This window comes from Petrotoga mobilis SJ95 (assembly GCF_000018605.1).
In the GTDB taxonomy this organism is placed as follows: domain Bacteria; phylum Thermotogota; class Thermotogae; order Petrotogales; family Petrotogaceae; genus Petrotoga; species Petrotoga mobilis.
In genome coordinates this window covers 530,172-587,842 of record NC_010003.1, presented here as the reverse complement: position 1 = coordinate 587,842, position 57,671 = coordinate 530,172, and the positions used below count along the sequence as shown (strand labels likewise).

Annotated in this window: 47 protein-coding genes, 2 tRNA genes, 3 rRNA genes and 1 pseudogene (2 of these 53 cut by a window edge); 26 read left to right on the top strand and 27 right to left on the bottom strand. The window is 36.1% G+C overall.

Features of this window, described 5'->3' with window-relative positions:
* Both PMOB_RS02765 and PMOB_RS02760 read left to right on the top strand, forming a co-directional pair.
* Window positions 1-572 carry the 3' portion of a GntP family permease gene (locus PMOB_RS02765; RefSeq protein ID WP_012208373.1) on the top strand. Its footprint begins 772 nt before the window's first position, so the window shows 572 of its 1,344 coding nt (coding positions 773-1,344); its start codon lies beyond the left edge, outside the window; it ends in the stop codon at window positions 570-572.
* A gap of 12 nt (window positions 573-584) precedes the next feature.
* Complete coding sequence (locus tag PMOB_RS02760; protein ID WP_012208372.1) at window positions 585-1,832, top strand: glycerate kinase type-2 family protein; 1,248 nt, start codon at window positions 585-587, stop codon at window positions 1,830-1,832.
* Between the two features lie 4 nt (window positions 1,833-1,836).
* On the opposite strand, the gene PMOB_RS02755 is transcribed toward PMOB_RS02760, so the two are convergent.
* The 3 genes from PMOB_RS02755 to PMOB_RS02745 form a co-directional block, all read right to left on the bottom strand.
* The gene (locus tag PMOB_RS02755; protein ID WP_012208371.1) at window positions 1,837-2,445 is read right to left on the bottom strand and encodes an NUDIX hydrolase; all 609 of its coding nucleotides are present in this window, start codon (window positions 2,443-2,445) and stop codon (window positions 1,837-1,839) included.
* 20 nt (window positions 2,446-2,465) lie between these two features.
* Entirely contained in the window at window positions 2,466-3,413 is a 948-nt protein-coding gene (locus tag PMOB_RS10775; RefSeq protein ID WP_012208370.1) for a GAF domain-containing protein, read from the bottom strand.
* Between the two features lie 121 nt (window positions 3,414-3,534).
* Window positions 3,535-3,622 (bottom strand) — tRNA-Leu (locus PMOB_RS02745).
* Window positions 3,623-3,892: 270 nt separating this feature from the next.
* On the opposite strand from PMOB_RS02745, the gene PMOB_RS02740 reads away from it, so the two are divergent.
* The 5 genes from PMOB_RS02740 to rrf all read left to right on the top strand — a co-directional run bounded on the left by PMOB_RS02740 (window position 3,893) and on the right by rrf (window position 10,129).
* On the top strand, window positions 3,893-5,065 hold the full coding sequence (locus tag PMOB_RS02740) for a type III PLP-dependent enzyme (protein WP_012208369.1): 1,173 nt from the start codon (window positions 3,893-3,895) through the stop codon (window positions 5,063-5,065).
* Between the two features lie 265 nt (window positions 5,066-5,330).
* Window positions 5,331-6,842, top strand: a 16S ribosomal RNA gene (locus PMOB_RS02735).
* Window positions 6,843-6,938: 96 nt separating this feature from the next.
* A tRNA-Ala gene (locus tag PMOB_RS02730) sits at window positions 6,939-7,014 on the top strand.
* 53 nt (window positions 7,015-7,067) lie between these two features.
* Window positions 7,068-9,988, top strand: a 23S ribosomal RNA gene (locus PMOB_RS02725).
* Between the two features lie 28 nt (window positions 9,989-10,016).
* Window positions 10,017-10,129: ribosomal RNA gene (gene rrf, locus PMOB_RS02720) — 5S ribosomal RNA — on the top strand.
* The 16S, 23S and 5S rRNA genes sit together here with 1 tRNA gene alongside, the layout of an rRNA operon.
* Before the next feature lie 94 nt (window positions 10,130-10,223).
* Here the strand turns inward: rrf and nusA are convergent.
* The 3 genes from nusA to PMOB_RS10770 form a co-directional block, all read right to left on the bottom strand.
* Window positions 10,224-11,249, bottom strand: a complete 1,026-nt coding sequence (gene nusA, locus PMOB_RS02715; protein WP_012208368.1) for a transcription termination factor NusA — start codon at window positions 11,247-11,249, stop codon at window positions 10,224-10,226.
* Window positions 11,250-11,278: 29 nt separating this feature from the next.
* A complete protein-coding gene (locus PMOB_RS02710) occupies window positions 11,279-11,752 on the bottom strand; it encodes a ribosome maturation factor RimP (protein WP_012208367.1) in 474 nt (157 codons plus the stop codon).
* A gap of 81 nt (window positions 11,753-11,833) precedes the next feature.
* Window positions 11,834-11,977 (bottom strand): hypothetical protein, encoded by a 144-nt coding sequence (locus tag PMOB_RS10770; RefSeq protein WP_012208366.1) that lies wholly within the window; start codon window positions 11,975-11,977, stop codon window positions 11,834-11,836.
* A gap of 93 nt (window positions 11,978-12,070) precedes the next feature.
* Between PMOB_RS10770 and PMOB_RS02705 the strand changes: the two genes are divergently transcribed.
* Window positions 12,071-13,333, top strand: coding sequence for an IS110 family RNA-guided transposase (locus PMOB_RS02705; RefSeq protein WP_012208365.1), 1,263 nt, complete (start codon window positions 12,071-12,073; stop codon window positions 13,331-13,333).
* Between the two features lie 319 nt (window positions 13,334-13,652).
* Here the strand turns inward: PMOB_RS02705 and PMOB_RS02700 are convergent, their stop codons facing one another.
* From PMOB_RS02700 to PMOB_RS10175, 8 genes are all read right to left on the bottom strand, one after another.
* Entirely contained in the window at window positions 13,653-15,173 is a 1,521-nt protein-coding gene (locus tag PMOB_RS02700; RefSeq protein ID WP_012208364.1) for a DUF4127 family protein, read from the bottom strand.
* A 126-nt stretch (window positions 15,174-15,299) separates the two neighbouring features.
* Window positions 15,300-15,434 carry a hypothetical protein gene (locus PMOB_RS11005; RefSeq protein ID WP_269207889.1) on the bottom strand — a complete coding sequence of 45 codons (135 nt, stop codon included), beginning with the start codon at window positions 15,432-15,434 and terminating at the stop codon, window positions 15,300-15,302.
* A 37-nt stretch (window positions 15,435-15,471) separates the two neighbouring features.
* Entirely contained in the window at window positions 15,472-16,320 is an 849-nt protein-coding gene (locus PMOB_RS02695; RefSeq protein WP_012208363.1) for a carbohydrate ABC transporter permease, read from the bottom strand.
* A complete protein-coding gene (locus PMOB_RS02690) occupies window positions 16,289-17,200 on the bottom strand; it encodes a carbohydrate ABC transporter permease (protein WP_012208362.1) in 912 nt (303 codons plus the stop codon). Before PMOB_RS02690 ends, PMOB_RS02695 begins: the two co-directional genes overlap by 32 nt.
* 74 nt (window positions 17,201-17,274) lie before the next feature.
* Window positions 17,275-18,525, bottom strand: a complete 1,251-nt coding sequence (locus PMOB_RS02685; RefSeq protein WP_012208361.1) for an ABC transporter substrate-binding protein — start codon at window positions 18,523-18,525, stop codon at window positions 17,275-17,277.
* 37 nt (window positions 18,526-18,562) lie between these two features.
* A complete protein-coding gene (locus tag PMOB_RS02680; protein WP_012208360.1) occupies window positions 18,563-19,858 on the bottom strand; it encodes an FAD-dependent oxidoreductase in 1,296 nt (431 codons plus the stop codon).
* Window positions 19,859-19,868: 10 nt separating this feature from the next.
* Window positions 19,869-20,720, bottom strand: coding sequence for a MurR/RpiR family transcriptional regulator (locus tag PMOB_RS02675; protein WP_012208359.1), 852 nt, complete (start codon window positions 20,718-20,720; stop codon window positions 19,869-19,871).
* Between the two features lie 2 nt (window positions 20,721-20,722).
* Window positions 20,723-22,231: a putative N-acetylmannosamine-6-phosphate 2-epimerase gene (locus PMOB_RS10175; RefSeq protein WP_012208358.1), complete on the bottom strand. Its 1,509-nt coding sequence runs from the start codon at window positions 22,229-22,231 to the stop codon at window positions 20,723-20,725.
* A gap of 401 nt (window positions 22,232-22,632) precedes the next feature.
* On the opposite strand from PMOB_RS10175, the gene phaZ reads away from it, so the two are divergent.
* The 18 genes from phaZ (at window position 22,633) to PMOB_RS02580 (ending at window position 42,308) form a co-directional block, all read left to right on the top strand.
* On the top strand, window positions 22,633-23,526 hold the full coding sequence (gene phaZ, locus PMOB_RS02665; RefSeq protein WP_012208357.1) for an intracellular short-chain-length polyhydroxyalkanoate depolymerase: 894 nt from the start codon (window positions 22,633-22,635) through the stop codon (window positions 23,524-23,526).
* A gap of 146 nt (window positions 23,527-23,672) precedes the next feature.
* Window positions 23,673-24,674 (top strand): 3-oxoacyl-ACP synthase, encoded by a 1,002-nt coding sequence (locus tag PMOB_RS02660; RefSeq protein WP_041534026.1) that lies wholly within the window; start codon window positions 23,673-23,675, stop codon window positions 24,672-24,674.
* A 34-nt stretch (window positions 24,675-24,708) separates the two neighbouring features.
* On the top strand, window positions 24,709-25,452 hold the full coding sequence (gene fabG / locus PMOB_RS02655) for a 3-oxoacyl-[acyl-carrier-protein] reductase (protein ID WP_012208355.1): 744 nt from the start codon (window positions 24,709-24,711) through the stop codon (window positions 25,450-25,452).
* A gap of 95 nt (window positions 25,453-25,547) precedes the next feature.
* Window positions 25,548-26,864, top strand: a complete 1,317-nt coding sequence (locus PMOB_RS02650; RefSeq protein WP_012208354.1) for an acetyl-CoA hydrolase/transferase family protein — start codon at window positions 25,548-25,550, stop codon at window positions 26,862-26,864.
* A gap of 91 nt (window positions 26,865-26,955) precedes the next feature.
* Window positions 26,956-28,167 carry an acetyl-CoA C-acetyltransferase gene (locus PMOB_RS02645; protein WP_012208353.1) on the top strand — a complete coding sequence of 404 codons (1,212 nt, stop codon included), beginning with the start codon at window positions 26,956-26,958 and terminating at the stop codon, window positions 28,165-28,167.
* A gap of 5 nt (window positions 28,168-28,172) precedes the next feature.
* Window positions 28,173-29,402: an ABC transporter substrate-binding protein gene (locus tag PMOB_RS02640; RefSeq protein ID WP_012208352.1), complete on the top strand. Its 1,230-nt coding sequence runs from the start codon at window positions 28,173-28,175 to the stop codon at window positions 29,400-29,402.
* A 72-nt stretch (window positions 29,403-29,474) separates the two neighbouring features.
* The gene (locus PMOB_RS02635) at window positions 29,475-30,404 is read left to right on the top strand and encodes a branched-chain amino acid ABC transporter permease (protein WP_012208351.1); all 930 of its coding nucleotides are present in this window, start codon (window positions 29,475-29,477) and stop codon (window positions 30,402-30,404) included.
* Window positions 30,401-31,324, top strand: coding sequence for a branched-chain amino acid ABC transporter permease (locus tag PMOB_RS02630; protein ID WP_012208350.1), 924 nt, complete (start codon window positions 30,401-30,403; stop codon window positions 31,322-31,324). Before PMOB_RS02635 ends, PMOB_RS02630 begins: the two co-directional genes overlap by 4 nt.
* Window positions 31,325-31,358: 34 nt before the next feature.
* On the top strand, window positions 31,359-32,075 hold the full coding sequence (locus PMOB_RS02625; protein ID WP_012208349.1) for an ABC transporter ATP-binding protein: 717 nt from the start codon (window positions 31,359-31,361) through the stop codon (window positions 32,073-32,075).
* The gene (locus PMOB_RS02620; protein WP_012208348.1) at window positions 32,075-32,782 is read left to right on the top strand and encodes an ABC transporter ATP-binding protein; all 708 of its coding nucleotides are present in this window, start codon (window positions 32,075-32,077) and stop codon (window positions 32,780-32,782) included. The genes PMOB_RS02625 and PMOB_RS02620 overlap by 1 nt, the downstream gene beginning before the upstream one ends.
* Window positions 32,783-32,817: 35 nt before the next feature.
* The gene (locus PMOB_RS10170; RefSeq protein ID WP_012208347.1) at window positions 32,818-34,818 is read left to right on the top strand and encodes a methyl-accepting chemotaxis protein; all 2,001 of its coding nucleotides are present in this window, start codon (window positions 32,818-32,820) and stop codon (window positions 34,816-34,818) included.
* A 198-nt stretch (window positions 34,819-35,016) separates the two neighbouring features.
* Window positions 35,017-36,228, top strand: coding sequence for an ABC transporter substrate-binding protein (locus PMOB_RS02610; RefSeq protein ID WP_012208346.1), 1,212 nt, complete (start codon window positions 35,017-35,019; stop codon window positions 36,226-36,228).
* 62 nt (window positions 36,229-36,290) lie between these two features.
* On the top strand, window positions 36,291-37,046 hold the full coding sequence (locus tag PMOB_RS02605; protein ID WP_012208345.1) for an ABC transporter ATP-binding protein: 756 nt from the start codon (window positions 36,291-36,293) through the stop codon (window positions 37,044-37,046).
* Entirely contained in the window at window positions 37,033-37,731 is a 699-nt protein-coding gene (locus PMOB_RS02600; RefSeq protein WP_012208344.1) for an ABC transporter ATP-binding protein, read from the top strand. The genes PMOB_RS02605 and PMOB_RS02600 overlap by 14 nt, the downstream gene beginning before the upstream one ends.
* A gap of 16 nt (window positions 37,732-37,747) precedes the next feature.
* Window positions 37,748-38,629 carry a branched-chain amino acid ABC transporter permease gene (locus PMOB_RS02595; RefSeq protein ID WP_012208343.1) on the top strand — a complete coding sequence of 294 codons (882 nt, stop codon included), beginning with the start codon at window positions 37,748-37,750 and terminating at the stop codon, window positions 38,627-38,629.
* On the top strand, window positions 38,626-40,350 hold the full coding sequence (locus tag PMOB_RS02590) for an alpha/beta fold hydrolase (protein ID WP_081429191.1): 1,725 nt from the start codon (window positions 38,626-38,628) through the stop codon (window positions 40,348-40,350). Before PMOB_RS02595 ends, PMOB_RS02590 begins: the two co-directional genes overlap by 4 nt.
* 15 nt (window positions 40,351-40,365) lie before the next feature.
* Complete coding sequence (locus PMOB_RS02585; protein WP_081429189.1) at window positions 40,366-41,499, top strand: TetR/AcrR family transcriptional regulator; 1,134 nt, start codon at window positions 40,366-40,368, stop codon at window positions 41,497-41,499.
* A gap of 17 nt (window positions 41,500-41,516) precedes the next feature.
* Window positions 41,517-42,308 carry an alpha/beta fold hydrolase gene (locus tag PMOB_RS02580; protein WP_012208340.1) on the top strand — a complete coding sequence of 264 codons (792 nt, stop codon included), beginning with the start codon at window positions 41,517-41,519 and terminating at the stop codon, window positions 42,306-42,308.
* 32 nt (window positions 42,309-42,340) lie between these two features.
* Here PMOB_RS02580 and msrA read toward each other — a convergent pair whose 3' ends face one another.
* From msrA to PMOB_RS02515, 13 genes and pseudogenes are all read right to left on the bottom strand, one after another.
* Complete coding sequence (msrA, locus tag PMOB_RS02575; protein ID WP_012208339.1) at window positions 42,341-42,862, bottom strand: peptide-methionine (S)-S-oxide reductase MsrA; 522 nt, start codon at window positions 42,860-42,862, stop codon at window positions 42,341-42,343.
* Between the two features lie 19 nt (window positions 42,863-42,881).
* The gene (locus PMOB_RS02570) at window positions 42,882-43,700 is read right to left on the bottom strand and encodes a M55 family metallopeptidase (protein ID WP_012208338.1); all 819 of its coding nucleotides are present in this window, start codon (window positions 43,698-43,700) and stop codon (window positions 42,882-42,884) included.
* Window positions 43,701-43,735: 35 nt separating this feature from the next.
* Entirely contained in the window at window positions 43,736-44,728 is a 993-nt protein-coding gene (locus PMOB_RS02565; protein WP_012208337.1) for a LacI family DNA-binding transcriptional regulator, read from the bottom strand.
* 23 nt (window positions 44,729-44,751) lie between these two features.
* The gene (locus tag PMOB_RS02560; protein WP_012208336.1) at window positions 44,752-45,159 is read right to left on the bottom strand and encodes a VOC family protein; all 408 of its coding nucleotides are present in this window, start codon (window positions 45,157-45,159) and stop codon (window positions 44,752-44,754) included.
* Window positions 45,160-45,164: 5 nt separating this feature from the next.
* Window positions 45,165-47,546 carry a glycoside hydrolase family 2 protein gene (locus tag PMOB_RS02555; protein ID WP_012208335.1) on the bottom strand — a complete coding sequence of 794 codons (2,382 nt, stop codon included), beginning with the start codon at window positions 47,544-47,546 and terminating at the stop codon, window positions 45,165-45,167.
* A 91-nt stretch (window positions 47,547-47,637) separates the two neighbouring features.
* Complete coding sequence (locus PMOB_RS10165; RefSeq protein WP_012208334.1) at window positions 47,638-49,650, bottom strand: methyl-accepting chemotaxis protein; 2,013 nt, start codon at window positions 49,648-49,650, stop codon at window positions 47,638-47,640.
* Between the two features lie 79 nt (window positions 49,651-49,729).
* Window positions 49,730-52,000, bottom strand: a pseudogene (locus tag PMOB_RS11135) (glycoside hydrolase family 3 C-terminal domain-containing protein).
* 51 nt (window positions 52,001-52,051) lie between these two features.
* Entirely contained in the window at window positions 52,052-53,392 is a 1,341-nt protein-coding gene (locus tag PMOB_RS02540; protein ID WP_012208333.1) for a GH1 family beta-glucosidase, read from the bottom strand.
* Window positions 53,393-53,493: 101 nt separating this feature from the next.
* On the bottom strand, window positions 53,494-54,300 hold the full coding sequence (locus tag PMOB_RS02535) for an ABC transporter ATP-binding protein (RefSeq protein ID WP_012208332.1): 807 nt from the start codon (window positions 54,298-54,300) through the stop codon (window positions 53,494-53,496).
* The gene (locus PMOB_RS02530; RefSeq protein WP_049755224.1) at window positions 54,293-55,318 is read right to left on the bottom strand and encodes an ABC transporter ATP-binding protein; all 1,026 of its coding nucleotides are present in this window, start codon (window positions 55,316-55,318) and stop codon (window positions 54,293-54,295) included. Before PMOB_RS02530 ends, PMOB_RS02535 begins: the two co-directional genes overlap by 8 nt.
* Window positions 55,318-56,151, bottom strand: coding sequence for an ABC transporter permease (locus tag PMOB_RS02525; protein ID WP_012208330.1), 834 nt, complete (start codon window positions 56,149-56,151; stop codon window positions 55,318-55,320). Before PMOB_RS02525 ends, PMOB_RS02530 begins: the two co-directional genes overlap by 1 nt.
* Window position 56,152: 1 nt before the next feature.
* Entirely contained in the window at window positions 56,153-57,163 is a 1,011-nt protein-coding gene (locus PMOB_RS02520) for an ABC transporter permease (RefSeq protein WP_012208329.1), read from the bottom strand.
* A gap of 94 nt (window positions 57,164-57,257) precedes the next feature.
* On the bottom strand, window positions 57,258-57,671 hold the end of the coding sequence (locus tag PMOB_RS02515) for an ABC transporter substrate-binding protein (protein ID WP_012208328.1). Its footprint extends 1,317 nt past the window's final position; 414 of the gene's 1,731 nt are visible here — the last part of the coding sequence; its start codon lies beyond the right edge, outside the window; its stop codon occupies window positions 57,258-57,260.

Genomic DNA, 57,671 nt, shown 5'->3' with positions numbered 1-57,671 from the left:
TTAGAAACTTTTTTGGTTTTGTTGGTAATCCGGTAATCGCTCTTTTAATAGGCGTCTTAATAGCATTTACTTTACCTAAAAAATTAGATAAAAAGATGCTTTCTTCAAGTGGTTGGGTAGGTGAAGGATTGTTGAATGCGGCATCTATTATTTTGATAACAGGAGCTGGGGGTGCATTTGGAAGAGTCCTTCAAAATTCAGGAATTGCAAATGTATTAGGCGAAGGTTTAGCAACAGCTAATTTAGGTATCTGGCTGCCTTTTATCGTAGCTGCAGCGATTAAATCGGCCCAAGGATCTTCAACTGTTGCCATAATAACTACTGCATCGTTAATGGCACCATTGATGGGCTCTCTAGGTTTGACCACACCTGCTGCAATAGCATTGTCTGTTGTTGCCATTGGAGCTGGTTCCATGGTAGTATCTCATGCCAACGATAGTTATTTCTGGGTTGTTTCACAATTTTCTAGAATGAGTGTTAATCAAGCTTATAGGCTTCAAACGCTGGGGACATTAATAGAAGGAGTCACGGCAGCAATCGTTATATGGATTATAAGTTTAATGATTTTGTAAGGAGTTGATTGTTTGAAAAATTTACGTGAAGATGCCTTTAGAATAATAAAAAGTTCAATAGATTCTGTTTTACCTGAAAAAGCTATTCAACAAGAACTTGAGAATTTGAGTTTAGATGATAATATTCACATAGTTTCTATAGGTAAAGCTGCCTGGAGAATGGCCAAAGCAGCAAAAGAATTTTTAAAGAATAAGGTAAAAGATGGAATAGTTATAACAAAATATGGCCATTCTCAAGGTGATATAGGTGGTCTTCAAATATATGAAGCAGGTCATCCGATTCCGGATGAAAATACCATAAAATCTACAAAGAAAGCTATAGAATTGGTAGAAAATTTACGTGAAGATGATGTTGTATTATTTCTTGTTTCAGGAGGAGGTTCAGCCCTTTTTGAGCTTCCCGTTGAGGGTGTTACTTTAGAAGACATAAAAAATGTCACAGATATGTTGTTAAAATCTGGAGCAAATATAGTGGAAATAAATACAGTTAGGAAACATCTATCTCGAGTTAAGGGAGGAAATTTTGCAAAATTAGTTGAACCTGCAAAAATATATTCTCTTGTTTTATCTGATGTGTTAGGGGACAGATTGGATAGCATAGCATCTGGTCCTGCATACCCTGACTCTACCACCATCAAAGATGTGGAAAAAATAATAAAAAAGTATGACTTACAACTTTCAGAAAAGATCTTACAGGCTCTAAAAAATGAGACTCCAAAACATCTAAATAACGTTGAAACAAGGATTATTGGTAGTGTAACTAAGGTTTGTGAAAGTGCTGCTAAGATTGCTCAACATTTGGGATATAATACTATAATTTTAACAACCACGCTTGATTGTGAAGCAAAAGAAGCCGGCTCATTTTTAGCTGCCATAGTTAGAGAGGAAAAAGAAAGAGAAAGGCCTTTAAAAACTCCTTGTGCAATAATTTTAGGAGGAGAAACGGTTGTTCATGTTAGAGGAAAGGGTAAAGGAGGAAGGAATCAAGAATTGGTTTTATCTGCAGCTCGAGGTATTAAAGAATATCAAGAAGTTTTGATCGCTTCGGTAGGAACAGATGGAACAGATGGCCCGACGGATGCATCCGGGGGAATAGTTGACGGAGAAACGGTTAACAGATTACAAGAAAAAGGAATAGATGTTGAAAAGGTATTGATTGACAACGACTCATATAATGCTCTCCAAAGTATTGGCGGGTTAGTTATAACGGGACCTACCGGTACAAATGTAAATGATTTAACTTTTATACTGTGTGATTGAATCTTCAGCATCTCAATTTTTTAATAAATTCATAGGTCAATCTGGCAGTGATGCCCCAAATAATTCTATCTTCGTAAACATAGAAATAAACAGGATATTTGCCAACTCTCCAGTTGTAATCTTTTCCGTTAGGTATAAGATCATAAGGGAATCCTTCATCTATTTCGTTTGTAAGATAAGTGTTATGCACTAAAGGTTCATGAGATAAGAAATAGTCTAACGGTATCGTAAATACCTCTTCCACTTCTTCATTAGGTTTTATTGTGTTAACGTTTATATTCAAAAAGCCAACATACGAATATATTAAATAATTGAAGGGAGTAAGGAGATAATCCGCTGCTCCCAATATTTCTATGTTATTCGGTTGCAAATTCAATTCTTCACAACTTTCTCTAATTGCTGCATTTTTTGGTGTTTCATTTGCCTCAATTTCTCCTCCTGGAAAAGAAACTTCACCAGGTTGTCTCTCTAAAGTCTTTGATCTCAATTCGTATAAAAGATGTAAAGAGTTGTCTTTTTGTATCAAAGAAATCAACACTGAAAAACAATTTTCTACTCCTATAGGTTTTGGAGAATAATCTTTAAAAATTTGTTTAATTTTATCTATATTCACAGAATCACCTTATTTATTATTTACCAAAATCTTTCAGAAAGTAATTTGGCAATAGCCTCCAAAAAAGATCGATCGTCTTGATCAAAAGGGGCTTTTTCATGACTATCAATATCTATTTCACCAACAATATTGCCATTTTTATCAAATATGGGAACAACGATTTCTGACTGTGTTTTTGGGCTGCATGAAAGATAGTTATCCTCTTTGCTAACATCATCAACAACGAAGGTCGTTTTTGTACTTGCTGCTTGCCCACAGATACCTTGTCCAAACTTTATTTTTGTATGTTCTGTTGGCTCTCCAACAAAAGGTCCTAATACAAGAGAATTATCTTCTGTCTCATCGACTAGGTAAAAACCCACCCAATTATAATAAGGTATCCTTTCAGCTAACAATTGAGAAATTAATTTTAAAATGCTCTGCTTATCGTTATAATTTTTGTCACTGATAAGGGTTTTAATTTTATCGTATAAAATCCAGAAGTCAGCTTTTTTCTTATTGGGTGGTGTAGAATTAATGAATTTCATTATTGCTTCTTCTATTAGGGTTTTTGGGTCGATCTTATCCCTGTTGAAATAAAAATAAAGTATATCTATACCAATTATGGTTCCTATGAATGATTCTAAAAATTCGTAAGGGCTATCACCTGTGAACACAGTTAAATAAACCGCATAATCTCCCCTGTCAACTTGAAACTTTTCAGAGGATTTTGTCAGGTCCTTGATGATATCAGCTTTTAAATCTTTTATGATTTCTTGCTTGTACCAAAAAGCCCTGTCAAGTTCCCTTCTTCCAATTTTTTTAAACTTTTCAACAATTTCATCATCTTTGATACCTTTTTTTTCTTGATAAAGATTTATAAAATCTAAAGTTCTCTTGTAGTCTTGCCAAAATAAATTCCATTTTTCTTTTGGATAAGTCAATACTTCAAAAAAATAATCAGTAAAATCTCTAAAAACGCTTCTCATTAATACAATGGACCTCCTTTTGATTTTCCAACAATTATTTAAATTATATCAAAATTGAATCATAAAATAAAAAATCACCTTTTCTGAAGAAACGGGCTTCCGCCTCTTAAGGAAAGGTGACTGGTGCCGAGGGCGGGACTTGAACCCGCACGGACTAAAAGCCCATAAGATCCTGAATCTTACGCGTCTACCAATTCCGCCACCTCGGCTTATTAACTGCTATTCGTTTAAATTATACCACTACAAAGGAATTTTGTGAATACCATTCGGGATATTTAATAATGTAACTTAGCATAATTATATATTAACTAAATAAATGTTTGTGCGTTACTTTTTGTGTATTAAATATTGAATTAGAAATTTATGATTTTTGAAATTGGGATTCTCAAAAATTTAGCAGTTTACGAATATGAATAAGATAATTTTAGAGTTTCTAAAGGCAATATAAAATCCAAAAAAACTTAGGGAGGTTGGATAAATTGGAATTAACGCAACTCATAAGAGAGGCGGCAAAAAATCTTGAAACACCTTTTTTAGTACTAGATACTAATTATGTAAAGGAAAATTATTACAAGCTCAAAAATTCAATCAACGATGTCGAAATTTTTTATGCGGTAAAAGCCAATTCTCATCCTAGTATACTTGAAACATTAAGAGATTTAGGAGCTTCTTTTGATGTTGCATCAAGAGGGGAAATAGAAAAATTGATGAGGTTGGGAATTTCTACAGATAAAATGAGTTTTGGAAATACCATAAAGAAAGAAAAAGACATAAAATTCGCCTGGGATAATGGAGTAGAATATTTTGCAGTAGATGCAGAGATGGAAGTTGAAAAGATTGCAAGAAACGCTCCAGGTGCTAAAGTATATGGAAGATTGTCAATGAGTTCCAATGATTCGGATTGGCCACTGTCAGGTAAATTTGGTACGGACGTAGATCATTTAATAGAAATACTCAAATATGCAAAAAGAAAAGGTTTAATTCCGTATGGGGTATCTTTCCACGTCGGTTCACAATCATATAACAAATACAAGTGGAAGGAAGCAATTTTGAATGCCAGCGAGGTTTTTGAAAAACTTCACAAGCAAAAGATTGATTTAAAAATGTTGAATCTAGGTGGGGGCATTCCAGTAAAACATACAAAACCAGTTCCGGAAGTAGAAGAAATTGGAGAAGTAATAAATGAATCGATCAAAGAGTATCTTGGTTGGGTGGATGGATTGAGAGTTTTATCTGAACCCGGAAGGTCTATGGTTGGGAATGCTGGAATAATTGCATCAAGAGTACTTTTAAGAGGCAGAAAGGGTACACAAAACTGGGTGTTTTTAGATACTGGGGTTTTTCACGGTTTAATGGAAACCATTGAAAATTTCAGGTATGAAGTGCTGGTGGAAGGTAAAGAGTATTCCGAGACAACAACTATGACCTTAGCTGGCCCTACTTGTGACAGTGTAGATACTATCTACGATGAAATTGAGCTACCAATCGATATTGATTATAATGATATAGTATATTTTATAAATACTGGTGCTTACACCAATGAATATGCGACATCTTTTAATGGAATTGAACCTCTTAAAGTATACACAGTCGAAGATTTAGAAGCTTTGTTAAGAAACAATATACTATTAATGGAAGAGGTACAGAGCTAATTGCGTAAAATTTCAATGAGGCCTGGTTTTGAAGGCCTCATTTTTTTAAATACAAGGTCAATGTTTTCTAAAAGAGATTTTTGACAAAATTATCAATTCACAATAATTTTCAAATAAGTTCATAAAAAAGAAATTGACAAAGTGGAGAGAGATGTGGTAATATATACAACGCTGATGGATGAAAGAGAGAAAGAGAGAAAAAAGAGTAAGAGAAGAAGGAAAGGGAAAGCTCATTGAAAAGTAGATAGAGGAGGCCCAAGAGTATAGGATGAAGGGTTTGATCCTGGCTCAGGGTTAACGCTGGCGGCGTGCGTAACACATGCAAGTCGGACGGGTTATAGATCTTCGGAGATATAACCAGTGGCGAACGGGTGAGTAAAAGGTAGGGACCTGCCCTAAGGACAGAGATAGCTACTGGAAACGGTAGGTAAACTCTGATAAGCCCGAGAGGGGAAAGTGGTAGACAGCCTTAGGATGGACCTACTATCCATCAGGTAGTTGGTGAGGTAAAGGCTTACCAAGCCGATGACGGATAACCGGTGTGAGAGCATGGACGGTCACAAGGGCACTGAGACACGGGCCCTACTCCTACGGGAGGCAGCAGTGGGGAATCTTGGACAATGGGCGAAAGCCTGATCCAGCGACGCCGCGTGAAGGAAGAAGTCCCTCGGGATGTAAACTTCTGAACTAATCGAATAAAAGGGTAGTGGACACACTACAGAAGAAGGTAGGTTAGGAAAAGTCCCGGCTAACTACGTGCCAGCAGCCGCGGTAAGACGTAGGGGGCGAGCGTTGCCCGGAATTACTGGGTGTAAAGGGGACGTAGGCGGGTGATCAAGTCATCTGTGAAAAGATTGCTCAACGATCGGCTTGCGGATGAAACTGATCATCTTGGGCGTAGCAGAGGTAGACGGAATTACCTGAGTAGGGGTGAAATCCGCAGATACAGGTAAGAACGCCGGTGAAGAAGTTGGTCTACTGGGCTACAGCTGACGCTGAGGTCCGAAAGCCAGGGGAGCAAACCGGATTAGATACCCGGGTAGTCCTGGCCCTAAACGATGCTCACTAGGTGTAGGGAGCGAAAGACTCTCTGTGCTGAAGCGAACGCGCTAAGTGAGCCACCTGGGGAGTACGTCCGCAAGGATGAAACTCAAAGGAATTGACGGGGGTCCGCACAAGCGGTGGAGCATGTGGTTTAATTCGAAGCTAACCGAAGAACCTTACCAGGGATTGACATGTAACTGAAGGTAGAGAAATCTACTGGCCTACCGTAAGGTAGGAGGTTACACAGGTGGTGCACGGTCGTCGTCAGCTCGTGCCGTGAGGTGTTGGGTTAAGTCCCACAACGAGCGCAACCCCTGCAATTAGTTACCAGCAAGTGAAGTTGGGGACACTAATTGGACAGCCGCCGACGAGGCGGAGGAAGGAGGGGATGACGTCAGATAAGCGTGCCCCTTATACTCTGGGCGACACACGTGCTACAATGGGGAGGACAAAGGGAAGCGAAGCCGGAAGGTGGAGCGGATCCGGAAAAACTCTCCGTAATATGGATTGTAGGCTGAAACCCGCCTACATGAAGCTGGAATCGCTAGTAATCGCAGGTCAGCCAAACTGCGGTGAATACGTTCCCGGGCCTTGTACACACCGCCCGTCACGCCACCCGAGTTGGGAACACCTGAAGGCAGTACGGTAGGTACTGTTGAAGGTGGGCTTAGCGAGGGGGGCGAAGTCGTAACAAGGTAGGTGTACCGGAAGGTGCGCCTGGATCACCTCCTTTCTAAGGAGATTACAAAGTTTCTACCTCCTCTATCTACTTTTGAGAGAGTAATATAGATTTTTATAGTCTAAAACATATAGTCTAATTCTTTTTGTTGGGGTGGTAGCTCAACTGGGAGAGCGTCTGCCTTGCACGCAGAAGGTTAGGGGTTCAAGTCCCCTTCACTCCACCAAATTGTACCAATCCTAAGGAGAAAGAAAGCTCATTGACAAGTGCATAGAGTACGTCCAAAGAGAGAAGGGCATACGGTGGATGCCTAGCCAGCTGGAAGCGAAGAAGGACGTGGTAAGCTACGAAAAGCTGTGGGGAGCTGCAAACGAGCGAAGATCCGCAGATATCCGAATGGGGAAACCTGCCGAAAGGCATCCTGGAGACAGGAGGCGAAGCTGGGGAAGTGAAACATCATAGTACCCGGTGAAAAGAAATCAAACGAGATTCCCCTAGTAGCGGCGAGCGAAAAGGGAAGAGCCCAAACAGTAGCGATGTAAAAGCGGGCAGGCGTTGTTGCTACTGAGTTGTGGGTAACAGCTACCCGAACTGCCAGATAGGGGGTTGGATATATATACGAAGTGGAAAGGCATGGGAAGGCCTACCGAAGAAGGTGAAAGTCCTGTACACGAAAGTATATAGATTCGACTGCTGTTAACCCGAGTAGCGTAGGACACGAGGAATCCTGCGTGAAGCTGGGTGGACCTCCATCCAAGGCTAAAGAGGACAGCTGAGCGATAGTGGAATAGTACCGTGAGGGAAAGGTGAAAAGGACCCCGGGAGGGGAGTGAAAGAGAACCTGAAACCGTATGCCTACAGGAAGCGGGAGCGAAAGTGACCGCGTGCCTTTTGATTAATGAGCCTGCGAGTTATTTTCGGTGGCGAGGTTAAGCCGGTAGGTGGAGCCGAAGGGAAACCGAGTATGAATAGTGCGCAAGTCACTGGAAATAGACCCGAAGCCAGGTGAGCTACCCATGTGCAGGATGAAGCTTGGGTAAAACCAAGTGGAGGTCCGAACTGGTGGATAGTGAAAAATCCTCGGATGACATGTGGGTAGGAGTGAAAAGCTAACCGAACCTGGGGATAGCTGGTTCTCCCCGAAACGTGTGTAGGCACGGCCTCTGGAAAAAGAGTTATGGAGGTAGAGCACTGAATGGCGTAGGGGGGTAGACCTCTGAAACCAATCAAACTCCGAATGCCATAACTGGATACCAGGGAGAAAGACTGTGGGGAATAAGCTTCATGGTCGAGAGGGAAAGAGCCCAGACCGACAGCTAAGGTTCCGAAGAAGCGGCTAAGTGTGAAAGGAAGTGGACCTCTTGAGACAGCCGGGAGGTTGGCTTAGAAGCAGCCATCCTTAAAAGAGTGCGTAACAGCTCACCGGTAGAAGAGGACTGCGCCGAAAATGTAACGGAGCTAAAGCCGCGCACCGAAGCTACGGTATAGCCGAAAGGCTATAGGTAGGGGAGCAATGTGCGAGGGAGAAGCGTAACTGGAAGGTTATGTGGACGAAGCACAAGAGAGAATGCAGGCATGAGTAACGAAATGGGAGTGAGAATCTCCCACCCCTAAAGTCTAAGGTTACCTGGGGAAGGGTCGTCCGCCCAGGGTAAGTCGGGACCTAAGGTGAACCCGAAAGGGGTAGCCGATGGAAAACGGGTGAAGAATCCCGTACCAGTAAAAGAAGAGCTGCAAGGGGGGACACAGGAGGTAAAGCTACCGAGATAGGGTTGCAAATCTTCCAAGCGACGATGCCGAAGAAGCCGGTAGGGAAATCCGCTGGTGGAGGAGGAGTCGTGATGGGGAGGCCGCAAGGCCAACGGTAGATAATCACACTGTCAAGAAAAGCCTCGTGTAGCGTTGATTTTTTTACTGCCCGTTCTGGAAACCGACACAGGTAGACGAGCTGAGAAGGCAAAGGGGAGCGGAATAACCTTCGTTAAGGAACTAGGCAAAATGGCCCCGTAACTTCGGGAGAAGGGGTGGACTATTAGCATGAGGAATCATGTTAATAGAGCCGCAGTGACAAGTCCCTAGCGACTGTTTACCAAAAACACAGGTCTCTGCTAACACGGAAGTGGAAGTATAGGGACTGACGCCTGCCCAGTGCCGGAAGGTTAAGGGGAGAGGTGCAAGCTTCGAACTGAAGCCCCGGTAAACGGCGGCCGTAACTATAACGGTCCTAAGGTAGCGAAATTCCTTGTCGGGTAAGTTCCGACCTGCATGAATGGCGTAACGACTAGGGAGCTGTCTTAACGGAGGATCCGGTGAAATTACAAGCTTGGTGAAGACGCCAAGGACCCGCAGCTAGACGGAAAGACCCCGTGGAGTTTTACTGTAACCTGACATTGTAACTTATCGTTGTATGTACAGGATAGGCGGGAGGCGGAGAAAGCTGCTCGCCAGGGCAGCTGGAGCCGTCCGTGGGATACCGCCCTTACAACGATGGGTTACTAACGGGAGAAAGTGAAGAGCTTGACCTGGACAGTGTTAGGAGGGCAGTTTAACTGGGGCGGTTGCCTCCTAAAAGGTAACGGAGGTGTTCGAAGGTAGGCTCAAGTGGGTTGGAAATCCACTGAAGAGTGCAAAGGCAAAAGCCTGCTTAACTGAGAGACTGACGAGTCGATCAGGAGGGAAACCTGGACTTAGTGACCCGGCGGTTCTGAGAGGAAGGGCCGTCGATCAACGGATAAAAGTTACCCCGGGGATAACAGACTAATCACGCCCGAGAGTTCACATCGACGGCGTGGATTGGCACCTCGATGTCGGCTCATCGCAACCTGGGGCTGAAGCCGGTCCCAAGGGTTGGGCTGTTCGCCCATTAAAGCGGTACGTGAGCTGGGTTCAGAACGTCGTAAGACAGTTCGGTCCCTATCTGCTGCGGGGGTAGGAAGCTTGAAGGGGGTTGCTCCTAGTACGAGAGGACCGGAGTGAGTATGTCCCTGGTGAATCAGCTGTTATGCAAGTAGCAGGAGCTGAGTAGCCACACATATAACCGATAACCGCTGAAAGCATCTAAGCGGGAAACGGGCCCAAACAATAGGCTTCCCACTCGAGAGAGGTAAGGGCAGTTTGAGAACAAGACGTAGATAGGCCGCAGGTGTAAGTACTGAGAAGTATTGAGCCGAGCGGTACTAATAGCCCGAGGCTTTGGACGAAACTCTATGCACTTGTGAATGAGTAATAGGGGGTGAAGATAACGATACGGGAAACACCCAGAACCATACCGAACCTGACGGTTAAGCCGTATCGTGCCGATGGTAGTACGCTATGTCGTGTGAGAGTAGGTATCGCCCCCTTCCTTTTTTTTACAGTAATAATTATGACCTATTTGTATTTCTCACCCCTAAAAAAATACCGCATCTACTTGACTGATGCGGTATTTTTTTTCACTTATTTTAATGAGTGAATATCAATTTTCCATCCAGTAATCTTTGCTGCTAATCTAGCAGTTTGTCCTCCCTTTCCCACAGCTAAAGAAAGTTGATTCTCTGGGACGTAAACAAAAGCAGTTTTTTCATCTTCGTTAAGAATTATATTTTTTACTTCAGCAGGGGCAAGAGCATGCTTTATAAAAATTTTAGGATCTTCTGAATATTCTATTATATCTACTTTTTCATTTTTTAATTCTTTCAGTAACTCACTGATTCTTGAACCTTTTTCACCGATACAAGCACCTACAGGATCAACTCCAGGCATGGAACTGACAACAGCTACTTTAGTGCGTATTCCGGGTTCCCTGACTATTTTTACAATTTTTATGATACCTTCTTCTATCTCGGGTACGATAGATGATAGTAGTTCTGTAATGAGTTCAGGTACAGTTCTTGAAACCATAATTTTTGGGCCTTTTGATGTGTTTTGAATGTTTTTTATGTAGACTTTTACAAGTTCTCCGCTTTTAAAAGTTTCTCCAGGAATTGTCTCTTTCATAGGGAGTTTAGTCTCTAATTTTCCTATTCTGATGTCAATATATTCATCACTAACTTTAATTATTTCAGCGGTTGAAATCCTATTTTTTAAAGCTACGTATTTATCAAACAAGTTTTTCTTTTCCAATTCCTTCAAATTTTGAAGTATCACTTGTTTAGCTGTTTGAGCGGCAACTCGCCTAAAATCCTTTTTAAGATTGATCTTTTTTCTTACCATTTCACCTATTTCTATTTTTGGATTAATTTTTTTAGCTTCTTCCAAAGAAATTTCTTCTTTAGGGTTTTCAACTGTTTCAACGACTTTCCATAGTTGATAAACATTCAATTTTGTTAGATTTTTATCAATTTCAATTTCAACGTTTTTTGCTCCATAATTTTTTTTGTACGCACTTTTAATAGATTTAGCTATAATATCAACTAACGAGTCCCTACTTATACCTTTATCTCTTTCCAAGGCGTCTAAAGCTTCTAATAGGTTTAAGTTCAATGTTCCACACCTCCCATATCTTTCAAATTTTACAATTCAATTTCTAAATTGGCTTTGTCTATTTCGTTTAAATCGATGTTAAATAATTTTCCAGAATCTTTTTCAGTAATTTTAATTTGATCTTCCAATATCTCGTCAATATAACCAATTACTACAGGATGTTTCGTCTCTTTCCCCTTTAAAATGAATTTTGCTAATTTTCCTTTGAATCTTTCGTAATCTGCTTTGCCTCTTAATTTTCTATCAAGTCCAGGGGAACTAACTACTAACTCATAACTCTTGTCAAAGAGGTCAATTTCGTCTAGCCAAGGGTCAAAGGCTTTGGAAAACCTTTCACAATCTCCTATGGACACGTATCCGTCTGCCTTATCGATCACAACCTCTAGAATTTTATTTTTATTACTACCTTTAATTAAAATATCAAAAATTTCAAGACCCAACTTAGAAGCAACATTATCGGCTTTTTCCCATATTAACTGTTTAATTTCTTTGTTGGTTAACATGGTATTCACCCCTCTCGTTCCAAAAAATATTTTTTATAAAAAAGCTCGAGGGCGAAAAGCCCTCGGCACTCATTTTGTTAATTAATTTTCTTCTATGATATTTGATGATACAATATAAGCATAAACAACTATTTTCTTTAAAAAATGAGTGGGTAGTAGAACGCTTATTCTTTCTGAACTTTTAAGTTCGTTTAAAAGTTTGTTCGCTACCCACTTTCCGCCCATAAATCCGATACTTGATTGACCTTTCAAGGCCGTATTAGAAGGATGATTGCAAAAGGCGGATCCTCAAACAATACTAAAGCGAGGTGAAAAAATATGTATTTTGTAGGTATTGATATTTCTAAAAACTCTTTTCATTACTACATCTCCGATTCAGGTAGGACCAAAATCGATAGTGGTAAATTCAAACAGAATATGAGTGGTTTCACCACTTTCGACAAAATTCTTAAAAAGTTCAACAAAAGAGAGATTATAATTGGTATGGAATCCACTTCTATTTACCATCAACATTTGTTTTCTTATTTACTTAAACACGATTATGATGTCCATATCATTAATCCCCTTTTGTTGAAAGAATTCAGAAAAAGTGAAACTCTTCGCCATTCTAAAAACGACAACATTGATTCCAAGCTGATCTCCATTTGGCTGAAAGAAAAGTATCCAGACAACATCCCTTCTTCTAAGGAGATAGATAATTTCACTCAATACTCTCGCGAGATCATTAACCTTTCTGAGGAGATTTCAAGGGTTAAGAATGAAATCAAACGTTATGTCTACCTTTTGTTCCCTGAATTGGAATCTTTTCAATCTAATATCTTTATCAAGAGTTTAATGAATTTATTGTATAACTTCCCTTCTGCAAGGAAGATCGCTACAACCAACAAAAAACAGCTTATTGATGCGATGAAGATAGATAATCAATTGTATTTCGATGAAAATAAGTTGGACCAAATCATTGAACTTTCTAAAAATTCAATAGCAAGTGGCAACGATGCGCATGAGTTAGCTCTTCAAAAAAGAATAGAATTGTTGTTCAAACTTGAATCAGATCAAAAGCTCTTCAAAGAAAAATTGAAAGAAACTTTGAACAATTCATCAAACGATGTAATTAAAAACCAGGTAGAATTAATACAATCTCTTGATGGTTTCAATGAAACAGCTTTAAATATTGTAGCAGAAACAGGAGATATTAACCGATTCTATTCTGCTTCTGCCCTGGTGGCTTTCGTTGGCATCGATCCTCGTACAGAGGAATCAGGTCAAATGAAAAAAGGCTGGTTCATCAATAGAAAAGGTAACAGATACCTAAGAAAAGCTGTTTACATCGCTGCCATCGTTGCTATTCAAAACAATGAATACTTCAAGAATTATTACATGAAACTACGTACTCGAGGTAAATCACATACTGTTGCTGTGTTAGCCGTAGCGGGAAAATTGTTGAGAATAATATATTCACTGGTAAAGAGTGGGAAAAAATATGATTCTGACTATCATTACAAATTACAAAATCAAGAACTGAGAGCTCATGGCAATTATACAGCAAAAAAATTAAAAAGGAAAAGAGAAATAGTAACCTGAATAAACAACAACTGCTACTTTCAACCTAGAAGTATGACTGAATGAGGATTTTTTAAATAGAAAATATTTAAAATTTTTTTAATTAAATAGGGGACTATCATACTTGACTCTTAATTACCATTAATATTATAACATAAAAAAAATAAAAATCAAGACCATTTAAAAAATACCATTGAAAATTTAGCTTGACCCAGCCTTCCTTTTTCAAGACTTGCGGACAGAATAAACGCTGCAGCAAAGTATCAAAACAAGGGTGAAAATAGAAACATGAGCAGAGGCTTCATTGGTGGATTGTTCAACGATGACAGAAGATTTTGAATTATGGAGATAAATTTATTCCAACTTCAAAGCTTCGATGCCATGGGAAAAATATTTCCATTTTCCATCTTTTTTTCATACTTTTTTCTACTATTTCCTTAAAAGGCAATAGTTTAGTTCTCGTATACTCTTCTGCCCATTTTTCAGCGGGTATAAGTGTCCATATATTGCATCCTTTTTGGACAGAATCTTTTCTTAGTTGTTGCCTTACCACTGCTTGGTAACCCCAATGTTCTATGAAAAAAATTGCCTGTAGTTTAAGTAATTCTTCTGTGTCTAATTTTAAATAATTTTTTTGAGCAAAATACTGAATTATGGAATGAAGGATAACGGTTCCAAGAGTATTACTTACAGTGTTCCAACCAGAGTAATTTATCTTTAACCAGTCTAAATTATTTTCCAAAAGTTTTTCTACTAATCGTTTATCTGAACCATTTCCATATCTTATATCAGCTATTCCAATAATTTTATCTTCTTTTTTAATTCTTTCAATAATTGTTTCGTATTCTTCCTCAGAATCAATTAATGCGGTGTCTTGAAAAGTAATGTCGTATCTACTATAATCATAAGAATTATTCAATAAAAGTAAAATATCACCTTTTTGTTCTATTTTCCCTCCAGCTGCTCCAATATGAGTTTCAACGCTACTTTTTAAGGGATATCCTTCATAAGGGGGAATCAAAGTGATTGATTCTGGATTTGTATAAAAAAGTTCAAAAGAAGGTGAATATGTAAACGTTGAACATAATAACCTGCTTAAAAGGGTTAAAGAAGTTTCATCTGCACCAGGATGAATAGAGATTTTTTCATTTAAACCTAATTGGTTAACTAACTTTTGATGCTGTTTTGATTCATAAACTGATAAGCTACCAGGTGAATTATCATCCAAGGTTATATTCAAAAAATCTATTGTTCCATTATCGACAAGCTTAACCGTTTCTTGGATAATGTTGTAGTTTCTTTCTCTCCTCCAAAAAAAGTCTTTTATCATCCACTCGGGGATTTCTTGATATTTGTTTTTATGCCCTTCCATAAATTTTGGTAAATCATCTTTGTAAGATAAATTTTCTACCTTATCCTTTGATTCTAGATATTTAGCGAAATCCTTTGACAGATTACTTAAAGTTTCTCCATAATACTCCCAGTAATCAGGTTCTTCATCCGACGAGTTGTATATGGGGATTCTTGTTATTGTAGAAGAAAGATAGATAACCGTTCTTTTTTTCTTTAAAGTATTAAGAATTTTTAGTCTTTCATTAATTGTAGGCTTTTGGAGCAAATTTATTCTTGATGGGATTAATCCTCCATGAATCAAGGTTTCTAATGAAAGGATTAAATTATCTCCTTCTCGAGTGTTTTCTAAAAGCCAATTTTTTAAAGCATCAGTATCTGCTGGGATTTTTTTAGATCCTAGCAATTCTTTAGGAGGAGTCAAAATATTCAAGCCTGAGGCTTTTGCAAACATTAAAAAATATTCCCGAGTGCAAAATCTTTCATCAATAGGTAAAAATATTATTCTCATTTTAATGACCTCTCTTTATTTTGATATTGCCTAATTTTTCTCAATTCATTTATACTATTTAAAAAAGAAAAGTATCTTTCTTCTGTGACATAGGTCGTATTCTTTCAATTTCATTTTTCATTTCGTTTATGTCGTTTTCACCTTTGACGCCCCGTAGAAATTTTCAGAAGCTTCTGATACTAGTACCCCAACTTCTGCTCCAAAAAAATCACTGAACAAAATACAAAAAATAGAAACATTATTCCTTTTTTCATTTTTCATTCATCTCCTTTGGGAAACACTGATTTGAACTAAAAGTTCACTGTTTTAGTGCCCCTTGATAGCCTTCTATAAAATATCTTTGAGTAAAAAAGAAAAAGACAAGAATCGGGATGGAAGCAATAATTAAACTGGCGGTTATGTATCTATAATTTTGTTCAAACATATTGTTTAAGTAAGAAAGGCCTACCTGTAAAGGGAATTTATTTTGACTTTGAAGAACTATCAATGGCCACAAAAAAGCATTCCAAAAACCTGCAAATGAAATAATAGAAAGTGCTGTAGCCGCAGGTCTCACCATCGGAAACATTATTTTCCTCCAAAGTTGAAATTCATTACAACCATCTATTCTAGCAGCATCTTCAAGATCCCTTGGAATAGCGAGATAATTTTGTCTCATTATAAAAATTCCAAAAATACTAACAGCACTCGGCAAAACAACTGCTAAATAAGTATTGAAAAGTTTAAGATTTAAAATAGTAATGAAATTAACAATTAGACCTCCTTGAATGGGGATCATCATAGGTAACAAAATCAAGAAAAATATAAGATTTCGTCCTTTGAATTCCAATCTTGCAAGGGGATAGGCTGCTAAAGATGCAAATAGAACATTAAAAATTATTCCCAAGGCTGTAATTATTAAAGAATTTAAGAAGTATCGCGGAAATGGAACATTTTCAATAACGTATTTGTAAGCATCAAGAGTAGCAGGGTTAGGTATCCACTTGGGCGGCCAAGTTAGAACATCTGTTGCAGTCTTCAAAGAGGTAGAAAGAGCCCATAAAAATGGGAATATAAAAAATAAAGCCAAAATAATTAAAAGAACATAATTTAAAGTGATTTTTATTATTTTTTTCTTATTTATTTGTTTTTTTTCTTTTTTTCTCATTTTCACCACCGACACCTCCTAAACCAAAAAATTTGAACTGTATTAATGTTAGAGTAATTAAGAATGCAGAAAATATTACTCCCACGGCCGCTGATCGTCCAAATTGGTATCTATTGAACGCCAAATTGTAAGTTTCAAACATTAACGTCGTTGTCTGATTTGCTCCTCCTGTGAGTAGAAAAATTTCTTCAAAAACCTTTAAAGCGGACATAGTTGACAAAACAAAGCACAATAACATTGTAGGTCTTAATAAAGGAATGGTAATTCTGGTGAATTTTTTAAAATTGCTCGCTCCATCTAAAGCCGCTGCTTCGTAAAGCTCCGAAGGTATATTTTGTAATCCAGCTAGATAGATAATCATATAATAACCAAGGCCCCTCCAAAAGGTAACAAACATACATGAAAACAATGCTACATTTTTATCTAAAAGCCATAAAACCGGTTCTTCGATAATGTTCAAAGACATAAGAAAATAATTGAGTATCCCATCTACGTCAAATATCCATCTCCAAGCTATGCTGACTATAACACTACCTGTTATTACAGGAACATAAAATAATGTTCTAAAAAATTTTATTCCAGGTATTTTTTGATTGACTAGAACAGCTAAGCCCATTGAGGCGAATTGTATAAAAGGGACAACTATAAGATACTTTAAAGTATTAGCCAATGAAATATAGAAATACTTGTAATTAAAAAGCCATCTATAATTTTTTAGCCCCACCCATTTAGTTTCACCTGTTAACATATTGTAATCAGCGAAAGATAAAGTTATCCCTCTCACAATCGGATAATAGCTGAAGATACCCAATAAAACCAAAGGAGCTACTAAAAAACAAAAGGCAATCAAATATGTTTGTTTTTTTCTACTAAGTTTCAAAGGTCACACCTCCTAAATCAAGGGGCGATAGGTCGATACCCTATCGCCTTTTAACCAATGCAATAAATAGAAAACTAAAATTCACTGGATAGTAGATCATCTAACTCTTCTTCAGCTAAGGATAATGCTTCTTCGGCTGTGTAATCACCTTTAATAGCAGGTATCCAATAATCATCTAAGATCCTTCTGAATTCAGAATATTTCGCTGGCCCTATTATTTTCCCGATTGCATCTTGATCAAAACCATATATCATTGATTCACTAGCTACTAATTGTGCTTTAACATTCAAATCTCTTTCTGCCCTTTCTAAAAACCAAGGATCTTCTTCGAGCGATATTTTTGTTGAGGGAACAACTGTTGCAATCTTAGCGAACTCCACTTGCCAATATGGAGAAGTTAGCCATAATCCAAATTTTACCGCTTCAGCTTTATTTTTCGCATTGTATGGCACTGCCACATTCATTGCTCCCGCAGGAATTTTTTTACCTTTTCCCAGAGGGAAGGAAGTAACATCACTAACTTCGAATATACTTGGACTATTTATTTGGACATGTTTAACCATAGTTATTCCAACAGGAAACATGGCAATTCTCCCACCGGCATACTTTTGGGTACCGGCTTGATAACCTCCTAAATCTTGAGGCATAAGTGCCTCTTTGAAGGCAAGTTGATGTTGTTTCAATTTAGCCATTGCCTCAGGGGTGTTTACTATAGCCTTTTTTCCATCTTCAGAAATTAACGGGACGCCCTCTTCCTGAAGATCGATATGCGCAACAATGTTGGGTTGATATCCGTATAGGCCAGTTTTTTCTTTAATTATCCTTGAATATTCTATGATTTCATCCCATGTCTTTGGTGGAACATTAGGGTCTAAACCCGCTTCTTCAAAAATCTGTTTGTTGTAAAGCATAATTTGGGGACTTAGATACCAAGGAATAGCATATGATTTTCCATCTATGACGGTAGCTTCCCAGTAGTTAGGTAAGTATAAGTATTTGTCCACTTCAGTTACGAATTCATCGATAGGGCTTAATGCATCTTGAGCTGCAAAGTCTATAACCCAAGGAGTATTCATATTCACCAGATCAGGCGGGTTACCAGAGGCTATTGCAGCAATGAGTTTTTGTTGAAAAGCATCGTAAGGAACGTCGACCCAGTTGATTTTTATGTCAGGATTTGCAGCTTCGAAAGTATCTATGACTGAGTTAATGTAATCTGAAAATGTAGACAAAGAAAGTGTCCAAAATTCAACAGTTACACTTTTTGCTGATAGCATCAACGAACTGATAATCAAACATACCAACACTACAAAAAACTTTTTCATGCCAATCTACCTCCTTCTTTTTTGCCACATTTCGTGGCTATAACTTTGATGTCTTTTGAATCTGGTTTTCTATTTCGTCAGGATGGATCTTGAAAAGTTCGATATTCTTGCTCAGTGCCAAATAAATTCCCGAACCAATCGCTTGTCCCATACCTGCACATGTTGGTTGAATTCTTGCAGCGGATTGGCCTTCGAAATCTGAAGAAAAACACCTTCCAACTATTGCTAAATTTGTATAACTTTCTGATATCAACGATCGTAAAGGTATTTCATAGTAGTCATCATATTTCGGAATAAAACCTTTTTCTTTTTCATCTATTTTCTTTTCATTTGAGTGAATATCAATTCCATAACAACCTTTCACTACCCCATCAGGGAATTTTTTGTAAGTTCTTACATCTTCTCCTGTAAAAACATACATTCCTTTAACTCTTCTACTTTCTCTTATCCCAATTTCCGAGGCTATTTTTTCAAGGTATGCATTTTCAAACCCCTTTATATATCTCTTTGCAAAATTCAATATTTTTTCTACCATTATAGTTCCTTCTAATATACTTCTTGAAAGTTCTGAGTTATCAATTGAATCTTTAGAAATATTCATAGTATTAACTGTCACTCTTCCTTTACCAGGTAACTGAACAAAGAAGAAATGATCTATAGATAGCGAAGGGTCTTCTTTCTTCGCCTCTTCTAGTTCTTCAAAGTAGCCTGCAACAGAAATAACGTCCATATTCGGAGCAACCCATGCAAAGAAGTTTTTTGGGTTATTTTTTACATCTCTTCTGACACTCTCAAAATCAACACCTGCAATAGTAAACATTATTGTTAAAGCTTGATTTTTTCCCGTTTCATCGCCTACAAAACATTCATTTCCAGAAAGATACCCAACTATTCCGTCACCGCTGGCATCAACAAAAAAGTCGGATTCAATTTCTATTGTTTCACCATTTGAGGATTGGGCTTTCAAGGAAATAATTTTGTTTTCTTCTTTTATTACTTCTGTTACCATTGTTTTAAATAATAATTCAACTTCACTTTCTTTTAGCATTTTCATCATTTCAATCTTCATTAACTCGCTGTCAAAAGTGTTGAAGAATACTCCACCTTTTCTTTTTAACCTTTCAATTAGTTCTTGAAATATTCCTTTTATCAGTATTTGATTATCTAGCCAATATTTCATAAAAGGATTAATCAATCCAAGTGTAGTAAGCCCGCCAATTGTAGAATTCTTTTCAATTAATAATGTTTTTAGGCCACTTCTTGAAGCTGCTATCGCTGCATGGAACCCTGCGATCCCTCCGCCGACAATTGTTACTTGTTTACGATATTTCACTACAACCACCTCAGTATAATTTATTAACGACTGCTCTTGCAGTGTCTTTTCCTGTAGTTAAAGCCTTTTCATATTCTATTGAATACAACAAGCCAGACAAGATCTCCACCGCAAAAATTTGAACCAGGATAGATCTCCCTGCGCTAGTTTTTACAGGGTTTTCACCAGAGAATATTTCTAATACCACGTCAGAATATTTTGTAATAGGAGAATTCGCATGTTCAGTCAAACTAATTGTTGTTGCCCCATGCTTTTTAGCAACATTTAACGAGTCTACTGTGTCTTTAGTGGATCCACTTTGGCTTATTCCAATTGCTAAATCTCCAAAGTTCAAAGTAGCTGCGGAGATAGCTTGCATGTGAGGGTCCTCCAATGCGTAAGATGGGAAGCCTAGCCTTGTTAACTTATATTGTAATATTTTGGCAACTGCTGACGAGGACCCTACCCCGTAAATCTCTATTCTTTTAGCAGATCTAATGAAATTTGCAGCTTGTAAAAAGTTGTTTATGTCTAGTATTGAAGTTGTGCTCTCAATCGATTTAAGAGAACCCAATTTTACCTTTCTGAGTATTTCTTGAGGAGAGTCATTTTTGAAGATGGTTATATCTTTTTCTTCTTCAAATATATCTTCATTATTATCCAAGGCTAACGTAAGTTTGAAATCTTGAAAAGTTTCAAAACCTGCTTTTTTAACGAATCGAGCAATTGTAGCCTCGCTTGTTCCGCATTTTGTAGCTAATTCAGTTATGGTAATCCTTGTTATGTCCTCTTTTTTACTATTTAATATATACTCCGCTACTTTCTTTTCAGATTTAGTGAAAGTAGGCATCCTAGAATTAAGAAAAGCTTGAATTTTACTCATTTTTAGATTTCTCCTTTTTGAAATGAAAGTATTGCCGATCCCCTTGCGCCTGCAAATTCACCTAATTGACTAAATTCAATAAATTCGCCACTTTCATTTCTTATTTTTTCATAAGAGGACCGAATTTCCTTTAATACTTTCTCACCGTACTTTGGAATGACTCCACCAAGGTAACATTTTTCAAAGTCCACGGTAGTTTTAACTGTATCAATTAACCAAGCCATAACTTTTGCATAATCTTTTATATTATTTAGGGATATTTCATTATTCTTTTCATATACTTTTTCTCTTAAGTATCTTCCAGAAAGCAAAGTTTCAACGCAACCAACTTTTCCACAAGTACATCGTTTGTTATTTCCTGGATATACTATGTGACCTATTTCTCCACCACCTCCCATAATTCCTCTTATTATCTTCCCGTTAATAATTATTCCTCCACCAAGACCTGTCCCTACGGTTATCATCAATAAATTGTTGACTTTTGTGATGTAATGCTGGAAATATGCGGCACAATTAGCATCATTATCAACCTTTGGCCGTATATGAAATTCTTGTTCTACAATATCTGCAATTTGTACTCCTTCCCAATCAGGAATCAAACCAGTTGAAAAATTGACAATTCCTGACTTAAAATTAATTTTTCCACCGGTAGCAATTCCCATAAAGTGGGTCTCATTCGTTATTAAACCTTTAATTAGAGAAAGCATATTTGAAATAACTTCTTTGCCTGTTGCTGCTGTAGGTATCTTTTTACTTTTTATAATTTCTCCAAATCTATCAGTTAAAACTCCACGAGTCCAAGTTCCTCCTATATCTATGCCTACAGCAGAAATTTCATCATTTCTAAAGTCCTTAAGGTGATCTTTAAAATTTTTAGCAATTACATGAGGCCTAGTAATGGCCGATCCAACAGTAACAGCATATGCTCCGTATAAGATTGCTTGCCTTGCATATTGAGGAGTAGAGATGTTCCCTTCAGCGATAACAGGTATATTCGTTATTTTTACAGTTTTTTCTATTAAATCTAAATCTGGTAAATCTCTTCCGGAGGTATAATCAGTATAACCAGCGAGTGTAGTTGCTATATAGTCGGGCTTTAAAGGTAAAACATATTTCACATCTTCTATGTCAGCTATATCCGCTATTATTCCAATGTGGGGGTAATATTTTCTTAAATAGTCAAAAAGTTCTGGTAAAGGTTCAGGTCTTTCTCTTCTTGTACAATCAATAGCAATAAAATCTGAGTCCGCATCAACTAAATTATCTATATCTTTTTTAGTGGTTGTGATAAATGCCCCTTTTAAACTCCTGTTTTTAGTTATTCCTATTACTGGAAGGTTAACAATTTTTTTTATCTCTCGAATATTTTCAGGAGAAAGAGCCCTGATAGCGTCTGCTCCTCCAGCCTGAGCCGCCATAGCCATCTTTACAATAGTTTCTTTCCCATATAGGGGTTCCCCTTCTTCTGCTTGACAGGATACAATGAATGCATTCTTCTTCAACATTTTCATAGATCTTCCTCCAAATATTGAAAATAATTTTCATATAAAAAACTAAATAACGAAATTTATCTACATTTTCATTATAATTCTTATTTTCTGAAAAGTCAAATCAGAAAAATAGAGAATTTCTTTCATAATCGCTTTTAATTGCTAATAATTTGATCTGATTGGTTAATTTGGATAATTTTCAATTTTTTTCTTTCTGATATAATTCGAAAAAATTCGATGGCCCATTTATTTACAATTAAGTGAAAAATGAGAATTTTTTACTTAATTGGGTTTATTTGGATGTAATTACTTCTAATCAACTATAAATACTGTTAATTGAATTTGGAATTTAGGTAAAAAATGTATATACTAATAGTGAGAGATGATTCACTTATTAAAATTTATAAGGGAAGTGATTAAAAGTGGACATACTTTTAAAAAAGGTAGAACTTCCAAATGGTGAAACTATGGGATATAGATACAAACAAGGTGGAGAAAAGACTTTGCTTTTGATCCACGGAAATATGACTTCCTCAAAGCATTGGGATGTTTTTATGGAATCTTTTGATTCAGATTACACTATTTATGCCCCTGATCTAAGAGGCTTTGGTATTTCAACTTATAACAATCCTATCGATTCTCTTGACGGTTTTGAGGAAGATTTAAAATTATTCGTAGATAAATTGGGCTTGTCAAAATTAGATCTTATGGGATGGTCAACGGGTGGAGGAGTTTGCATGATCTTTGCCGCAGATTATTCAAATTATGTTGACAAATTAATACTTTTGGAATCTGTTGGAACAAGAGGTTATCCTATATTGAAAAAAGATGAAAAAGGTAAGCCGATAAAAGGTGAATTTTTGAAAACTAAAGAAGAAATAGCTCAAGATCCTGTTCAGGTAATTCCCATTTTAAGTGCATATAGCAATAAAGACAAAAATTTTCTTAAAGTAGTTTGGGAAGCAACTATATACACACATCATAAGCCAGAACCTCAAAAATACGAAGAATATTTGGATGATATGTTAACTCAGAGGAATTTGGTTGATGTAGATTATGCCTTGGCAACTTTTAATATAAGTGACGATTATAATGGGATAAAGCAAGGTGATGGTAGAGCCAAAAATATAAAATGCCCTACTTTGATATTGTGGGGAGAGAATGATTTAGTGGTTCCAGAACAAATGGCTCTTGATATACAACACGATATAGGAGAAAACGCCAAACTAATTTATCTAAAAAATTGTGGTCACTCTCCGTTAGTAGATGATCTAGATCAATTGATAAAAGTTGTGAAAAAATTTTTAATTGTGTGAGAACTGATTCATATGTTATATTTTGAGACTTGTAAATAAAATAATTTGGCAAATAATATTTTGATCTTAAAAAAAGTAACAGAGAGTTAAAGAAAGTTTGGAGTTTCTAAAGGTACTGAATGTTAGATTTTAAAGGAGGAAATGGAATGAATGTAGGAATAATGGGTTTAGGGGTTTACATACCTGATAATTACATTTATGCTGAAGAGATAGCCAAGAGAACGAATATTCCGCAATGGGTGATAGAAGAAAAATTTGGTATTTTAAAAAAACCCATCCCTGGTCCTGAGGATACAACGAGTTATATGGGTATTCAAGCGGCTAAGGAAGCTATCAAAGACGCAGGTATAGATCCAAAAGATATAGATTTAGTCATATGGAATGGTGGCCAACACAAAGATTATCCATGCTGGCTTGCCAGCTTAAAAGTTGCTCATGAGATTGGAGCCACTCGTGCATGGGGTTTTGATATGGAGGCAATGTGTGGATCGATGATGGTAGGAATGGAGACAGCAAAATCCCTTATGATGAATAATGATAATTTGAACACGGTATTACTTGTAAGTGGTTACAGAAATGGTGATCTCATCAATTATGAAGTTCCAGAAACCTCTTTTATGTTCGATATTGGGGCTGGAGGGGCAGCTTTGATATTAAGAAAGAATTTAAACAAGAATTTGATTTTATCATCCGCTTTTAGGGGAGATGGCTCTTTTTCAGAGCAATGTGTAATAGAAGTAGGAGGAACCAAAAAATGGCCCATGAAGCCAGAAGACGCAAATAAGTTTTACTTTACTGTAAGAGAGTTCGAAAAATTTAAAGCAAATTTGAGTGAAAAAACCATGCCTAACTTTTATGGAGTAATCAGAGATTCTTTAAAAAAATCCGGTTATAGTGAAAAAGATATCGGATACTTAGCCATTCTTCACTTTAAGAGATCTGCTCATAAGGCTGTTTTGGAAGAATTAGGCTTGAAGGAAGAACAAACAACTTATCTGGAAAATTACGGTCATCTTGGACAAAACGATCAGGTGCTTTCTATGAAGTTGGCTCTAAAGGAAGGAAAACTCAACCCTGGAGACGTCGTTGTTATGGTGGGAGCAGGTATAGGTTTTGTTTGGGCTGCAACCACCGTAAAGTGGGGTTAAATAGAAAATATCACTTAAGTGAGGTGTAGTATTAATGGATAGAATGAAAGACAAAGTTTGTGTAGTTACAGGTGGAGGCAGAGGCATAGGGGAAAGTATCGTTAAGAAGTTTGCCGAAGAAGGAGCAAAGATTGTTTTTGCTTTAGACATGAACCAAGAAATTCTTTCTCAGTTACAGAATCAATTAGGAGAAAATGTGAGAGGTTATCTGTTGGATGTAACCGATAGGCCTGCTATAGAAGAATTTGTGAGAAAAGTAAAAGAAGAGTTTGGAAGAATCGATGTACTTGTTAACAATGCTGGTATAACGAAGGACGCTTTGATAGGTAAGATGCAAGAAGAAGATTGGGATAAGGTCATTGGAGTAAATTTGAAAGGTGTATTCAATATGACACAATTTGTTTCAAATCTTATGTTAGAAAATGGAAAAGGAAGTATAGTGAATATATCTTCAATCGTGGGTGAAAGAGGGAATGTTGGTCAAACTAACTATGCAGCTTCAAAAGGTGGAGTTATATCAATGACATATACTTGGGCTAAGGAATTTGCAAGGAAAGGGGCAAATATTAGAGTTAACGCGGTTGCTCCTGGATTCATTAAAACTCCAATGACAGAAAAAATTCCAGAGAAGGTATTAGAAAGCATAAAATCAAAAATAACTTTAGGGAGAATGGGAGAACCAGAAGAAGTGGCGAATGCAGTATTATTTTTAGCTTCTGAAGAGGCTTCTTATGTAACTGGTCACATTTTGGATGTAAACGGGGGAACAGTTCTTTAATCTTTATAAATATTAGAGACATAAATTTATTTTTAAAAGGGATATAGTGTAGAGTCCGATAGTATAAAATTTACGATTTAGGAGGTACTTTCAGAATGTGGAAAGAAAAATATAAACAAAAATTAATGTCAATTGACGATGCAATATTAAACCTACCGAAAAGAGTTTCGGTGGTTGTGAGTATGGCTGCAGCTGAAGCCCAAGGTTTTTTGAAAAGTATTCATAAATTTAAAGATCATTTTGAAAAAATAAAAGTGATAACTTGTTTAGATACGGGATATTATGAGTTCTTTTTGAACAAAGAATATGAAGGAACTTTCGAATTACATACATGGTTCTATTCTGATCCTACGAGAAAATCTAAACATGAAGATAAATTAAAAATATTGGATTATATACCAAATAATCTTCATATGGCTGGTTTAGACAAGGTTATGGCTGAAAAAGAAGAAGGAAATACCTTGGTGTTTTGGGGAACTTCCACTCCTATGAGAGAAAAAACTGGATACTTTAATTTAGGTATCTCTAATGTGTATGAAAAAGATTTAGCAGAAAACGCGGATATAGTAATAATGGAGGTCAATGAAAAAATGCCATATGTTCATGGGGATACCGAATGGCATATAAACAATGTAAATGTTGTTGTTGAGTCTAATTGGGAAATTCCTGAAATTGCTATTTCAGAACCTAAAGAAGAAGAAAAAAAGATTGCTCAGTACATAGCAGATATCATAAAAGACGGCTCAACCTTGCAGATAGGTATCGGTGGAATACCTAACGCGGTAGCAAAATTGCTTGAGACAAAAAAAGATTTAGGAATTCACACTGAAATGCTTACAGAATCAATGATAGATCTTTTTGAAAAAGGTGTAATAACAAATATGAAGAAGACCCTTTGGAAGGGGAAATTTGTAATAGCTTTTGCCTTAGGGACAAAGAGAATGTATGAATTTATCGACGATAATCCTGGTATTCTTGAGCTCAGAGGGAGATTTGTCAATGATCCTTACGTAGTCTGTCAAAATGACAATATGGTAAGTTTAAACACAGCAATTTCAGTAGATTTGACCGGTCAGGTTGTTTCAGAAGCAATAGGGACCAAACAGTTTTCTGGAACAGGAGGCCAATTGGACACACATCGAGGGGCTATAAAAAGTAAAAATGGGAAAGGTATAATAGCCCTACGATCCACAGCAAAAAAAGGCACCATTTCAACGATAGTCCCCCTACTTCCACAAGGAGCTCCAATTACTGTTCCAAGGCAGGATTTAGATTATGTCGTAACAGAATGGGGAGTAGCTCACTTAAGAGGTAGAAGCGCAGGTGAAAGGGCTAAGAAATTGATTTCGATATCTCATCCAGACTTTAGAAAAGAATTAGAACAAGAAGCTATAAAGATGGGGTTAATATAGAGCTTTGACTTGTGGACCACATTTAATCTAAACAGGCTGCTGCAAGGTGTTGGACCTAAACAGTGATAAGACTATATGGGAGGTAGAAACAATGAGTAAAGTTTATATAATATCCGCAAAAAGGACGGCCATCGGTACTTTTGGTGGAACCCTAAAAGATATACCTGCAACCAAATTGGGAGCTGAAGTTGTGAAAAAAGTGCTACAAGAAGCTCAAGTAAATTCTGAAAATGTTGATGAAGTCATTGTTGGAAATGTTTTGATGGCAGGCCAAGGCATGGGCCCAGGAAGACAAGTCTCCATATATGCAGGGATTCCAGAAGACAAGCCTGGCTACGCTGTTAATATGTTATGTGGAAGCGGCATGAAAAGTATAATGATCGGTGCTACGGATATTAAAACAGGTGACGCCGACCTAGTTGTGGCGGCAGGAATGGAGAGTATGTCAACAGCTCCTTATCTTTTGCCATCCACAAGTAGATTTGGAAACAAATTTGGATCATTTGAAGTTCAAGATCATATGATACTAGACGGGCTCACCGATGTTTTTAATAACTATCATATGGGGGTAACTGCAGAAAACATCGCAAAAAAACACAATATTTCTCGTGAAGAGCAAGACGATTTTGCATATACGAGTCAAATGAGAGCTAAAGGAGCCATAGAATCAGGGAAATTTAAAGATGAAATAATACCAATCGAAGTAAAAAGAAAAAAAGAAACAGTTCTTTTTGACCAAGACGAACATACAAGATTTGATACAACGAAAGAAAAGTTAGCCAGTCTTAAACCTGCATTTGTAAAAGAGGGAACCGTAACAGCTGGAAACGCTTCGGGAATAAACGACGGTGCCAGTGCTGTCTTATTAGCCTCAGAAAGGGCTGTTGAAAAATACGGATTAAAACCAATAGCAGAATTAGTTGGTTACAATCAGGCCGCTGTAGACCCAGCATACATGGGTTTAGGTCCAGTTCCCGCTGTAAAGGGCCTTTTAGAAAAGATCAAAATGGATATAACAGATATGGAATTAATTGAACTAAACGAAGCTTTTGCTGCCCAGTCTTTGGGGGTGATAACAGAATTAGGAGATATTTATGGGAAATCTAAAAACTGGTTTCTTGAAAGAACCAATGTGAATGGTGGTGCAATTGCTTTAGGACATCCTATTGGAGCATCGGGAAATAGGATAGTTGTTACACTTCTTTACGAGATGAAAAAGAGAAATAGCGAATTTGGTCTGGCATCACTTTGCATTGGTGGAGGAATGGGGACGGCTTTAGTGGTAAAAAATATATGGAGGTGAGAAAGGTGAAAAGAAACATAGGATTGGTTCTTTTTTTGGTTGTCATGTTTTCTTTGGCGATGGCAGTAGATCCTATTAAAATCGGCGCTGTAAATCCTTTAGGAGATATAACTGGCAACCAAAGTACAAAGGCGATGAGGTTAGCAGTTAAAGAGATTAACGACGCCGGTGGGGTTTTGGGAAGACCGCTGGAACTTATAGTTATAGATGATGAAATGAATCCAGCAAAAGGGGCTGCAGCGATCGAGAGATTAGCAACCGTTGAAAAAGTAGATTTTTTTGTTGGTGGAATGTCTAGTGGTGTACATTTAGCACAAGTGCCTATTCTTAAAAAATACCAAAAAATAACTGTTTGGGCAGGTGGAGCTTCCCATCAAATTGAAATAGCGATGGGTCCAGATGCAGACTGGTACTTCCATCTTCACCCATGGGATTATCAACAAGGCGAAGGTTATGGGATAGGTTGGAGAGAAATAGTTCAGGCATATCCAAATGTTGATATTAAAAAAATCTTTTTGGCGTATGAAGAAGGAGCCTTCGGCACGGACTCATATACAGCTTATTTAGATCTTTATGAGTTAGCAAAAAAAGGAGAAGGTCCATGGCAAGGAATAATGGAAGAATTTGCTGGAGCTTCATTCAAGAGTGCCGCCCTAGGAGGGGGAGATTATAGAGCTATGTTAAATCAAGCAAAGGCTTTTGATCCGGACCTTTTTGTTTGGGCGGGATACGACGCTGATGCTATACCAATTGTAGCCCAGGCAAAAGAAGTGGATTTCACACCTGACTTGTTAGTAGGAGCTCCTCCAGGTTGGCCAGCGGACTTTGGGAAAAATCCTTTAGCAGAGAATGTTATTCTTTATGGGATGTGGGCTCCAACTTTAAATGATGTAAGTCCAGTAGCTAAACATTTTTATGATGCTTACGTTGAAATGTGGGATGAAGAACCGGTAACATACTTTGCTCCCCTTGGATATACTAATATTTATTTTTTGGTTGAAGGTATAAAAAAAGCAGGAACCATGGATAAAGAAGCTATAATTTCTGCATTGAGAACTATTGAATATGAATCGCCGTTGGGTGAAGTGTTGAAAATTGAACCAAGCAGAATAATACCAAATCAAGGATTCAAGTATCAAAAAATTTTACAATGGCAAAATGGTAGACAAGAAGTTATTTGGCCTATAGATCTTGCAACGGCAACGATGGCTTATCCTTTCACATTTGGTAAATAGTAAAAGTAAATTTTTGAAATATGGGGGTTGGAAGATATTCCTCCCCCTTTCATTAAAAAAACGGTGGTGATTATGTTGAATTCTCTGCATTTTCGACTTAATAAAACATTTTTAATGTTTCTTGTTTTCCTTGTAATTATTGCTATTTGGAAACCCATACCTTTGATCTATGGTCTTCAACGCGGTGGTTTATATTCTTTAATTGGTTTACCTTTGGCTTTGATATTAGGAATCGTTGGAATATTAAACTTAGCTCATGGGGATTTTTTGACTTTAGGTTTATACATAGGGTATATTTTTTTCACTCAATTAGGGTTAGACCCACTTATTTCAGTGTTTCCATTATTTATTTTAATGTTTTTATTAGCAATAGGGATTTATCAGATTTCAATAAGATACGTGTTAAAAGCAGGGGAACTGAACCAACTGTTGTTAACGTTTGGGATTTCTATGGTAGTTATAGAGCTTATAAAAATAATTTGGACTACCCGTCCCAGAAATATTTATACTCCTTATGCTTCTTCATCCATAACAATATCAAATTTCTCTATTGGTATTTATGAATTTCTATACCCAATAGTGGCAATTGGAGTATTAATCTTTCTTCAACTTTTTTTGAAAAAGACACTTTTAGGGCAAGCAACAAGAGCAGTTGGGCAAAACCCAAAAGGAGCTGAAATTGTAGGTATAGATACCAACAAAGTATATCTTATCGTTTTTGCTATTGCTTTTGGAATTATAGGTATTGCTGCGGGTATAATGTTGCCAAGGACATCCATATTCCCCTTGTCAGGAAATGCATATACTTTAAAGTCCTTTGCTTTAGCAGCTATGGCAGGATTGGGCAATTTAAACGGTATTTTAATTGGTGGAATCACTTTAGGAGTAGTTGAAGCAGTTGTTCAATCAATTCCTGGATACAGTGGTTGGTCTGATTTAGTTTTTTTTGGAGTGTTAATTATAGTAATATTAATTAGAGCATACAGGGGGTCAGAGTCATGAAAAAAATCTTAACTCCTTTAATATTGGTTATAGCAATAGGATTATTAATATTTTTGCCTTTTTATACGGGAGCGTATTTTCTTCATGTCGTTATGACTATTTTAATTTATATGACGTTATCTTTGAGCTGGGATATGATGTTGAGAACGGGTCAATTATCCTTTGGAGTAGCAGGTTTTTTCGGGGTAGGTGCTTATATATCGATAGTTTCCTTTGCAAATTTTGGAATTAACCCTTTAGTTAGCATATTTCTTGCCGGGGGTTTTATGGCGCTGATAGCTTTGGCATTAGGATTTGTGGTTCTTAAATTGAGAGGAATTTATTTTGCAATCACCACCTTAGCCTTGACAACGGTTTTTTCGGTTATTATCAGGAATACTCCACGTTTAACCGGTGGAGCAAGTGGGAAGGTTATACCTAATATAATATTTCAAGGAGATTCATCAAAAATATATTGGTTAATATTGACTTTAGCTCTATCGACAATTTTAGTTTCTGAAATATTCAGTCGAACGAGGGTTCATTTTGCTATCAACTCAATAAGGACAGATGAAGTTGTGGCTAAATCTACTGGTATCAATATTTTTAAATATCTGATAATTATCTTTATTATAACAGCAGCTATTCAAGGGATAACTGGGGCTGTGTACTCTCAACAATACGGTTTCGTCTCTCCTGAAACAACCTTTTCTTTAGATTTTCTCTTACTACCTATGGCCATGGCGCTTGTAGGAGGAATATATTCTACCTGGGGTCCAATTATTGGAGCAATTGTTTTAGGATTTGCGTCTGAATATTTAAAATTAATTATGCCCTATGGTCATCTCATAATTTATGGAATAATCATAATTCTCATAATACTGTTCTTGCCAAAAGGAATATTTGGATCTTTAAAAAACAAAATACAATCTGGTAAGTAGTTAATTTTGAATATATACTACGGAGGGGAACTTTATGCAAATAGTATCGACAAGAAATTTAGTAAAAAAATTTGGAGGATTAGTAGCTGTAAATGATGTCACAATGAGCATAGAAGAAAAAGAAATTTTAGGTATTATTGGACCGAATGGTGCTGGGAAAACCACTTTTGTTAATTTAATAGCTGGCATGCATTATCCCACTGAAGGTGAAATAATATTTGATAATCAGAACATTGAAAAATATCCACCACATATTCGAAACAGAATAGGACTCTCTCGAACCTTTCAAGTTGTAAGGCCATTGCAAGGGTTTACTGGCTTAGAAAATATTATGGTTGGTGCCTTGTTTGGAGCTGGAGAGAATTTAATACAAGCGAGGAAAACGGCAAATGAAATATGCGATCTTTTGGAATTGGAAAATAGGAACCAACCTATAGATAAATTAACTGTTCTTGACTTAAAAAAAGTGGAAATAGGACGGGCTTTAGCCTCCAAACCAAAAGTTTTATTTTTGGATGAAGTAATGGCTGGGTTAAACTCCGATGAAACATGGCAAATGATAGACTTGGTAAAAAAGCTTAGAGAAAATGGAATAACGATAGCCATAATAGAACATGTAATGGGTGTAATAAAAGAGTTAACAGATAGAGTAATAGTTTTGGAATCTGGGAAAATTATAGCACAAGGGGTTTATCAGGAAGTTTCAAAAGATCCTAAAGTTATATCTGCCTACTTAGGGGAGGAAGACTGATGCTTGAAATCAAAAATTTGAATTTAAAATATGGAAGAATACAAGTAATCTGGGACTTAACTATGTCAATTTATAACAATGAAGCTGTAGGCATATTTGGACCCAATGGAGCTGGTAAAACTACCTTAATCAGTTCGATCGTTGGTTTAATAAAACCAGAAACAGGAGAACTCATTTTTGAGGGGAATTCATTAATTGGATTTAAAACTCATGAAATAATAAGAAAAGGGATTTCTTTGGTTCCCCAGGAAAGAGAATTATTCCCTTTTATGACCGTTGAAGAAAATTTAAAATTGGGAGCAGCCTATGTGCCAAATGCGAGGAATAGAATAAGTGAAAATTTGGATTTTGTTTTTGAAATTTTTCCAATATTAAAAGAAAGGATTCATCAATTAGCTGGGACTATGAGTGGCGGTCAACAAAGAATGTTGGCTATCGGAAGAGCATTAATGGCAAATCCAAAATTGCTAATACTTGATGAGCCTTCGTTGGGATTACAACCTTCACTTGTAATAGAATTGTTTCAAAAATTAGTAGAGATTAAGAAATCTGGGGTATCGATAATGTTGGCAGAACAGAACGTAAAACAAGGGCTAAAAGTTATTGATAGAGGTTACGTGCTAGAAAATGGGAAGATTGTTATGGAAGATGTTGTCCAGAATCTTGCTAACAGTCCACACATTCAAAAATCTTATCTTGGGGTGTAAATACTCAAGAATATTAGTTTAAGAAGGAGATTGAGATGTCTTTTAAAAGTATTGGAAGCAAAATAACGTTGATCATAATAACTACTTTTCTTTTGTTTAGTTTATCTATTTCATACAATATATATTCTTTAATCAATTCAAACAACGCTTTAGAAGAATATAAACTTATGGCCGATCACGTTAATTCTTTCTCTCAAGCTGAATTCAACTTTTTTCAAGCTACAATTAGCTTAAAAGATTACACCGATAGTTTTGAAGAACAAAAAGCCAGTGATTTTTTTAGCTATATAGATAGTGTCAAAGACGATTTATCTAATCTTTCAACTTATAACTTAGAAGAATTACAATCAAATTTGACTAATTACGAATCCCTTTTCAATAAATTAGTTACTTTAAACCAAGAAAAAGATGCCCTTATAGATGAATTTTTAAATCTGGGATCTGAATTAGAGAATAATATGAATGGTTTTATAGAATTATCACAAAAAGTTGGTGGTTCTTCCTCTTTGCCTATATATTCACAAAGAATTTTGCAGTACAAAAACACAATTATTGATTTGTCTACACAATATTTCTCAAGTTTATCGGATGGAGATAAGAACAACGTAATTAAAGAGTTCGAAAATTTAGACTTGCAACTTTCTACTTTAGGATATAGCATAATTAATCAGGAATTAAATGATGCTTTTTCAAAACTGACCGATATAGTTGCTTCATTCAAAAGCACCTTTGATCAAATAGTCACAGCGATAGAATCCCAACAGCCCATAATCGGGCAGATGGAACAAGCAAGGGTAGAGTTAATAAACCTATTAGAAGAACAAAGAAATAAATTAAAGGTCCAACAAGACACGTTAGGTCCATCACTCATAGAAGAAAACAATCAAGCAATAACCTTGACAGCCATCTTAACCGTAGTAGCCTTCATAGTATCGATAATCATGGTCATCTATCTAATAAGGAGTATAACGAAACCACTGTTAGACTTCAAAAACAAGATAAACCAATTCAAAGAAGGAGACCTAACGGTAAACTTTGAAAGTAAAAGCAAAGACGAGATAGGTCAGATGGCAAACGCCCTATCAGAAATGAGTAAAGAATTAAGAAGATCCATGGGGTCAATAAAACAGGCATCGGACAAAGTAGAAAACGCATCAGAAAGTCTAACGCGCTCATCACAAGAAAGCAGGAAGAACTCAGAAGAACTCAAAAACCAGATGGACAAGATACAAACAAGTACGGAAGAAACGGCAGGAAACGTAGAAGAAGTGACCTCAGGTGTAGACGAAGTAGCAAGGGCAGCACAAGGTGTATCCCAAGACGCACAAAGACTAAGTGAAGAAGCAGATGAAACAAGTAAAGCTGCAGAAGAAGGAAGCAAAACGATAGAAAGCATAAGTCAAGCTGTGAAAGAAGCGGTAGAAAGGACAAAAGAAAGTCAAAAAGAAGTAGAAACACTCGCAAGCAACGCCAAGAACGTACAAAGTATAGTAGAAACGATAAACTCGATAACGGAACAAACGAACCTGTTGGCACTAAACGCAGCGATAGAAGCGGCAAGGGCAGGGGAAGCGGGAAGAGGATTTGCAGTTGTAGCGGATGAGATAAGGAAGTTAGCGGAAGAATCAAGGAATGCAACGGATGAAATATCCGAAATACTAACCAACATAACGCAAGGAACGAACAAAGTAAACGAATCGACGAACAAGGTAGTAGGAACGATAGGAGAAATAAACGAAAAGATGGAGAATGTACAGAAAAGTTTCAATCGTATAAAAGAAAGGATAGAAAGGATGGACCAAGGGATAGAAAACATGACGGCAAGTGCAGAGGAACAAAGTGCGAGTGCACAAGAGATGAGCACAGCGATGGACAGGGTAGCGAAAGCGGTGACAGAGATAAGTGAACAACTAGAAAGGTCAAGAAGTGTAATAGACGAACAAGTAAAACAAGGGATAGGGATAAACGAAGAAGCGAAAGAGTTGAGTGAATTAGCCACAGAGTTAAAAGGATTAGTTGGAAGTTTTAAGATATAAATTCACAGTGGGTGTGGGAGAAAATAACGAACAGGTATGAGTGGAGGTTTTAATAGTAAAAACCGACGAGGAATTAATGATAGCTCAATATACTAAAAGAATATTTAAAAAGTTTCAAAATGTGGCTAGAAAGATAGGTGTGTAACTAAGAAAGTGTACTTTTCAGGAAATTTAACTTTATTAAGAGAGGTGAGAAAGGTGAAAAGATTTATTGGTATGGTTTTTGTGGTTTTGTTGCTAGTTTCAGGCTTTTCGGAAGTAGGGGTAACTGATGATAAGATCTTAGTAGGTACTTTTCAAGCCATGTCGGGACCTGTTGCACCTATAGGAAGACCAATGGCGCAGGGTATGCAAGCTTATTTTAATTACATCAACGACAACGGTGGTATCTACGGAAGACAGATTGAGTTAATAGTAGCTGATGATCAGTTCAATCCTGCTAAAACGGTTGTAGAAGTTAGAAGGATGGTTGAGCAAGATGGAGTTTTTTCCATCGTTGGAGGACTAGGAACTCCAGGTATTTTAGCTGTACAAGATTATCTGAATGACAACGGTGTTCCCTTTGTTTATCAAGGTGGGGGTTCGATAGAGTTCAGTCTTCCACCCAGAGAGTATATTTTCCCGGTTCAACCGAATTACATAGTAGAAGCGAACATAGTAATGAATTATTTGGTAGAAAAGGGCCATGAAAGAATAGCAATCGTTTATAGGAATGCAGAAGATGGTCAAGAGTTCAGTAATTCAGCGGTAGGTACATTAAAAGCTTTGGGGATGGAGCCCGTTGCAAACATAGCAGTGGATCCTTTTAAAAGTGACTTCACATCTGAAGTAACACGTTTGTTATCAGTTAAACCTGATGCCGTAGCTGTTATGTTGTTCCTTCCCCAATCAGTTGGATTTGTTCGCCAAGCCAAACAATTTGGAATGACCGATCAAAGGTATCTTCTGACCTATTCAAACGCAGATGTGAGTTATCTACAATTAGCTCAAGAAGCAGGAGACGGTGTTGAGGTAATGGCTTGGGTTGCCGTGGATTTTACAAACCCCGAAGAACCCGCGATAAAAATATGGCAAGAATATTATGAAGGTATTCCTAATGCTTATGCTATCGCTGGTATGATAGCGGCAGAAGTTTTTGTCGAAGGGGTTAAAAGGGCAGGTCCTGATTTGACTAGAGAAAGTTTAGTTTCAGCTTTGGAGACTTTAGACAATTGGAAGGGCAATTACATTACACTTGGTGATGAAAATCATGGTTTGAGCTATAAGCCGGTGTCCTCAGGCTTTGATTCTCGAATGGGAATGACTTCTATGTATGTTCTAAAATCTGTTTTAACCGATCAAGGATTAGTTTGGGACTTTGCTTCAAGTTGGATACATTATTCTGTTGAATCGTTGTTAGAAGTTTTATAAATGATTATAAGGGGGTAAATTCCCCCCTTATAATCTTATAAACACAAATTTGAGGTGAAAGAATGCTTGAAGTCAAAAACGTTACCGTAGCATTTGGCGGTTTAAAGGCTGTTAACGATTTTTCTATGAAATTAGTGCAAGGAAAGATTCATGCTCTTATCGGTCCTAATGGAGCTGGGAAGACAACTTTGTTCAATACAATTACCAGGATAGTTAATCCCCAACAGGGGGATATTTTATTCAAAGGTGAATCTCTTTTAAAATTAGATACCCACGACATAATATATAAAGGCATATCGAGAACTTTTCAAAATTTACAACTTTTTCAGGCCATGAACGTTTTTGAAAACATCTATAGTGGATTAATACACAAATATAATGACTCCATTTTCTCTGTGGTTTCAAAATCAAAATCGAATTTTGATAGAGAAGCAAGAGATAAGGTTTTAGAAGTGGCTGAGATGTTTGACATAAAAAATAGGCTCACTTCTTATCCTTCTGGACTCAGTTATGGGATGCTAAAAAGGGTTGAAATGGCTAGAGCAGTTATTTCTGATCCAGATCTTCTCTTATTGGATGAACCTGCAGCGGGTTTAAATTATTATGAAACAGAGGAGATAAAAAACATTATACAAATGGTCAATAAAAGAGGAAAGACGATATTGTTGGTGGAGCATGATATGAATGTTGTAATGACTGTTTCTGATTTAGTAACCGTTATGAACTTTGGGAAGAAAATTGCCGAAGGAACTCCCGAAGAAGTATCAAATAACGAAGAAGTTGTAAAAGTGTACTTGGGGGAAGATGAAAATGCTTGAAGTTGAAAATTTGGAAGTTAATTATGGTCATGTAAAGGCGGTAAAAAAAATTTCTTTTTCTGTGAATAAGGGTGAAATTGTTACCATTTTGGGCTCCAATGGAGCTGGTAAAACTTCAACACTTTTTGGAGTTTTGAATATAGTTAAATCTAAAGGTAAAGTAATTTTTGAAGGTGAAGATGTAAGTAATAAAAGTACTGTTTATATGGTAAAAAAAGGGATTGTGTTATGTCCTGAAAATAGAAGAATCTTTTCAAGTTTAACAGTCGAAGAAAATTTGAAAATGGGAACGTACTTAAGGGGAGATTATTCAAAAAATTCTGGATATGTTTACGATCTTTTCCCTGTTTTAAAAGAGAGAAGGAAGCAGAAAGCAGGTTCGTTATCTGGAGGAGAACAACAGATGTTGGCGTTAGGCAGGGCGCTTATGGCTTCTCCAAAGTTGTTGATGTTAGATGAGCCTTCCTTGGGATTGGCACCAATAATTATTGATGAAATATACAGTGTATTAAAAACTTTAAAAGAATCTAATATTCCAATTTTGCTCGTGGAACAAAACGCGATAAAATCACTAAAAATAAGTGATAGAACTTATATATTAGAAAATGGTAACGTTGCACATCAAGGAGTATCCAAGGAAATGTTGAATGATGAGAGATTAAAAAAGTCATATTTGGGGAAATAAGAAAGGAGAGGTAGAATTGCAAATACTCCAAAGCATAATTTCGGGGATTCCACAAGGAGCATTATACGGGCTCACCGCATTTGGAATAGCTTTGATTTTTAGGACCACAGGGGTTCTAAACTTTGCTCATGGAAATTCGGGAATGTTAGGAAGTTATATTGGACTTACTGTTTATTTGGTAAGTGGTAATATTATTTTATCTTTAATTTCAGCAGTTTTTTCAGGATTCCTTATTGGTATGGTTGTTGAGCGGTTTTTAATGAGACCTTTGAAACATTTATCCCATGGTGCGATGCTTATGGTTACATTAGGCTTGTTGATGGTAATTGAAGGTTTGGTTGTGTTGGTTTGGGGAACTGATTACTTTTCTTATCCAGAATTGTTTTCAGGAAAGCCTTTTATCTTATTTTTGGAAAATGGGGTGCTAGTTATGCCTTCAAACGATGTTGTGATTACTATAATTTCCATTGCTGTAATGCTACTTTTAGCAATGTTTTTAAAGTATACCAAGTTAGGTATAGCTATTAGAGCTCGGTCTCAAGAGGAGATAGGTTCACTTGTATGTGGAATAGATATTAACCGTGTGGATGCAATTGTTTGGAGTATTGGAATAGCTACTGTAAGTTTAGTTGGAATTATTGCAGCGCCAAAAACTTACATACATCCCAGCATGTTGATAAATATGCAATTGTATGGTATAACAGCAGGTGTTCTCGGTGGTTTTTCGAACCTTTTTGGTGTTATTATAGGTGGGCTAATTTTAGGTGTTTTAGAAAAATTAGTTGGGGTTTATATATCTCCAGATTATCAATTATCTATTATTCTTGTATTGATAATATTAGTTTTGTTATTTAAACCTTCTGGGTTATTTGGGAAAGATTTTGAAGGGAGAGTGTGAGAATAGTGAAAACAGCATTATACACCTTAATAATTGGTTCTCTCCTGGGTTTATTGTTTATTTCCAAGTCGTTTTTGTTGTTAGTATTTTCTAATATAATAATCTTTGCAATCGCAGCTTTAGGTTTAAATGTAATATTTGGGTACACAGGTCAGATCTCTATCGGCCATGCTGCTTTTATGGCCATTGGAGCGTATACAAGTGCTTTTTTTACAATGAGTTTAAATATGCCAATATTTGTAAACTTAATTTTTGTTATCCTTTTTTCTGCTTTGTTTGGTATGTTAATAGCGTTACCAGCTATGAGACTGAAAGGATTTTATTTAGCCATAGCAACTATGGCATTTGGGATAGCGGTACAAGAGATAATTGCCTCAATGGAGGTATTTGGTGGAAGGACCGGAATGAGGAACATCCCTGCTTTTTTTGATTCTGATTTTTATACCTATTTGTTGAATTTGTTTTTTTATAGTCTTTTGGTCTATATAACAAGTTTAATTGTAAAATCTCCTGCAGGGAAGAGATTCAATATGGTGCGAGACAGTGAATTGGCTGCCAGAGCGTTCGGGGTGAAAATTGCTAAAGCAAAATTACAAGCCTTTATTATCAGTTCTATATACAGCGGAATAGCAGGTTTTTTATATGCGCATACGCTAGGATATATATCTCCTGCAGATTTTGGTTTGAACGTCTCTTTGAATCTTTTGGCAATGGTTATTGTAGGTGGAGTTGCTTCTTTAAATGGAGGATTGATTGGTTCTGTTATAATTACAGGAATGCCTTTTTTATTTTCACGAAGCAATTTTCCTATGACTATAATAGTAGGGAGTTTATTAATAATATTTGTTTTATTCTTCCCTCGTGGCCTTTCTTATGGGTTGAAAATGTTGTATTTTAGATATTTTGAAATCCCTGTTATATGGATTATAAAAAAATTTTGGAAGAATAAGAAAAAAGAGGGAAGTTATATTAACATTGATGGAGTAAAATTATATTATGAAGTAAGTGGTGAAGGTAAACCCGTTGTTATGATTCATGGTAATTATGCCTCTCACAGATGGTTTGAGAAAGTGAAAAACATTGAAGGTTTTAAGGTCTATACACCTGATTTGCCAAATTTTGGTTATTCTGATTGGATGAAAGAAATTCAAATAGATACTTATGCAGAATATACCAAAAAGTTTATAGATCTTTTAGGGTTGAATAAGGTTGTTTTAGTTGGGCATTCTTTGGGTGGAGCTGTAGCGATGTCGATAGCTTTTAGATATCCAGAAAAAGTAGAAAAATTAATACTTGTTGATTCCCCTTCTTTAAAGGGTTTGAAGACACCAGAAGAAAATTATTATGTTCTAAATTTGTTAAAAAACAATAGAACACTTCTAAAGAATTCTTTAAAGGCAATGGTCCCTTCATCAAGAGATAGAAAATTACTAAACTGTCTAACTAACGATGCTCTTTTGATGAACCCAAAATGTTTTACTGAAAATGCAAGGGCTTTGGAAAATTATAACTATGAAGAAATATCTAAAAATTATATTGGGGAAATATTATTCATTCTTGGGGAAAAAGATACGTTGATAACTAAAAATATGGCTGATGAAGTCGTTCGAAGTACAAATGGGAAATTAGAAATTATTCCTGATGTTGGACATTCGATTATAATAGAAGAACCAAAAGCATTTATAGATATTTTTAAAAGTTTTACATTGGAGAAAAATTAAAAAACGAAGGAGATAATGTTGGATAAAGTCAAAAATAAATCGTATGAAAAATTAATGACAGCAGCCAGGGATCTTTTTTCTGAAAAATGGTATGAAACAGTTTCCGTTGTCGAAATCTGTAGAAGAGCCGGATTATCTAACGGGGTGTTTTACAGGTATTTTAAGAACAAAGAGGACATATTTCTCAAATTGTTAAACGAAATAGTAATTTATTATGAAGAGGGCTTTTCTACAATTTCTGGTAAAAGTTTTGAAGACAGGATGGATCGGTTTTTAGACACCGTTGTTAAATCTGGAGTCGGAGATTACAAAAAAGATGTTTTGATTTATAGAGAGGGTCAATATCGATATCCAAAATACGAGCAACATTTGAGGGATTTATACGGCAAGGGAGTTTCTTTAGTTTTACTACGTGAAACGAGTCAGGCGGAACAATTATTTATTTCAGGAATTGCAAGATTTGTCATTATAAGGTATATTTTTAATGGTTTAAGTTATGACAAAACCAAAATTAAGAAGATTATTACCAATGGGATTTTTTACGATGAAATAAAAAATTATTCTTTGATATTCGATGAAGAAGATGTAATTTACCCTGATATTCCCGAAGACGAATCCGCCAGAAGTAAATTATTATCTTCAGGTATTGAACTATTTGGTACGCAAGGATATTATAAAACTGATGTTCACGATATCACAAGGAATGCAGGTTATTCAGTGGGGACATTTTATCTTTATTTTGAAAGTAAAGAAGCTTTTTTAGAGGAGATAGTTAAAATAATTGGTAAAATGACAAGAAGATTCCTTACTATCAATCAAAAAAAACAATTAAATAGGGCAGAAAACGAGTTAAGAGGGATTTATCTCTTTCTAAAATATTTTGAAAGTAATTCTGAATACTATAAAATCGTAAGAGAATCTGAATTTATTGTAAAAAAGGCAGCAAATGATTATTATGACAGATTTGAAAAGGGTTATGTTGAGAATCTTGAACGAACAAAAATAGAAGATAAAAAATTGATAGCTAACAGTCTAATGGGGGTAAGCCATTACACAGGTATAGATAGAATTTTTTTGAAAAGAATTAAAGATATAAAATCTGTTTTAAAAGAATTATCAATTTACCTTACACATGGAATACGTATCTAAAAAGGAGTGAGAGATGAATGTATTTGGAGGATCCAGGTATCTATTATGAAATTTATGGAAAAGGAAAGCCGGTAATTATATTAAACGGGATTATGATGAGTACCTCAAGTTGGATGGCACATATAGAAAGGTGGCAAAAAAAATTCCAAGTTATCACGTACGATACTCGAGATCAAGGAAAATCCTCAAGAATTACCGACAAACCTTATACTATAGAAGTTCATGTCGAAGATCTAAAGAAATTGATTGATCATTTAGGATTAAAAAAGGTAAATTTAATGGGGGTTTCCTACGGGGCACAAATTGCAGAATTGTTTGCTTTAAAGTATCCTGAGATGATCGACAAACTGGTTCTTTCAAATGCAACCGACCATATAGATAACTATCTTAAGTCCATAGGTCAAGCATGGAAAGTAGCGGCAGAACTTTACGATGGTGAAAAGTTTTTTGATATTTCTCTCCCTTATATATATTCTCGACCATTTTATAACAACAACTACGAATGGTTGATGAATAGAAGGAAGGTATTTAAAGAAACCTTAACTAAAGACTGGTTTGACGGCTTTGTAAGGCTCGCTTCGTCTAACGAAACATTTGATATTAGAAATGAAATATCGAATATCACAGCTAAAACTCTTTTCATTTCAGGAGAAGAAGATATTATAACCCCCAAAAGCCACATAATAGAAATGAGTAAAAAAGTAAAAAATTCTTTACTAGCAAACTTAGAAAACACGGGCCATGCGCTGTTTTTTGAAAAATTTGAAGAATTCTGTCTACTAGTAGAAGCCTTTTTTAATAACGATTAAAACAATTAAATTTTGAGATTATTCCCCTTATTCTACACTAAGAATTTGATATAATCATTTTTAAAAACTCTTCTTCTAAAGTGGCAATAAGGGGCTTTTCCTGTTTTTTCATAATAATTTTGGTGATAATCCTCTGCTTTGTAAAATTCTGAAGCTTTAGTTATCTTGGTAGCGACTTTCAAACCTCTATGGATTAACTCGTCTTTTACTTTTTCTGCGATTGCTTTTTGTTCCTCATTTATGTAAAATATTTCGCTTCTATATTGCTCTCCAATATCGGGCCCCTGACCGTTTTCTTGACTAAAGTCATGAATTTCAAAAAAATATCTAACTAACGATTCGTAGCTTACTATGTTTGGATCGAAGACAATTAAAACAGATTCTGCATGACCTGTTTTTCCACTACAAACCTGTTCATAAGATGGATTTTCAACAAAACCACCTGTATAACCACTGACTACGTCGAGGACACCTGCGACTTTTTTAAACATGTATTCTACTCCCCAAAAACAACCTGCTGCAAAGATCGCTTTATCTGTTGGTATTTCGCTCATTTTAATCACCTCTTATTTTCTATGCTCCACATATATAAGTTATCGCTAAAAGAGCTTCAAAAATCACACGATAATTGTCGCTGCTTATTTTGACCTTTCTTCCATCTATTCTTTCTGTTAATGGCATGGATTCGACCATATCAGCTTTCGAAGTGTCAGAAAATTCAACAATCATCTCGATGGGTGAATTGAATCTGTAAACATCGAAATATTCTTTGTTTTTATCTTTCATTTCTTTAGTTGCACTTTTAATTTCTTCTAGTAGTTTCTTCATTGGTTTAAACTCTGCAGAGTATCTGCCTAAAGATCTTTTGGTTTCTACGTAGTATAAATGTTTGAAATATGGGTTCAGTTGTTTTTTGAGTTTATCATCCCCAACAACCATTGCCAATGGAACATCAAAACTACCTCCGTATGCGGCATTAATTAGCGTTTCATTCATTTCTATTCCATTGATCCAAATATTATGAATAGAAGAACTTGAATAAGTATGATCCATAGTAGAGTATTTTTCTCCTACTCCAGCATGGTAACCAAAAAAGATCATCCTATCGAAAGATTCATCTATACCTGTCATCATATAATATTTTCTTATCCCACCGCTGATTAATTTTACGTTTGGGAATTCTTCTGTGATCTCCCACGGAATGTTGTTCCCTTCCGCATGGGAATCAGATAAGATGATCTCATGTTCTTTTAATTCTTCTAATAAAGCTTTTAATTGCCTAACAGCATATGTTTGTTTGTAATCTTTGTTATCTTTTGTGACATCGTTCCATTGGGCGACACCCCCAAGCCCTTCAAAATCAAATGAAATGTATATTTTTATAATAATCACCTCTTTATTGATAATTATATCAAAAAATCATTAAATTATATTTTTCTGACTGAATCTCTAATTATTAATTTTGTTGGCAAGATAACCCTTCTTTTCACCTTACTTTCATTTTTACCTTCTAATTTTTCGATCAATAACTTTGCTGCGTTCAATCCCATTTCGTAAACAGGTTGCTTAATGGTTGTTAGAGAAGGGTATAAATATTTAGCCAAAGGGGAATCATCAAAACCAACTATTGATATATCTTCAGGGTAATTCAATCCAGCTTCTTTCAGTGCTTTTATCCCACCCAAGGCCATCCAATCATTAGCAAAAAAAATCGCTGTAAAGTTTTTACCATATTTGTCAAGATATTTTTTAATAGCAATATATCCATCTTTTACATCAAAAGTCGCGGGAATAAAGGTAACATTAAAATCCTCTTTCTTTTGTGCAAAATCCATAAAAGCCTGCTTTCTTTCCCTGGCAGAGTATACTTCTATTAGACCTTCGACATGTAAGACTTTTCTGTGACCCATATCGTACAAATATTTTGCAATTTTCAACGAAGAGGCATAATTATCTATAGTAACAATATCCATTTTCAGTTCCGTGTTTTCTCTATCAACAGCAACAACGGGTATACCTGCTTCAATAAATTTTTCTAAACATTCTTCATCTTGGTAGGTTGTACAAACAATGACACCATCAACTTTTCTTGCGAAGAACTCTTCTAAGGCATCTCTCTCTTTTTCTAAAGAATGTCTATATGTTGAAAGGAACATTTCGAAATGATTTTTTAGAAGGACTTCTTCTATTCCTTCCGCTACCATTCCGTAGAAATCTTCTTTTAGATCTGGGACTAAGACCCCAATCCCTCTGAAGGAGCTCCCTTTTATACTCTGGCTTCTTCTGTAATCTAATTCTTTTATAACTTTAAAAATCTTTTTTCTTGTTTCTTCAGTAACGTTCTCGCTTCCACTGAGAACTCGAGACACCGTTGCAATAGAGAAGCCCGAAGCTTTAGCGATTTCTCTTATCGTTGCCATTTTTCTCACCTCAAAGGTTACACTTAATATGTTTCTAAATTAAGTTCTCCCTCAATTATCTCTATTAGAATGTTATCAGGGTCTTTGAAAAAAGCGATTCGTACGCCGCCCACAGCATTGTTAGGTTCCATTGTGAATTCTACACCTTTTTCTCTTAGATATTTAAAGGCTTGATCGACACTTTTTACTTTAAAAGCAAAGTGTTTTATGCCCATGTCTTTATCGTTTTGAGTTGTTAGATATTTTCCTTTTTCTGTAAAATTGAATAATTCGAGTACTTTATCCCCCATATCAAGGTAAACAATTACGAAATTCCCATTGTCTTGAACAAGTTTTCCTAAAACTCTAAAACCCATAATATCTCTGTAAAATCCAACAGATTTTTCCAAATCGGAAACTGTGATTGCTAAATGATCAAAATTAAAATCCATAATACTCATCTCCTCAAATAATCAAAGGCGCTTTTTATGCTAATTTCCCCTTCAATATTATTTAAAACTTTTTGATAGGATGGAAAAAGAGTAAAGAAGTTATCTTGAGAATAATTTTCTCCATTTACCCTAACGTTTACTCCCCACGCCGGTTTTTCACAACTCAATATCAAGTTGTTTCCTTCTTTTTCGTATGTAATCTTTGGATCGTTTAATTTATTTTTTCTTAAATCTGCAAATAATTCGTGGTTTTCTATTATGGTTTTTCCATTTTGTTTTAGAATTAAGTAAGCTATGGAGTTATCTAAGTCAATGTTGGAAATATTGAGTTGATCAACAGTTATTACAGAATCTTCGGACGTTTTTATGTTTGAATATTCTTTTTGCATAAGTTTTTTCCCATTTAGAGACCAAAGTTGAAATTCCAAATCAAGTTTGATTTTGATTCCATCGTTTATCAGTGATATTATGACCTTTTCATCTTTATTTTTGGCAATCGCTAACAATTGATTATAAAATCTTTTAGTGTAAAAGTATAAAGGCTTGGGCCTTTTAAAATAATCTATTGAAGCCCAACTGAAAACAGGCCATGAATCATTTATTTGCCAATAAAGAGTTCCGGCTGTTTTGTATTTTCTGTTTCTCCAGTGTTCTACTCCTGTTTTAATAGCCTCTGCTTGGTTGAGTTGAGTTAAATAAACAATTGAATCAAAGTTGTCAATCAATCCATAATGCCCATTGATGAACCTTAAGAGTCTTTCGGGACCTTCAACTTGTTTATTATGATTTAACATCGTTGGTGAAAATATATCTTTTTCTTTGTCTTCTGCAAAGAAATCAATAGTTTTCGGATCTGGAGCCGCTTGAAATCCAAATTCACTTACGAACTTTGAAGTGTCCCATGTATAGTATTTATAATCTTGCCATCCGGACCAGATTTCCCAAACATGTCTGTCTCCTGCTTCAGAAGAGTTAGCTCTACTGCCACCGTATGGGCTTGATGGCCAGTACAGTCTCGATGGATCTTCTTGAGCACATATTTTAGGAAAATCTTCCAAATAAAGTCTATTTCCAAGATTTTTCCCATCCACTTTCAATTTGTAGTCCCATTCTTCAAAGCCCCAATTATTCTCATTATTTCCGCACCAAAGGACTATACTTGGATGGTGTCTTAGTTTCAATACTTGATGTTTTACTTCTTCATTTGCAAGCTTTCTAAACCAATCTATATGGTCAGGATATTCCGCACATGCAAACATGAAGTCTTGCCAAACTAATATTCCTAACTCATCACATCTGTTGTAAAATGCAGGATCTTCGTAAAGGCCACCTCCCCATACTCTCAACATGTTCATATTGGATTCCTTCGCCATTTTGAGAAGTTTATCGTAATCACTCCCTTTTAACCAACTTAAGATATTTTCAGCAGGTATCCAATTTGCGCCTTTGGCGAAGATTTTTCTGCCGTTTATCTCGAAGATAAAGCTTTCTCCTTCTGAATCATTTTCTCTCACTACTTTGACGATTCTAAAACCTATTTTCTTTTTTTCACCATAGATTACTTCTTTATTTTCCTTAAGTCTGAACTCAACTTCGTATAAATAACTTTCACCCAAATCGTGTGGATACCAAAGCTTTAAATTCTCTATTCTTTTAGAACCTTCAAACTTGTAATTTTCAACACTAGTGGTTACTGGTAATGTAATTACTGGATTTCCATTGAAAAGGATTTCTACCTCGTAGTTTTTAGTATAGTTGATACACGAATCAATGTAACCGGAAAAGTTAACTTTTCCATCTAAAGTCTCCAAAAAAGCGGTGGAACCAAAAAGTCTAGCATCTTTGTAACTTTCTATGTATATATCTCTGTATATCCCGCTTGTAGCTATTCTTGCTCCCCAGTCCCAGCCATAGGAATACTGAGCTTTTCTTATGTAAACTCTAGCGGTTTCTTCGCCAGAGTGTAATTTCCCATAATTTTTTTCAAATCTTTTAGGGAGATCTATGGGAGATTTAATCTCTATTTTTAAAGAATTTTCTCCAATTTTCAAATACTTTTTGATATCAAACCGGTATTCTATGAACATATCCTCGGTTTCTCCAACAAAATTATCGTTAAGGTAAATATTTGAAAGGGTATCCACACCCTCTAATACAAGATCGTAACGTAGCTCATCGTTTATCTCTTCTATGTGAAATTTCTTCTCGTATATCCAATTTTTCCATTCTAACCTTTTGAAAAGTTTTTCATTTTCTCCTACATAAGGGTGAGGCATGAGATTCAAATCCACAAGGTCTCCTTGTACGGTTCCAGGAACGTTTCCATCAAACTCAAACTCTTTTTCGTTATCGTAAACCTTCCATTTTCCATTTAAAGATATTTTCAATTGAAATTTCTCCTCCTATTAATATTTTTTGGTACTGTCTTTAAAACCTTAAAAACTCTAAAACCTTATATATAGCGTCTCTTTGATGATTTTATATTTTAAAACTTCCAACTAATCCTTTTAACTCTGTGGCTAACTCACTCAGCTCTTTCGCTTCTTCGTTTATCCCTATCCCTTGTTTTACTTGTTCGTCTATTACACTTCTTGACCTTTCTAGTTGTTCACTTATTTCTGTCACAGCTTTCGCTACCCTGTCCATCGCTGTGCTCATCTCTTGTGCACTCGCACTTTGTTCCTCTGCACTTGCCGTCATGTTTTCTATCCCTTGGTCCATCCTTTCTATCCTTTCTTTTATACGATTGAAACTTTTCTGTACATTCTCCATCTTTTCGTTTATTTCTCCTATCGTTCCTACTACCTTGTTCGTCGATTCGTTTACTTTGTTCGTTCCTTGCGTTATGTTGGTTAGTATTTCGGATATTTCATCCGTTGCATTCCTTGATTCTTCCGCTAACTTCCTTATCTCATCCGCTACAACTGCAAATCCTCTTCCCGCTTCCCCTGCCCTTGCCGCTTCTATCGCTGCGTTTAGTGCCAACAGGTTCGTTTGTTCCGTTATCGAGTTTATCGTTTCTACTATACTTTGTACGTTCTTGGCGTTGCTTGCGAGTGTTTCTACTTCTTTTTGACTTTCTTTCGTCCTTTCTACCGCTTCTTTCACAGCTTGACTTATACTTTCTATCGTTTTGCTTCCTTCTTCTGCAGCTTTACTTGTTTCATCTGCTTCTTCACTTAGTCTTTGTGCGTCTTGGGATACACCTTGTGCTGCCCTTGCTACTTCGTCTACACCTGAGGTCACTTCTTCTACGTTTCCTGCCGTTTCTTCCGTACTTGTTTGTATCTTGTCCATCTGGTTTTTGAGTTCTTCTGAGTTCTTCCTACTTTCTTGTGATGATTGTGTTAGACTTTCTGATGCGTTTTCTACTTTGTCCGATGCCTGCCTTATTGACCCCATGGATCTTCTTAATTCTTTACTCATTTCTGATAGGGCGTTCGCCATCTGTCCTATTTCGTCTTTGCTTTTACTTTCAAAGTTTATCGTTAGGTCTCCTTCTTTGAATTGGTTTATCTTATTTTTGAAGTCTAACAGTGGTTTCGTTATACTCCTTATTAGATAGATGACCATGATTATCGATACTATGAAGGCTACTACGGTTAGGATGGCTGTCAAGGTTATTGCTTGATTGTTTTCTTCTATGAGTGATGGACCTAACGTGTCTTGCTGAACCTTTAATTTATTTCTTTGTTCTTCTAACAGGTTTATTATCTCTACCCTTGCTTGTTCCATCTGCCCGATTATGGGTTGTTGGGATTCTATCGTTGTGACTATTTGGTTGAAGGTGCTTTCTAAATTGTTGAGGTTTTCCATTAGCTCAGAAAAAGCATTTTTAAGTTCATCGTTGGTTAATCCAAATTCTACAAAAGCTAAATTGTCTTTAAAGGTTGAGAATATATTTAATACATTGTTTTTATCGCTTGAAGATTTAGAAGAGAAATATTTTTTAACTTCTTCATTGATATTTTGCACTGTTACAACAGGATCTTCTGATAATAGTGAAAAAGCCAAAACACTATATTGTTTAGTTAAAGTATTGAAATCATTTAGTTGTTGAATAAGTAATTCGCTTAGCTTATTGTATTCCGAAAGAAAAGTATTAGCCTGAAAATTTAATTGTACAATTTGATCGAAATTAGATCCATATGTATTTAAAGATTCATTAATATAAACTAAAGAAGTAGATTCTTCTGTGGTGTCAAGCAAATTATTCATATATGATTCTATTTTAGATAAATTTCCTCTAAAGGCGTTTTCAAAATTCTTTTCGTAATTATCTATATAATCTTTAAAATTCAAAGAAGCTTCAAAAAATGCTGTTTCTACTTCTGTTATATTATTAACTTGGTCTGACAAATTTTTATAAGATTCCAAACCAGCATTTGATTTGGTAAGAGAAGTGGTATTAAAAATTATAGAAAGGCCGAACAATATGAATATGATTATTACTATACTTATTATTCTTTTACCAATGGATCTTGATTTCATAAAAGATCACCTTCCCCTTTTTTATTCAAATGAGTGATTAAAGTAAAGAGACGATCTAAGAGATCGTCTCCAAAGATTTCTATCTTTGTTCGTTCAATTTCTTAAGAAGATCTTCCAGCATTTCTTCAGTGAATAGTCCTCTTCCAAAGTTTATTAATCCTCTCAGAGGCAGATACTTCATCATCGATAAAACCAGCTCTTCATTTCTGTGTTCATCAACGGGGAAAATTTCTGAAATCTGATCTTGCATTATTTGTTTTAAGATCTGCGAACCAATAGGGTCTTCCATTACATCGCCAATCGTAGAATTTCTATGAAACTTCTTTCTTATTATTTTTGTGGAGTTAACTTTTACTGTTTCTTTTAATATAATGTCTTTTGACGATTTTCCAACCAATAGTTCAAACTCTCCACTTTCCACGTGCCAATCGTTTATCTCTGTGTTGTAATAAGCAAAAGCCCTTTTATCCAACTTAAAATTTACAGTTTTTTCTTCGCCAGGGTCAAGTTGTATTTTTTCGAATCCCTTTAGTTCTTTTTCTGGCCTATTTACTCGGCTTTCTATGTCTCTTACATACAATTGAATTATTTCTTTGCCTCTCATATTTCCTGTATTTTTAACTTTCACCTTAACGTTCAACGTTTCATTATCATTTATTTCCTTTTTATCTATTGTTAGGTCGGTATATTCAAAATTGGTGTAACTTAATCCATATCCAAATGGGAATAACGGATCTATTTGTTTTTTATCATAATATCTGTACCCTACAAATACACCTTCTCGGTATTCAACCCTATCATCTTCGCCTGGGAAATTTAGATATGAAGGATTGTGACTCAGTTTCTTTGGGAATGTTTCTGCCAATTTTCCACAAGGATTAACTTCACCAAAGAGGAGATCTGCAACGGCTCCTCCCCATGCTTGGCCTCCTAAGTAACTTTCTAGTAGCCCTTTGACTTTATCAACCCAAGGCATTTCAACTGGGGCACCATTACTTAATACCACCACCGTATTTGGTTGAACCTTGGTGATTTCTTCTATCAACTTATTATGGCTTTGAGGCATCTGCATATGTTCTCTATCGTACCCTTCTGATTCGTATCTTTCAGGAAGTCCTGCGATGATTACGGCAATATCAGATTCTTTTGCAGATCTTTTCGCCTTTTCTATAAGTTCCTCATCGATTTCATCTGAGCCAAGATGGTATCCTTTTTCGTAAAGAATTTTAGATTTTCCTTGAGTTATTTTTTCTATCTCTTCTAATAGATTATCTATTTTTATAGGGTTTACATGCGAACTTCCACCGCCTTGATACCTGGGTAATGTGGCAAATTCTCCAATTATGGCTATAGTTCCTTCTTTTTTAATTGGAAGTATATTGTCTTCATTTTTCAAAAGTACCATGCTTTCTCTTGCAATCTTCCTCGCTAATTGATGATGAGCTTCTTTGTCATATGTTGCGTTTTATTTCCTGTTATCTATCGCTTTGAAAATAATTTTTAAAAGTCTTTCTACAGTTTCATCCAATACCTTCTCTTCTAATTGTCCGTTCTTTACTGCTTGTATGATTTTGTCGTCTCCTATTCCAAAACTTGAAGGCATTTCTAAGTCTAATCCTGCTTTTAACCCGTCTACCCTTTCGTTCACTGCTCCCCAATCGGATACAACGAATCCTTCGAAGTTCCATTCTTTCTTTAAGATATCTGTCAATAAGTATTTATTTTCAGATGCATGCGTGCCGTTCACTTTGTTGTAAGAACACATTACCGTCCAGGGCTTGCCGTTTTTCACCGCTCCTTCAAAGTTCGCTAAGTAAATCTCTCTTAGAGTTCTTTCGTCTATTATTTCATCTACACTCATTCTTCTGTGTTCTTGATTGTTTGCAAGGTAATGTTTCAAAGAGGTTCCTACTCCATAACTTTGTACAGCGTTTATATACGCTGTAGCCAGTTCTGTTGATAAGTAGGGGTCTTCAGAGAAGTATTCGAAATTTCTTCCACACAATGGAGACCTTTTAATGTTAATAGCGGGGCCCAATATGATATCAACTTCTTCAGCTTGACATTCTTCGGCTAAGGCTTTTCCTTCTTCTTCAATTAATTTTCTATCCCATGAACAAGCTGTTGTAGCGGCTGTTGGGAAACACGTAGCGGGGGCGCTGTTTGCCAACAAGCTTTCTTCAGGATTTGTGATTTCTTTTCTCAAGCCGTGAGGCCCATCACTCATCATAATTGAAGGTATCCCTAACCTTTCAATAGGTTTGGTGTGCCAATTGTCTAAGCCTGAACATAAACTTGCCTTTTCTTCGAGTGTCATCTGAGAGATCAACTTTTTTATGTCCTTCTCCATATTTTTTCACATCCTTTTATTTGTTATTAAAAAACTTTTTTTAAATGTAGATTAGAAATTAAAAGAATTATTCTTAATAACCTGTGAATACCATTTACCGCTGTCTTTTATGATCCTTTTTTGAGTTTTGTAATCAACGTACACTATTCCAAACCTCTTTGAATAGCCCAATGCCCATTCAAAATTGTCTAATAAAGACCAAACGAAGTATCCTTTGAGCGTAACTCCATTTTGAATAGCTCTTAACGCTTGTTCAAGATGCTGCTTTAAGTAATCTATTCTATTTTCATCGTGTACCTCTTGGTTTACTACGCTGTCGTCAAAAGCAGCCCCATTTTCAGTGACATACACTTCTTTTGGATTGTACTCTTCTTGAACCCCTTTTAGTATTTTGTAGAAACCTTCAGGGTAGATCTCCCATCCCATTTCAGTTTTTGGAAGACCTCTTTCAACGGTTTTTCCACCTAAGAATGATTTTGTATCGAGCTTGACAAGATCTCCAGAGTAATAATTAATGCCTACAAAATCGATTTTTTCTTTTATTTCTTCCAAATCATTTTCGTAATTATGGGGTAAAAACACAGAAGCATGTTCTTTTATCCCGCTTGGATATTCACCATTGTATATTGGATTCAAAAACAATGGATAATTTGTCCATTCGTGTGCCAACCGTGCAGCATCTATATCTTCTTGTGAATCCGTAGCTGGATCGTGAGAAGTATTTGATAAAGTAATTCCGATTTTCCCTTCTTTTACGTTTTCTTCTCTGAACGCTTTAACCGTTTTTGAATGAGCTCGCAACTGGTTGTTAACAACTGAGAAAGCGGCATAAAGATCTTTCATTCCAGGTGCATGTTCACCCATAAAATGTCCAACAAAAGCCATTACCCAGGGTTCGTTTAAAGTAATCCAATTTTTTACTCTGTCCCCCAATCTTTGAAACATGTAGTCAGCGTAATCGGTATACCAATAAGCGATGTCTCTGTTTGTCCAACCCCCCAGATCTTGTAAAGCTGCAGGTAAATCCCAATGATACAACGTAACAAAAGGGGTTATATTTGCCTTGAGTAATTCATCAACCAATCTATTGTAAAAATCAACACCTTTTTCGTTGATTTTACCTTTACCATTTGGGAAAATTCTTGACCAAGATATAGAAAACCTGTACGCTTTTAATCCTAACTCTTTCATCAAAGCAATATCTTCTTTGTACCTGTTATAATGATCGTCTGCCAGATCTCCAGTATCTCCATTATATGTGTTTCCAGGTGTATGAGAAAACCTATGCCAAATCGAAGGACCAGCTCCATCTGCTAAAGGAGAACCTTCTATTTGGTAAGATGCAGTAGCTGCTCCCCACATGAAATCCTTTGGAAAAACTTTTTCAGACATGTTTTTATTCCTCCTATGTTGTTGTTTTTATTGTCTATACAAACTCAAAAACTTACTTTAGCTCCCCTTCGCACCGCAGCCCACCCATATTTCATTCTAAGTTATTTTAAAACCCATTCTTCAGATAGTTTTGGTACATCCATCATTAGTTGTTTTGTATATGGGTGCTCAGGGTGTGTTATTACTTTATCAGCATCTCCGCTTTCTACTATTTTCCCTTCATGCATGATGAAAAGTCTATCACTGACGTAGTAAGCCAAACCAAGGTCGTGAGTTACGAACATGATAGTTGTACCTTCCGTATCCCTTAAACCTAACAATAACTCCAAAATTCCCGATCTTAAGTTTGCATCGATCATAGAAGTTGGTTCGTCAGCTAAGAGTAATTTTGGTTTTATCAAATGAGCCCTTGCTATCATTATCCTTTGCCTTTGACCACCACTTAATTCAAAAGGATATTTATCTGCTACTTCTTCAGGTCTTAGATTAACTGATTCCAAAGCTTCGTAAACCTTTGCCATTTTTTCTTGTTTGGTAAAGCTGTTGTCAAATAACTTGAAAGCATCAATTAAAACTTTTTTTACCGGGGCAAATATATTAAACGAGGCGTATGGATCTTGAAATATTGCTTGAACTTTTTTCCAGTAAAGCTTTTTTTCTTTCCCTGTTAAACCTGTTATATCCTGACCTTCAAAAATAATTTTGCCTTCTGTTTCTTTTAACAACCTGAGTAATAGTCTAGTTACCGTTGTTTTTCCGCTTCCACTTTGTCCAACAAGAGAGACGATTTCCCCTTTTTTTATAGAAAAAGTAACGTTATCTACAGCTTTAACAGCTTTTTTCCCACTTCCAAATATTTTGGTCAAATTTTCTACTTTTACTATATCTTCATTTGAGAGATTAGACATACGGTGTCACCCTCTTCCCTTGTGTTAAGATATGGTTTATTCTGATGCATCTAACAGATCTTTCTCCTACTTTAGTTAAAGTGACATTTTCTTTTTTACAATCTTCAATTGCCAAGGGGCATCTATCAGCGAACCTACATCCTTTTGGAATTTTCCTTAAATCAGGTGGTGACCCAGGAAGACTTGGTAGTTTTTTACCTTTTATACCTTTTTCAGGGACTAAAATAGACTGCATTAATGCTTGTGAGTAAGGATGAATAGGATCGAAGATTACATCTTTCATGTTTCCTATCTCTACAAATTCTCCGGCGTACATTACAGCGATACGGTCACATATATGTCTTAATATGGGTAATTCGTGAGTTATAAAAATTATACTTTTTACTATTTTTTTATCAAAAAGTTCTTTAATTAATTTTATTACTATTTTTTGTGAGGTTACGTCCAATGCAGAAGTTGGTTCATCTGCTACTACAACTTCTGGGTTCATGATTGTAGAGATTGCGACAACTACCCTTTGTTTCATACCACCGCTAAGTTCTAAAGGGTAGAGGTTTAAAACTCTTGGGGGCAAAGAAAGAGATTCAAAACGTTCTTTTGCCAAATTTAAAATCTCTTTTTCTGTCATATTAGGATTGTGTTCTTTCAGTAGATCTATAACAAAATTTTTGATTTTTAGTGTTGGATTCAAGGCGTTCATAGCACTTTGAGGGATATACGAATATTTTTTCCCCAGTATATTACTTCTCAACTCATTTTCTTTTTTTTGCATGATATTTTCGTTGTTTAAAAACACTGATCCACTTTCGTATTTCAAAGGGGATAAAAATAAGCCTGACAAACTCATTGCTAAAGTAGATTTACCACAACCTGATTCACCTGCTATTCCCAAGATTTCTCCTTCATATAGGTTAAACGAAACGCTGTTAACCGCCTTTATTTTTTCTCCTAACCTTGTTTGATAGTAGGTTTTAAGATTGTTAACTTCTAAAATAACCTTTTTAGATTCCAATCTCATCAACTCCTAAGTTTGGGATTGAATAATTCATCCATCCCCGAATTCATAAAATATAGCGAAAAAGTGATTAAAGCTATGGTTATAGCTGGAGGTATAAAAGCCCACCAGGCACCTGATCTAACAGACTCAAATAATAGTGCCCATGAAAGCATTGTACCGAGTGAAACTATATTACTTGGACCCAGTCCTAACATACTTATTCCTGCTTCGTTTAAAATACCAGTGGCAACTTGGAGTATAAATGCCATGAATATATAAGATAAGATATAAGGCATTATTTCGCGTATTATAATTTCTACAGTACTGGCACCGTTTAACCTGGCTATATCAACATGTTCCCTATTTCTTAAACTGAGTGATTGCGCCCTGACCGCACGAGCAGTCCATGGCCAAGAGGTTACTCCTAATACTAATCCCATAACAAACAAGGACCTACTTTTTAAACTAACCGTAATCAATATCAGTATTATGAATGGAGGTATAACTAAAAATATATTAGTTATTGAATTTAATATGTTATCAGTGGTTCCTCCTTTGTAGCCAGCAAAAAGGCCTATAGTTATACCTATTGTTGTTGCAATAACACCTGAAATTAATCCTATAATCAACGAGGATTTCATTCCGTGAATAAGCTCTACAAATACATCTCTTCCAAAGTTATCTGTTCCCAACAAGTAAGTTGAGGAAGGGGGCTCGTACATAAATCCAACCATCTCCAATGGATCTTTTGGTGAAACAGCAGGGTATATGAAGGCAGTTAAGAATAAAAACATAAATAGGCCAAATCCTATTAAAAATTTTGGAGATTTCAAAAGTAATTTTATTGTATTCATATTAACCCTCCTCCGTTTGCGCAGCTTTAATTCTAGGATCTATTAGTCCATAGACCATATCCAAAATAAAATTAGCAATTAAAACCATCATCGCTATTATAAGGGTTGAACCTTGGATCATCGGATAATCTAGCTGTCTTATTCCGTTGAATAGCCACGTTCCCACTCCGGGGTATCCAAAGACTATCTCAGTGATCAGAGCTCCCCCTACCATTGTACCTAAACTTATTGCAAGTCCTGTTATTTGAGGAAGAACTGCATTTTTGAAGACATAGCTTTGAATCTTCTTATCTTTGATACCTAACATCTTACTGTAGGTAACATAATCTGTATTTAATTCATATATTGACATCTCTCTCATACCTATGGCTTGTCCCCCTATTGTTACTAAAACAATCGAAATAAAGGGTAAAAAGTAATGGTGTAAGACATCAATTACAAAAGCCCAACTCCAAGAAGGGAGCAATGTTCTGCTGTAACCACCGCCAATTGGGAACCATCCCAGGTAAACTCCAAAAAAGTATAGTAATATGATTGCCAAAGCATAATAAGGGATAGAATTAACGAATAGTGCCACTGGAAAAATAGTTTTGTCGAAAACCCCTTTTCTGTAAGCAGCAGCGGCTCCCAGTAAGTTTCCTAATATCCAACCTACAATTATTGCCGGAAATTGTAAAGAAATAGTCCATACAATAGCGTTTCCCAAAACTTCATTAACAGAAAGGGGGTACAAACTGAACGACGTTCCTAAATCACCTCTAAAAACATTTCCTATGTAGTTGAAAAACTGGATAGGTAAAGGTTTATCCAATCCAAACTCTTCGACAAAAGATTGATAAACCCTTTCCTGCGTCTCACTTGCTACGGTTCCAGACATCATTTTACTTACTATAACTGAAATAGGATCTCCTGGAATGAGTCTTGGTAAGAAAAAATTCAAAAATAAAGCCAAGAAAAAAGCTATTAGATACCAAAAAAGCTTTTGAAAAAAATACCTCGTAAATCCTTTCACATATTTCACCTCTCGAAGGTATATTTAAAAGAGTTCATGGAGGCTGAAACTTCCTCCACGAACTCTTGGCTTAATCGACGGATAATAAATTACTTTATTTAGCAGGTTCTAAATGCCACAACATTTCCATCCCTGCACCTACCAAAGGCATCGGTGGTGCATAAGGATTTTTTGCGTTTGCCCAACCTGTCCAGTAAGTTTCATTGTATTCGTAAAATGTTTGAGGTCTATACATTAACGGGAACATCGGTATATCTTCTCTGTATAGTTGATCTAACTCTGTATAGAGATTCTTTAATTCTTTTTCGTCGGTAACTTTTGGAATCATATCGATGAGTTGGTCAGCCCATTCATTTTTATATCTTCCGAAGTTACTGTATGCGATTTGTCCAACTGGGGGAACACCTTTTGAATAAAGAGCTATTTGGAATCTCAACCAGGGTTGAGCAGGTCCAGGTTGTGAAGGTGCCCACATCGTCATATCGAAGTTACCTGTTTGTCTGTTATC

Excerpts from the sequence above, each read along its gene's own strand:
- PMOB_RS02660 (WP_041534026.1), top strand. The coding sequence starts at position 23,673 with ATGAATGTAGGAATAATGGGTTTAGGGGTTTACATACCTGATAATTAC.
- PMOB_RS02630 (WP_012208350.1), top strand. The coding sequence starts at position 30,401 with ATGAAAAAAATCTTAACTCCTTTAATATTGGTTATAGCAATAGGATTA.
- PMOB_RS02580 (WP_012208340.1), top strand. The coding sequence starts at position 41,517 with ATGTATTTGGAGGATCCAGGTATCTATTATGAAATTTATGGAAAAGGA.
- PMOB_RS02530 (WP_049755224.1), bottom strand. The coding sequence starts at position 55,318 with ATGAGATTGGAATCTAAAAAGGTTATTTTAGAAGTTAACAATCTTAAA.
- msrA (WP_012208339.1), bottom strand. The coding sequence starts at position 42,862 with ATGAGCGAAATACCAACAGATAAAGCGATCTTTGCAGCAGGTTGTTTT.
- PMOB_RS10170 (WP_012208347.1), top strand. The coding sequence starts at position 32,818 with ATGTCTTTTAAAAGTATTGGAAGCAAAATAACGTTGATCATAATAACT.
- PMOB_RS10770 (WP_012208366.1), bottom strand. The coding sequence starts at position 11,977 with ATGGGCGGAAAGTGGGTAGCGAACAAACTTTTAAACGAACTTAAAAGT.
- PMOB_RS02535 (WP_012208332.1), bottom strand. The coding sequence starts at position 54,300 with ATGTCTAATCTCTCAAATGAAGATATAGTAAAAGTAGAAAATTTGACC.
- PMOB_RS02525 (WP_012208330.1), bottom strand. The coding sequence starts at position 56,151 with ATGAATACAATAAAATTACTTTTGAAATCTCCAAAATTTTTAATAGGA.
- PMOB_RS02710 (WP_012208367.1), bottom strand. The coding sequence starts at position 11,752 with ATGTTAACCAACAAAGAAATTAAACAGTTAATATGGGAAAAAGCCGAT.
- PMOB_RS10775 (WP_012208370.1), bottom strand. The coding sequence starts at position 3,413 with ATGAGAAGCGTTTTTAGAGATTTTACTGATTATTTTTTTGAAGTATTG.
- PMOB_RS02700 (WP_012208364.1), bottom strand. The coding sequence starts at position 15,173 with ATGAGAATAATATTTTTACCTATTGATGAAAGATTTTGCACTCGGGAA.
- PMOB_RS02645 (WP_012208353.1), top strand. The coding sequence starts at position 26,956 with ATGAGTAAAGTTTATATAATATCCGCAAAAAGGACGGCCATCGGTACT.
- PMOB_RS02675 (WP_012208359.1), bottom strand. The coding sequence starts at position 20,720 with ATGAGTAAAATTCAAGCTTTTCTTAATTCTAGGATGCCTACTTTCACT.
- PMOB_RS02650 (WP_012208354.1), top strand. The coding sequence starts at position 25,548 with ATGTGGAAAGAAAAATATAAACAAAAATTAATGTCAATTGACGATGCA.
- PMOB_RS02685 (WP_012208361.1), bottom strand. The coding sequence starts at position 18,525 with ATGAAAAAGTTTTTTGTAGTGTTGGTATGTTTGATTATCAGTTCGTTG.
- PMOB_RS02565 (WP_012208337.1), bottom strand. The coding sequence starts at position 44,728 with ATGGCAACGATAAGAGAAATCGCTAAAGCTTCGGGCTTCTCTATTGCA.
- PMOB_RS02625 (WP_012208349.1), top strand. The coding sequence starts at position 31,359 with ATGCAAATAGTATCGACAAGAAATTTAGTAAAAAAATTTGGAGGATTA.
- PMOB_RS02600 (WP_012208344.1), top strand. The coding sequence starts at position 37,033 with ATGAAAATGCTTGAAGTTGAAAATTTGGAAGTTAATTATGGTCATGTA.
- PMOB_RS11005 (WP_269207889.1), bottom strand. The coding sequence starts at position 15,434 with ATGAAAAATGAAAAAAGGAATAATGTTTCTATTTTTTGTATTTTGTTC.
- PMOB_RS10175 (WP_012208358.1), bottom strand. The coding sequence starts at position 22,231 with ATGAAAATGTTGAAGAAGAATGCATTCATTGTATCCTGTCAAGCAGAA.
- PMOB_RS02635 (WP_012208351.1), top strand. The coding sequence starts at position 29,475 with ATGTTGAATTCTCTGCATTTTCGACTTAATAAAACATTTTTAATGTTT.
- PMOB_RS02705 (WP_012208365.1), top strand. The coding sequence starts at position 12,071 with ATGTATTTTGTAGGTATTGATATTTCTAAAAACTCTTTTCATTACTAC.
- PMOB_RS02695 (WP_012208363.1), bottom strand. The coding sequence starts at position 16,320 with ATGAGAAAAAAAGAAAAAAAACAAATAAATAAGAAAAAAATAATAAAA.
- PMOB_RS02605 (WP_012208345.1), top strand. The coding sequence starts at position 36,291 with ATGCTTGAAGTCAAAAACGTTACCGTAGCATTTGGCGGTTTAAAGGCT.
- fabG (WP_012208355.1), top strand. The coding sequence starts at position 24,709 with ATGGATAGAATGAAAGACAAAGTTTGTGTAGTTACAGGTGGAGGCAGA.
- PMOB_RS02585 (WP_081429189.1), top strand. The coding sequence starts at position 40,366 with ATGTTGGATAAAGTCAAAAATAAATCGTATGAAAAATTAATGACAGCA.
- PMOB_RS02620 (WP_012208348.1), top strand. The coding sequence starts at position 32,075 with ATGCTTGAAATCAAAAATTTGAATTTAAAATATGGAAGAATACAAGTA.
- PMOB_RS02540 (WP_012208333.1), bottom strand. The coding sequence starts at position 53,392 with ATGTCTGAAAAAGTTTTTCCAAAGGATTTCATGTGGGGAGCAGCTACT.
- PMOB_RS10165 (WP_012208334.1), bottom strand. The coding sequence starts at position 49,650 with ATGAAATCAAGATCCATTGGTAAAAGAATAATAAGTATAGTAATAATC.
- PMOB_RS02560 (WP_012208336.1), bottom strand. The coding sequence starts at position 45,159 with ATGGATTTTAATTTTGATCATTTAGCAATCACAGTTTCCGATTTGGAA.